This is a genomic window from Azospirillum terrae, assembly GCF_053470425.1.
On the sequence record NZ_JBPXMR010000014.1, the window covers coordinates 53986 to 108524 of the forward strand.

Below are 54539 nucleotides of genomic sequence, written 5' to 3' on the forward strand. Positions count from 1 at the left end.
TCGCCATGATCCGCGACATCACCGGCTTGAAGCAAGCCGAGCTGGCGCTGGTCGAGGCCAAGGAAGCGGCCGAGCTGGCGAACCGCGCTAAGACCGCCTTCCTGTCCAACATGAGCCATGAGCTGCGCACGCCGCTGAACGGCATCCTGGGCTTCGCCGAGGTGATCCAGCAGCAGATGCTGGGGTCCCTGGAGAACCCCGGCTATCTGACCTACGTGGCGGAGATCAAGCGCTCGGGCGAGCTGCTGTTGGCCAACATCAACGACCTGCTGGAGATGGCGACCATCGAGGCCGGCGCGGTGGACCTCAACGAGACGCTGGTGGACTTCCGCGACGTGGTGGTCGCCTGCCTGCGCCTGATCGGCAAGCGGGCGGAGCGCGCCAAGCTGAACGTCCAGGCCGACATCGAGGTGGAGCTGCCGCCGCTGCTGGCCGACCCGCAGGCGCTCAAGCAGGTGCTGCTGCACCTGCTGTCCAACGCCGTCAAGTTCACGCCGGAGGGCGGACGCATCGGCGTGTCGGCCCGCGTCGACACCGACGGCGCCCTGGTGGCGGAGGTGTTCGACAGCGGCATCGGCATCCCCACCGACCGTCTGGAGACGGTGTTCCAGCCCTTCGTCCAGGGCGAGGCGGCGCTGGCCCGCCGCTACGAGGGGATCGGGCTCGGCCTGTCCATCGCCAAATCGCTGGTCGAGCAGCACGGCGGCAAGCTGGAGATCCGCTCGATGGAAGGCATCGGCACCACCGTGCTGATCCACCTTCCCAAGGAACGCTTCCTGGCCGATTGGTAAGCCACCCACCTCAGCCTTTTCCCGCAGAAGTTCCGTGTTACCTTGAATGGCGAGACCGCTGGCAGGGAACAGGGACGGCATGGATCGGGATGATGGACTGCGGTCGCTGGGGGCCCTCGAACAGCTCTGGCACGAGCGCCGCGGCGAGCGGACGCTTCCCCGGCGGCGGGACTTTTCCTTCGAAGACTTCAATCCCTGGCTCGGCCACATCCGCATCATCGCCGTCGAGCACGCCCCGCTGCGCTTCAAGGTGACGCTGGACGGCACGGAGATCGTCACCACGGCCGGCGTCGACCTGACGGGCAAGTACCTGGATTCCGTGTACGGCTCCGAACGTCTCTGCTTCCTGCTGGACGGCTATTACACGAGCGTGCGCGAGCGCCGGCCGGTCTACGAAACCCTGTACCCGAACGAGCGCATCGTGAACTTCGGGGAGATCATCCGCATCCTGCTGCCCTGTGGGACCGGGGAGCAGGTGGACCATATCGTCTACTGCGAATACGCCTTCAACGTCTGGCACTGGGGCCGCACGGTGTTCGCCAACCCGAGCGACCTGAACCTGTAAGTAAACCCTCTGTCCGGGAGAGGCTGCGCCATGGCAAACGACACCCCCGTCTGGTTCATCACCGGCTGTTCCACCGGCTTCGGCCGCGAACTCGCCCGCCTCGTGCTGGAGCGCGGATGGCGCGTGGTGGCGACCGCCCGCGATGCCGCGAAAGTCGAGGACCTGGCGGCAGCGCACCCCGGCCGGGCGCTGGCGGTGGCGCTGGACGTCAACGACCCGGCCCAGATCGCCCGCGCCGTCGCCGAGGCCGAGCGGGCGTTCGGCCGCATCGACGTGCTGGTGAACAACGCCGGCTACGGTTACCTGTCGGCCATCGAGGAAGGCGAGGACGCGGAGATCCGCGCCATGTTCGAAACCAACGTGTTCGGCCTCGCCGCCATGACACGCGCGGTTCTGCCCGGCATGCGGGCGCGCCGCAGCGGGCACATCGTCAACATCTCCTCGCAGGGCGGACTGGTGGGTTTCCCCGGCTCCGGCTACTACGCCGCCACCAAGTTCGCGGTGGAGGGCCTGTCGGAAGCGCTGTCCAAGGAGGCCGCCCCGCTGGGCATCCGCGTGCTGCTGGTCGAGCCCGGCCCGTTCCGCACGGACTGGGCCGGCCGCTCGCTCAAGCAGTCGGCGACCTTCATCGAGGATTACGCGGAGACGGCGGGCAACCGCCGCAAGTCGATCTCCGGCTACAGCGGCAAGCAGCCCGGCGATCCGGTGCGCGCGGCGGAGGCGATCGTCACGGCGGTGACGTCCGCGAACCCGCCGCTGCGCCTGCTGCTGGGCCGCCAAGCCCTGGAAAACGTGCGGGGCAAGCTGGATTCCATGGCGAAGGAGATCGACGCCTGGGAGGCGACGACGGCGGGCGCGGACTTCCCCGACGCCTGACCGAACCGGCCTCAGCCGCTCCGCAGCCGGCGCCGGCTGCTGGCGACGCAGGCAATGGCGGACAGCGCCGCCGCGATGGCCACCACGACCATCGTGCCCTCCCCCTTGGCGGCAACGCCGAAGATCAGGGCGACGGCGGCGGCGCCGATGGTCTGCCCGAACAGGCGTGCCGTGGACTGAATGCCGCTGGCGCCGCCGCTGCGCTCCCGGGGGGCCGAGGACACCAGGACCTTGTTGTTCGGCGTCTGGAACAGCCCGAAGCCCAGGCCGCACACCAGCATCGGCCAGACGATCTGCACCGCCGTGGGGTTCGCCGGCAGCAGCGCGAGGAACGTCAGCCCGACCGCCAGCACCGCCAGTCCGGCCGCGCTCAGCAGGCCGGGCTCGTAACGGTCGGCCAGCCGCCCGGCGATGGGGGCGATGACCGCCACCGCCAGCGGCCACGGCGTCATCAGCAGCCCGGATTCCACCTGCGAACGGCCGATCACGTCCTCGAAGAAAAAGGGCAGCGCCACATAGGCCATGCTCTGAGCGGCGAAGGAACACACGGAGGTGACCACCGACAGCGCGAAGATCGGCAGCCGCAGCAGGTCCACCGGCAGCAGCGGCGCCGTCTGCGCCGCCTGCCGGCGCACCAGCGCGACACCGAACACCACGGCGCCCACCAGCTCCATCGCCACCAGCCCGTACGGCTGGCTGTGGTCGAGGCCCTTGAACCCGGTGATCAACAGCCCGAAGGTCAATGCGTTCAGCCCCGCGCTGGTCCAGTCGAAGCGGTGCGCGGCGCGCGGCGAATGGGGCAGCGAGCGCGCCGCGATGACCAGCGCCAGCAGCCCGAGCGGCACGTTGATGGCGAACAGCCACTGCCAGGAGCCCAGCGTCAGCATCGCCGCCGCGATGGTCGGCCCGGCGGCCGAGGAGACGGCGACGATCAGCGCGTTGTAGCCAACGCCGCGGCCGAGCTGGCTCTGCGGATAGATGTAGCGCACCAGAGCGATGTTGACGCTCATGATGCCGGCGGCGCCGAACCCCTGCGCCACGCGCGCCAGCGTCAGCGTGAGCAGCGAGTCCGACAGCGCGCAGGCCAGCGACGCGGCGGTGAACACCGCCAGCCCGCCCCAGTAGACCCGCCGGTAGCCGAAGATGTCGCCCAGCGAGGCGAAGGGAAACAGCGAGACGGTGACCGCCAGCTGGTAGGCGTTGACCACCCAGATCGCCCCGCTGGCGGTGATGCCCAGATCCTTCTCGATGGTCGGCAGGGCGATGTTGGCGATCACCCCGTCGAGCACCGCCATGGTCAGCGCCACCGCCATGGTGAGCATGGCCCAATAGCGCTGCGGCACCGGCAACCCGTCCGGGACGGGCGGACCGGCGCTGGCGGCAGGGGGTGCGGGGGGTGTCGGGTCCGGGGGGGAGGAGGCGTCGAACGGTTCGAGCGTGGAGTGATGGCGCATGCTTGCCATATGGGCTGCGCCGCGGCTCCGAGCCATGCCGACTTGGCAAACGTGCCTTGCGCCGCGGAGTCTCAGAGCGGCGGGTAGGCCGAGAGGTCGGCGAGGCCCTTCGCCGTCACATACGCGTGGACACGGTTGAGGACGGTGATCAAGTCGTCGATGGCCGCGTAAGCCTCATTGAGACGACGGGCCTGCGTGACACGATGATCCGTATACTCGTGCGCAAGCGCATTCCGTATCTTCCGCAGTTCATGCCACGCCGCGGCATCGTCGATGATGCCCAGCTTCTCCATCAGATCGGCGAGGTCTCGCGGCGTCTTGGGTTTATCGGTGTATTGCTCCAATTCGAGAACACCACGGAAGACCGATCCGTGAAGTGTGTCCTGCATGCTGCCGAATTGCTGAATGAAGGCGTCGAACGGCAGGTATTCCAGAACGCCCGCCTCGTCGAGCCAAGCAGGATCAACGGGCATCATAGGAGCCAGAATGGTCTTCGACGCAAGCATCCGAAGCCCAATGGCACGGGCCGATTTGAAGTGGCTGATGAACAGGCATTGCACCTCTTCTTCCGTCATAGGATGACCCCGGTGTGCACCGCGATATCCGCAATGGGCCGCAACGGCTGGCCGCGTTCGTGCAGAACCACGTCGATCTTCCGCTCGCCGATGCGGTCCTCCAAGCGATGGGTGAAGGCGCACTCGTTCTTGAACGTCGCCTGCCCCGGTTCGACCTCCAGATACAGATCGATGTCGCCGCCGCGCTTGGCGTCGTCCACGCGCGACCCGAACAGCCGCACCTCCGCCGCCGGGCCGAAGACCTCGGCGGCGGTCTGTTTGATGGCGGCGATCTCGTCCGGGGTCAGGCGCATGGTTCCATCCTACAGGATGAACTTCGACAGATCCGCGTTCTTCGCCAAGGCGCCGACCCGCTCGCGCACCATCGCGGCGTCGATGGTGACCGTCTGGCCGGGCTTGTCGGACGCCGTGAAGCTGATCTCCTCCAGCAGGCGTTCCATCACCGTGTGCAGGCGCCGGGCACCGATGTTCTCGACCGAGCCGTTGATCTCGGCGGCCAGCCGCGCCAGCTCGTCGATGGAATCGTCGGTGAAGTCGAGCGTCACCTCCTCGGTCTGCAACAGCGCCTTGTACTGCTTGATCAGGCTGGCTTCCGGCTCGGTCAGGATGCGGCGGAAGTCATCCTGGGTCAGCGCCTTCAGCTCGACCCGGATCGGCAGGCGGCCTTGCAGCTCGGGCAGCAGGTCGGAGGGCTTGGCGACGTGGAAGGCGCCCGACGCGATGAACAGGATGTGGTCGGTCTTCACCGCGCCGTGCTTGGTATTGACGCTCGTCCCCTCGATCAGCGGCAGCAGGTCGCGCTGCACGCCCTCGCGGCTGACGTCGGCGCCGCCGCGGTTCTCCGAGCGCGCCGAGATCTTGTCGATCTCGTCCAGGAAGACGATACCGTTCTGCTCGACCGATTGGATCGCTTCCGAAACGACCTTTTCCTGATCCAGCAGCTTGTCCGATTCCTCGGCCATCAGCACGCCGTGGCTCTCGGCCACGGTCAGGCGGCGGGTCTTGGTGCGACCGCCGAACGCCTTGCCGAACATGTCGCCGAGGTTGAGCATGCCCATCTGCGCGCCGGGCATGCCGGGGATGTCGAAGGTCGGCATGCCGGCGGCGCCGCTGTCGGCGACCTGCACCTCGATCTCCTTGTCGTTCAGCGTGCCTTCGCGCAGCATCTTGCGGAACTTCTGCCGCGTCTCGGTGCTGGCGTTCTCGCCGCACAGCGCGTCCAGCACACGTTCCTCGGCGCGCAGCTCGGCCTTGGCGGCGACCTCCTTGCGCAGGCGCTCCTTGGTCAGCGTGATGGCGATCTCCACCAGATCGCGGACGATCTGCTCGACGTCGCGGCCGACGTAGCCGACCTCGGTGAACTTGGTGGCCTCGACCTTGAGGAACGGCGCCTGGGCGAGCTTGGCGAGGCGCCGGGCGATCTCGGTCTTGCCGACGCCGGTCGGACCGATCATCAGGATGTTCTTGGGCAGGACCTCCTCGCGTAGGCCCTCCGGCAGCTGCTGGCGGCGCCAGCGGTTGCGCAGCGCGATGGCGACCGCGCGCTTGGCCTCGTGCTGGCCGACGATGTAGCGGTCGAGTTCCGAGACGATCTCGCGGGGGCTGAAGGAGGTCATAGAAGGATCTTTTCCAGGGTGACGTTCTGGTTGGTGTAGACGCAGATGTCGCCGGCGATCTTCATCGCCTTGCGGGCGATGGCCTCGGCGTCCAGGCCGTCCACGTCGATCAGCGCCCGCGCCGCGGCCAGCGCGTAGGACCCGCCGGAGCCGATGCCGATCAGCCCGTCCTCCGGCTCCAGCACGTCGCCGTTGCCGGTCAGCACCAGGCTGACCGAGGCGTCGGCCACCGCCATCATCGCCTCCAGCCGGCGCAGGTAACGGTCGGTGCGCCAGTCCTTCGCCAGCTCGACGCAGGCGCGGGTGAGCTGGCCGGGGTGCTGCTCCAGCTTGGCTTCCAGGCGCTCGAACAAGGTGAAGGCGTCGGCGGTGGCGCCGGCGAAGCCGGCCATCACGTCGCCGCCGGCCAGCCGCCGGACCTTACGCGCGTTGGCCTTCATCACCGTCTGCCCGAAGGAGACCTGGCCGTCGCCGGCCACCACCACCTGCCCGCCCTTGCGGACCGAGAGGATGGTCGTGCCGTGCCACTGGATGGGATCGTGAGTGGTCATGAAACCCCGAACGGAAGAAAGGAGCCTCTCACTCGGCCGAATGGCAGACCGCGAAAGGATGAGGGTCTATGTGGGGGGACGGCCCCGCCCGTCAAGATTGACGTGCTTCGGCGGCACCGTCACGCCCAACGCCGCCAGCGCCTCGGCGATCGGCACGAAGGGCGTCAGCCCGGCCTCCAGCCGCCCGCCCGACGCCACCCCCAGCAGTTGGCCGGACGCGTCCAGCAGCGGATCGCCCGGCTGCGGCGGTGCCCCCTCCAAATCGGCCAGGATGCCGCCGTTCAGTCCGGCCACCATGCCCGTGGCGAAGTCATCCCCGACGCTCGCGGCGATGACCGGTTCGCTGACCTCCGCCGCCGTGTCGCGCAGGCGCATGGCCGTCAGCCGCGCCGGAACCCGCGCCAGCATCAGCCCGCGCACGGAATCACGCGCGATCACGGTGCCTTCGGCGACGGTCGCGCCAACACGCACCGGCACGACCGCGCCCGCCGCCAGCGGGGCAAGCACCAGGGCCGTGCCCTCCACCTCTCCGACGACGACTCCCGCGCCGGTGCCGACGCGCACCAGCCCATCGCCCGCCCCGCCATGCGTCGACACCATGCGCACCGGCTCGGCGGAGATCGGCGTCGGGTCGCGCTGGTGCTCCGGGACCATGCGCCAGCGCTTGCCATCAGGCGCACCGCCACCGCGCACCACCGCCTTGCGGAAGCCGGGGTCGGCGGCCAGGATCTCGACGGCGTTGCTGAAGCCGTCTTCTATGAGCAGCACATCGCCTTCCGGCACCCCATCGTTCAGCACGGCATGGCCGGTGGTGCCGGTGCGATGGACAACTTGCTGATCCGCGGTGTCGTAAACGGTCCAGTCGATCTTCACCGAGGCAACGCCGCTGATGCCGCGGTCGGCGCCGGTGAGCCAGTGCGACCGGCGGCACAATTCGAGCCGCACCTCGCGCAGTTCGCCGGTGATCATGTAGCGGGCGCGCTGACGGTCGGCGCCATCGGCGTACACCGCCCCGGCAACGTCGAAGCCGGCGTCGCTGAACACCTCGGCGAAGCGCTCGCGGAAGGTGTTCTCACGGCGGAACCCCATACCGGATTTCCAGAACACCCGCCCATAGGGCGAGCCGCACTCGATGCTCCAGAGGTAGCGGCCGATCTCCATGCCGCGCCGCATCTGACCCATGTTCAGCGTGTTGAAGCGGACGGTCTCCGTCGTTCCCCGCGGCACCGGCCGCACCACCGGCCCCAGCGGCGGATCGGCCCCGGTGCAGGCGGCAAGCAGAAGAAGGGCGAGGACGGCGAAACGCATAAGGGCATATGCACGCGATGGATGTGTGAGACCCTATCGCATGCGCCTGCCGCGCGTCCAGCGGCACAGGCGTGCCAGCCCAAACACCGCCAGACCCGCAAGCAAGCCAAGCGCACCCAGCGCGGCAGCGGCCAGGGCGGCGCCGAATTCCGGCGGCATTTCACCGATGAGATAGCCCTCGTCGTCGAAGCGCTCGGGCGGGAAAGCGACGACACCAACCGTGCCGGCGATCCCTATCACCAGAAGAAGACCGCACGCACCCCAGTACAGCCGATACAGGCTACGACCGGTCAGGCTCATCGCCGGGCACTTCCGCAAGCAAGGTCCGAACGTCCGAATGGCCAGCCTTCGCCGGGTGCCTGGGCGTGTCAATCGCTTTTGCCGCGGTTGCACCCATCTTCTGGCATACGCCCTCTCTTCCTGCTAAAACCCAGGCATGGACAAAGCGCAGGCCAGCGGCGCGCGACGCGCCAGCATCGAACGCAACACCAACGAGACCCGCATCCGGGTCGCGGTGGATTTGGACGGCACCGGTGTGTACGACGTGAAGACCGGAATCGGCTTCCTCGACCACATGCTGGAGCAGCTCTCCCGCCACAGCCTCATGGACCTTTCGGTCCATGCCGAGGGCGACCTGCACATCGACTTCCACCACACCACCGAGGACAGCGGCATCGCCATCGGGCAGGCCGTCGCCAAGGCGCTGGGCGACCGCAAGGGCATCCTTCGCTACGGCCACGCCTATGTGCCGATGGACGAGACGCTGACCCGCGTGGCGCTGGACTTCTCGAACCGGCCCTATCTGGTGTGGAAGGTCGCCTTCTCGCGCGACAAGATCGGCGACATGGACACCGAGCTGTTCCGCGAGTGGTTCCAGGCGTTCGCCGGTTCGGCCGGGCTGACGCTGCACGTCGAGACGCTGTACGGCGAGAACAACCACCACATCATCGAGAGCTGCTTCAAGGCGCTCGCCCGCGCGCTGCGCTCCGCCGTCGAGATCGACCCGCGCAAGGCCGATGCCGTTCCCTCCACCAAGGGCACGCTCGGCGGATCGCTGTAAGGCCGACTTTTTCAGTTTCAGCAAGGACTTCCTCTCTTGTCCACCGTTGCCCTGATCGACTACGGCTCCGGCAACCTGCGCTCCGCCGCCAAGGCGGTCGAGCGTGCCGCCGCGGACGCCGGCCTGCCCACCGAGGTGCTGGTCACCGCCGACGCCGACGCGGTGCGCCGGGCCGACCGCATCATCCTGCCCGGCGTCGGCGCCTATGGCGACTGCAAGCGCGGCCTGTCGGAGGTGCCCGGCATGCTCGACGCGCTGGAGGAGGCCGTCATCAAGGGCGGCCGGCCGTTCCTCGGCATCTGCGTCGGCATGCAGCTGATGGCCGAGCGCGGCGTCGAGCACGGCGTGCACCAGGGCCTGGGATGGATCAAGGGCGAGGTGGTGGCGCTGGAGCCCAGCGACCCCATGCTCAAGATCCCGCACATGGGATGGAACGAGCTGGAGATCGTCCGGCCGCACCCGGTGCTGGCCGGGCTGCCTTCCGGCGCGCACGCCTACTTCGTGCACTCCTACCACTTCCGCTGCGCCGACCCGGCGAACGAGCTGGCCCGCGTCGCCTACGGCGGCCCGGTGACCGCGGTGATCGGCCGCGACAATCTGGTCGGCACGCAGTTCCACCCGGAGAAGAGCCAGGAAGCCGGCCTGACCCTGATCGCCAACTTCCTCCAGTGGCGGCCATGAGCGAAGCGCCCTCCCCTGGCCCCGCGTCCGTCAGCATCGAGCGCATCGACGAGAAGTTCCGCCCCGCCGACCTGCACGACCTGTGCGACGCCGCCGATGCCGCCATCCGCGACGGCGGCGGCTTCGGCTGGGTCGTGCCGCCGCCGCGCGACGTGATGGAGCGCTTCTGGCGCGGCGTGCTGATCGTGCCGGACCGCATCCTGTTCATCGCGCGGCTGGACGGCGTCATCGCCGGCTCGGCCCAGCTGATCCGCCCGCCGCGCAACAACGAGGCGCAGGCGCACGCCTGCCAGCTCACCACCGCCTTCGTGGCGCCGTGGGCGCGCGGGCACAAGCTGGCGCGCAACCTGACGCTGGCCGTGCAGCGCGAGGCGCGCAGCCTGGGCTTCCGCATCCTGAACCTGGATGTGCGGGCGACCCAGCAGGCGGCGCTGGCCATGTACGAAAGTCTGGGGTTCCGCCGCTGGGGGACTCACCCCTACTATGCGTATGTGGATGGCCAAGCGGTCGCCGGCCATTACTACTACAAAGACCTCTCCGAAACCGAACAGCAGCAGGACGAGACGCCGCGATGATCCTCTACCCCGCCATCGACCTCAAGGACGGTGCCTGCGTCCGCCTGGTGCGCGGCGAGATGAGCCACGCCACCGTGTTCAACACCGACCCCGCCGAACAGGCGCGCGCCTTCAAGGGGCAGGGCTTCGAGTGGCTGCACCTCGTCGACCTGAACGGCGCCTTCGCCGGCAAGCCGGTGAACGGTGAGGCCGTCGAGCGCATCCTCGGCGCCATCGGCGACATGCCGGCGCAGCTCGGCGGCGGCATCCGCGACCTGAAGACGGTCGAGATGTGGCTGAGCAAGGGCATCTCCCGCGTCATCCTCGGCACCGTGGCCCTGCGCGAGCCCGAACTGGTCAAGGAAGCCTGCCGCGAATTCCCCGGCAAGGTCGCCGTGGGCATCGACGCCCGCGAAGGCTACGTCGCCGTCGCCGGCTGGGCCGAGACCTCCAACGTCAAGGCGCTGGACCTCGCGCTGAAGTTCGAGGACAGCGGCGTTGCCGCCATCATCTACACCGACATCAACCGCGACGGCGCCATGGGCGGCGTCAACGTCGAGGCGACGGCCGACCTCGCCTTCCACCTGACGACGCCGGTGATCGCGTCGGGCGGCGTGTCCTCCATCGAGGACCTGATCGCGCTGAAGAAGGAAGAGGGCAGCGGGATCAGCGGCGTCATCTGCGGCCGCGCGCTGTACGACGGCCGCATCGACCCGCAGGCGGCGCTGGAGCTGCTGTCCACGCCGGCCGAGGAGGTCGAGTAAGTGCTGAAAATGCGCGTCATCCCCTGCCTGGACGTCAAGGACGGCCGGGTGGTCAAGGGGGTCAACTTCGTCGATCTGGTGGACGCCGGCGACCCCGTGGAGCAGGCGCGCGTCTACGACCGCGAGGGGGCCGACGAGCTGACCTTCCTCGACATCACCGCCAGCCACGAGAACCGCGACACCATCTTCGACGTGGTGCGCCGCACCGCCGAGCAGGTGTTCATGCCGCTGACCGTCGGCGGCGGCGTGCGCGTGGTGGAGGACATCCGCAAGCTGCTGCTGGCCGGCGCCGACAAGGTGTCGATCAACACCGCCGCCGTGTCGCGCCCCGAGTTCGTGCGCGAGGGCGCCGAGAAGTTCGGCAGCCAGTGCATCGTCGTCGCCATCGACGCCAAGCGCACCGGCGACAACACGTGGGAGGTCTTCACCCACGGCGGCCGCCGCGAAACCGGCCTGGACGCCATCGAGTGGGCCAAGCGCATGGCCGAATATGGTGCAGGCGAGATCCTGCTGACCTCCATGGATCGCGACGGCACCAAGAGCGGCTTCGACCTGGCGCTGACCCGCGCGGTGGCCGACGCGGTGCGCATTCCGGTGATCGCGTCCGGCGGCGTCGGCACGCTCGATCACTTGGTGGAGGGCATCCGCGAGGGCCATGCCACGGCGGTGCTGGCGGCGTCGATCTTCCACTTCGGCACTTACACCGTGGGCGAAGCCAAGGCGGCGCTGGCCAACGCCAGCATCCCCGTGCGCCCGGCCCGCGGCATGGTGGCTGCCCATGGCTGAGGACAAGATCACCGCCGAGGTGCTCGACCGCCTGTACCGCACGGTGGCGTCGCGCAAGGGCGCCGACCCGGAAACCTCCTACACCGCCAAGCTGTTCTCCCGCGGCACCCCGAAGATCGCCCAGAAGGTCGGCGAGGAGGCGGTCGAGACCGTCATCGAGGCGGTGCGCGGCGACAAGGCGAAGATCGCGGCGGAATCGGCGGACCTGCTCTACCATCTGCTGGTGCTGTGGGCCAACGAGGGGGTCGAGCCCGCCGAGGTCTACGCGCTGCTGGCGGCGCGCGAGGGCACCAGCGGCATCGCCGAGAAGAAATCCAGAAAAACCGGTTGAGGAGAGGACGGCATGGCCACGACGTACGACCCGAACAACGTGTTCGCCCGCATCCTGCGCGGCGAGATCCCGTGCAAGAAGGTCTACGAGAGCGACCACGCCCTGGCCTTCCATGACATCGATCCGAAGACGCCGACGCACATCCTGGTGATCCCCAAGGGTCCGTACGCGGACATGGACCACTTCACCGCCGCCGCCTCCGACGCCGAGATCGCCGGCCTGTTCAAGGCGGTGGGCGATGTGGCGCGCCAAGCCGGCGTGGTGGAGAGCGGCTACCGCATCCTGTCGAACTGCGGCGCCGACGCGCATCAGGAAGTCCCGCACCTGCACATCCACATCTTCGCCGGCCGCGACCTGGGCGGCATGATCGGCAAGGCGAAGTAAAAATACCCCTCTCCCGCCCCGGGAGAGGGAGGGGCCCGCTCGGCACGAGCGGGAGGGTGAGGGTACCCGCAAGGATCCTTGGATTTACCCTCACCCGGCCGCCTGCGGCGGCCACCCTCTCCCGGAACGGGAGGGGGAATTCACGCCATGGCGTCGATCCGCCGCACGGCGCGTTTGCCGTCGATGCGGCGGTAGACCGCCTGGACGACGCTGAACACCCCGAACGCCAGCAACCCCAGCGCCACCGCGCCCAGCAGCCATGGGCCGTAGGGCTGCGTTTGCAGCCAGCGGAAGGCTTTGATCATGCCGCCGGATTCCATGGCGTCGGCATCCCATGCCGCCAGCACGAAGAACATGCCGACCAGCACGAACACCATGCCGCGCGCCGCGAACCCGGCTTGGCCCAGCGGCTTGACCACCCGCGCCGTGTCGGCGTCGCAGGACAGCAGGGGCATGAAGTCGGCCTTGTAGGCCCGCACCATCTGGCTGACCCCGAACCCGGCGATGCCGATCCCCAGCGCAGCGACCAGCCACGGCCCCAGCGGCATGTCGAGCAGTCGGGCGGTCCAGTCGTGCGCCGTGGTTTCGCTGGTCTCCCGCCCGCCGCGGCCGGCCAGCAGTTTCAGGCAGTAGAACGCCAACGCCACATGGATACCGCCGGCGATCAGGTGCCCGGCGCGCACCGCCAGCCCTCTCGCCGCATGGCCGCGATTGTCCACGTCGGCGACGGCGCCGACGACCCGCCACAGCGCGTAGCCCGCCAGCCCGAGCGCCACCACGCCCAGCAGCACGGCGCCGTACGGTTTGTCGAACAGCTCGGCGAGCGCACCCTTGGTGTCGGTGGGGCGGTTGTGCCCCTGCGCCGCGGTGATGGCGAACCAGCCGATCACCAGATACACCACGCCACGCGCCGCGTAACCCAGCCGCGCCAGCCCTTCGATCTGATGGTCCACGCGAGGCGCCGCCATCGCCGCCCTCCCACTCTGCCGTGGGAGGGGAACGAGCGAGGTTTGTGCAAGGTTCCGATACCCAGTCCCTCCCCGCCTCCGGCGAAGGAGGGATTACTTCTTCTTCGGCTCCACGTTCTCGGCCCCAGCGCGCGTGCCGCCAAACCGATCCGCATCCTTGGCGTCGGGGGCGTCGGGCTTCTTGTGATTGCCGGTGTTCTGCTGGTCGTCGGTGTGCTTGACCGTCTCTTCAGTATGCGACTGCTTCATGGCATGCCTCCGGTGATGTTTCACGGGAAACAACCGTCTCAGCCCGCGGGCGTCACGCCCTTCGGGATCAGCAGCCAGTACTCCCCGGCGCTCTTCATCTTCCCCGCGCGCAGTTCCGCGTCCGGTCCATGTCCCCAGAACACGTCGCCGCGCACCGGGCCGCGGATCGCCCCGCCGGTGTCCTGCGCCACCAGCAGCCGGCGCAACCGCGCGCCCGCATCCAGCGGGTCCTCGGAGTCCAGCCAGACCGGCAGGCCGAGGGGAAGAAAACTCCGGTCCACCGCCAGACTGCGGCCGGGCGTCAGCGCCAGATTGTCGGCACCCAGCGGCCCCTCCCCCGTCAGTTCCTGGAAGAAGACGTAGGAGGGGTTCTTGTTCATCAGGTCGGCGGCCTGCTCCGGGTGGGTCTGGAGCCACGCGCGGATGGTCTGCAACGAGACCTCCTCGCGCTTCAGTTCGCCGCGCTCGATCAGCTCCTTGCCGATGGCGACGTACTTGCGGCCGTTCTGCCCGGCGTAGCCGACGCGCACCTGCCCGCCGTCCGGCAGCGTCACCCGTCCCGAGCCCTGGATGTGCAGGAAGAACGCCCCGACCGGATCGTCCACCCACAGCAACTCCAGCCCCTTGCCGCGCAACGCGCCGGCCTCGATGGCCGCGCGGTCCTCGAAGGGCTTGAGCCGTCCGTCGAGCACCCGGCCGGCGATGCGCTGGCCCTTCCAGGTGTCGGAGAACTCGCCCAGATCCACCATCACCAGATCGGCCGGCCGCTTGTAGAGCGGCGCCGGATAGGCCGCCGACGGTGTGCGCGAGCCCTTCAGCTCCACCTCGTAGTACCCGGTGAACAGCCCGCGCCGGACATCGTTGTTGGCGGCGGCGAAGGGGGTGAACCAGCGCTCGAAGAACGCGCGGGCTGCCGCATCGTCACCGGGCGGCAGCGCCCTCAGCGCCGCGCAGGGCTCCGCCCAGGCGCCCGCCGTACCGGCGATGCCCAGCGTGCGGTCCGGCGGCAATGTGCGGAGCTTGGCGCAGGACCGCGCAAACGCCGGCACCGCCTCGGCGACACGGTCGCCGGTCCAGCCCGGCAGGTCCGCGAAGGCCGCGGGGGTGAGCGTCAGCCGATCCGGCACCGCCTCCTGACGCGCGCAGGCCGCCAAGGCCAGCAACGCCAGCCCGGCGGCCCAGCGGAATCCGCTCATGCGGATCAATTCGGCGTGCGGGTCTCGACCAGCGACCAGTTCGGGTCGCGCGCGCGGATGTTGCGGCGGAACGTCCAGATGTCCACCCCCTCGATGGGCTGCTTGGGGTCGCCGTCGATGATCTCGCCCTGGGCGTTGCGCACCAGATTGATCTGGTCGGAAACGAATTTGACGGTGATCACCGCGTCGTTGCCGCTCAGCCGCGCTTCGATGACGTCGGCGTCGCGGATGCGGTCGATGCGGGTTTCCAGCGTCTCGCCGACCGACTGGCGGTGGCGGATCGCCTGGACGAAGCTGTCGTACACATCGTCGGACAGCAGCGGGCGCAACGCCGCGGTGTCACCCCGGGCGAACGCCTCGACGATCATCTGGAAAGCGCCGCGCGCACCCTGCAAGAAGTTCTTCTCGTCGAAATTCGGGTCGGCGGTGTGGATCTGCGCCAGGGCGGCGGCCAGCGACACCGGCTCGTCGGGGGCGAAGGAAGCCTCCGCCTGGGCGCGTGACGGCATGGGGACGACGTTGTCGGGACGGGCGTTCGGCGGCGTGAAGGGGTTGGGACGCGGGCGCTCCTCGCCGGTGCGGCGGCCGAGCACGCTGCGCAGGCGGTACACTAGAAACGCGGCAATCATCGCGAAGATGACGATCTCGATGAACACGAACCCTTCACCCATTGCGCCTGTCCTTCAGGGATTGGCCTGGACCGTCCGGCCGGCAAGCATTAAGTCTTGCTCATGGTAAAACGAGCGCCGGATGAGGTCGCCCGATCGGAGATTCGGGCGACGTATCCTGGACTAGATAGGCCCTTGGCCATGAAAGAGCAAGGACGGGCATGAATCCCCTCGTACTGCTTCTTCTTCTGCCGATCCTGGAGATCGCCGTGATGATCGAGGTCGGCGGCTGGATCGGCGCCGGGCCGACGCTGCTGCTGATCGTGCTGTCGGGCATCGTGGGGTCGCTGCTGCTGCGCCACCAGGGCCTCGCCACGCTGCGCCGGGCGCAGGAATCGCTCGACCGCGGCGAGCCGCCGGTCGGCGCCGTGTTCGAGGGGTTCTGCGTGGTGGTCGGCGCCATTCTGCTGATCATCCCCGGATTTTTGACGGACATCGTCGGCATCCTGCTGCTGGTGCCGTTCCTGCGCGACGCGTTGGGCCGCTGGCTGTTGGACAGGATGCGTGCCAGCGGGTCGATGCGCGTGTGGACGAACCGGACCGAGGCCGGACCATCCGGCACGGCCCGCACCACCGGTGAAGTCATCGACGTCGATTACCGTGAAGTGGAGCCCGACGCACCGCGTCTGGAGGAATCACGCTGGGGTTCGGACGACCGGCGGAAGCCCGACGGGCGCCCCTGACGGAGCGCGCAGCGCGACTGGGCCGTTGAGGCCTCTCACGCAAACCTTTGGTTTGCGCTGGCGGCAGGCGGATCCTTTGGATCCGCCGAGAGCCCCGCGGCCTCATGGCCGCGAAGGCAAGGGGCCGGATGGCCCCGCCCGCCGTTTGAGGGAGAGAAAAATAGCTCGGGTTGTCCGTGCACGCGATCCGTGCTAGCCAGCGATACAGGTGTCAACCGCCAGCGGCCGGTTTCCGGCCAGGAGTTCATTCATGTCGGATCAGTCCAACGGCCAGGATCAGGCCCCCGGCGCGCTGCCGGTTCACGTTCTTGCCCAGTACATCAAGGATCTCTCCTTCGAGAACCCGAACGCGCCGCAGACCCTGCTGCCCGGCCAGCCGCAGCCGCAGGTGAACATCGGCGTGGACGTTCAGGTCCGCCCGGCCTCCGACGACATCTACGAGGTGTCGCTCCAGCTCCGCGCCGAGGCCAAGCAGGGTGAGACGGTCGCCTTCCTGGTCGAGCTGTCCTACGGCGGCCTGTTCCAGCTGCCAGGTCTGGCGCAGGAGCACCTGCGTCCGGTGCTGATGATCGAAGGCCCGCGCCTGCTGTTCCCGTTCGCCCGCGCCATCGTCGCCGACGCGACGCGCGAGGGTGGCTATCCGCCGCTGATGCTGAACCCCATCGACTTCGCCGACCTCTACCGCCGCCAGATGGGCGCCGAGCAGGGTGGCGAGGCGACGGCCTGATCGAACCGGTACCGGTACGAATAAAAAACGCGAGGGTTTCGGCCCTCGCGTTTTTTATTGCGCCCTCAAAACGAAAACCTACTGGTTCATCGAATCGAAGAAGTCGTTGTTGCTCTTGGTGTATTTCAGCTTATCGACGAGGAAATCGACCGCGTCGGTGATGCCCATGGGCATGAGGATGCGGCGCAGGATCCACATCTTCGACATGGTGCCCTTGTCGACCAACAGCTCTTCCTTGCGGGTGCCGGACTTCGACACGTCGATGGCCGGGAAGGTGCGCTTGTCGGAGAGCTTGCGGTCCAGCACGATTTCCGAGTTGCCGGTGCCCTTGAACTCTTCGAAGATCACCTCGTCCATGCGGCTGCCGGTGTCGATCAGCGCCGTCGCGATGATGGTCAGCGAGCCGCCTTCCTCGATGTTGCGGGCCGCGCCGAAGAAGCGCTTCGGCCGTTGCAGCGCGTTGGCGTCCACACCGCCGGTCAGCACCTTGCCGGAGCTGGGCACCACCGTGTTGTAGGCGCGCGCCAGACGGGTGATGGAGTCCAGCAGGATCACCACGTCGCGCTTGTGCTCGACCAGCCGCTTGGCCTTCTCGATGACCATCTCCGCCACCTGCACGTGGCGGGTCGCCGGCTCGTCGAAGGTGGAGCTGATGACCTCGCCGCGCACGCTGCGCGCCATGTCCGTCACCTCTTCCGGCCGCTCGTCGATGAGCAGCACGATCAGGTAGGCTTCGGGGTGGTTGGTGGCGATGGAATGGGCGATGTTCTGCAGCATCACCGTCTTGCCGGTGCGCGGCGGCGCCACGATCAGCCCGCGCTGGCCCTTGCCGAGCGGCGCCACCAGATCGATGATCCGGCCGGTGTAGTTCTTCTTGGTCGGGTCCTCGACCTCCATGCGCAGGCGCTCATCCGGGTAGAGCGGCGTCAGGTTGTCGAAGTTGATGCGGTGACGGACCTTCTCCGGCGCGTCGAAGTTGATCGTGTTGACCTTGAGCAGCGCGAAGTAACGTTCACCGTCCTTGGGCGAGCGGATCTGCCCTTCCACCGTGTCGCCGGTGCGCAGGCCGAAGCGCCGCACCTGGCTGGGGCTGACGTAGATATCGTCGGGACCCGGCAGATAGTTGGCCTCCGGCGAGCGCAGGAAGCCGAAGCCGTCCTGCAGCACCTCCAGCACGCCGTCGCCGTAGATCGCGATGTCGTTCTCCGCCAATTGCTTGAGGATGGCGAACATCATGTCCTGCTTGCGCAGGGTCGACGCGTTCTCGATCTGGAGCTCCTCCGCGAACGCCAGCAACTCGGCGGGGCTCTTGCACTTCAACTCTTGGAGATTCATCGGAGGCCTATGGGCAGGTCGGGCGTGGGGAGAGTGCGGCTGAGAGTCCCGCGCCGACGGCGAGGCGTCGGCTGGGCGACACGGCGGGGGCGGAGGGGAGTTCCGCTCGCCGCGCCCGGCAATAAGGCGGGGGCCGGGGCGTCAGTCTGGTACGGATCAGGTACGGAGATGCTTCCCGCGGAGCTGAGCCCCGCGGTCCACACATGGGTAACGGATTTGATTCCGCAAGTCAAACGAAAGCGAGGCGGTGCTGCGGCTGAAGGCAGGAGAATTGTCGCACCGTCTGGCACCGGCCGCCCTGTGGCACGAAGTGATTGGGAGAGGTTTCCATGCCCCTGCCCGCTTCGACCATCGATAGAACCCCGACCGACACCCCCTGGCACGCCCGCAGCGCCGAGGACGCCGCCGCCCTGCTCGCCAGCCCACCGGACGGCCTGAGCGACGACGAGGCCGCGGCGCGGCGCGCCCGCTACGGCCCCAACCGCCTGACGCCGCCGAAAAGCCGGCCGGCCTGGCTGCGCTTCCTCAAGCAGTTCGACGATATCCTGATCTACGTGCTGCTGGCGTCGTGTGCGATGGCGGTGCTGCTCGGGCATTGGACGGACGCCGGGGTGATCGCCGGTGTGGTGGTGATCAACGCCCTGATCGGCTTCGTGCAGGAGGGCAAGGCGGAGCAGGCGCTGGCCGCCATCCGCGGCATGTTGTCGCCGCAGGCTGTCGTGCTGCGCGGCGGCGAGGCCGTCACCCTGCCCGCCGAGGACCTCGTGCCCGGCGACCGCGTGCTGCTGGCCCCGGGCGACCGCGTGCCCGCCGACCTGCGCCTGGAGCGCGCCAAGGGGCTGCGCGTGCAGGAAGCGGCGCTGACCGGCGAGTCCGTACCCTCCACCAAGCACCCTGCCCCGGTCGCCGCCGACGCGGCGCTGGGCGACCGCGCCGGTATGGCCTACGCCGGCACGCTGGTGGCGCAGGGCCAGGGCCAGGGCGTCGTAGTGGCGACCGGCGACGCCACGGAGATCGGCCGCATCGGCCATCTGCTCGCCTCGATGGAGACGCTGACCACGCCCTTGCTGGCGCAGATGGCGGTGTTCGGGCGCTGGCTGACCGTGCTGATCCTGGTGCTGGCCGCCGCCACCTTCGCCTGGGGCATCCTGGTGCAGGGCGAGCCGTGGCAGGACATGGTGCTGGCCGCCGTCAGCCTCGCCGTCGCCGCCATCCCCGAGGGACTGCCGGCGGTGATGACCATTACGCTGGCGGTCGGCGTCACCCGCATGGCCCGGCGCAACGCCATCATCCGTCATCTGCCGGCGGTGGAAACCCTGGGCTCGGTGGGCGTCATCTGTTCCGACAAGACCGGCACGCTGACCCGCAACGAGTTGACCGTGCAGACGGTGGTCACCGCCGACGCGACCTATGGGGTGGACGGCAGCGGCTACCGGCCGGAGGGCGGAGTTTGCCGTGACGGCACCGCCATCGACCCGGCGCAGGAGCCGGTGCTGGCGGAACTGGCCCGCGCGGCGCTGCTGTGCAACGACGCGGCGCTGCACCGCGACCCCGAAGGGGACTGGCGCCTGACCGGCGACCCCACGGACGGGGCGCTGCTGACGCTGGCGATGAAGGCGGGCCTGGACCCAGCGGCCGAACTCGGCCGCTGCCCGCGCACCGACGCCGTGCCCTTCGAGTCCGAGCAGCAGTTCATGGCGACGCTGCACCACGACCACCACGGCCACGCCATGATCCTGCTGAAGGGCGCGCCGGAGCGGGTGATCGCCCGTTGCGACAGCGAGCGCCGCGCCGATGGCCCTGCCCCCATCGACCGTGAGCGTTGGATCGTCCGCGCCGCCGAACTGGGGGGCGGGGGCCAGCGGGTGCTTGCTCTTGCGGTCCGGTGCTCGCCGCTCAGCCTGGGTGAGTTGAACCTGGAGGATCTGGAGGAAGGGCTGACGCTGCTCGGCCTGTGCGGGCTGATCGACCCGCCGCGGGAGGAAGCGTTGCACGCCGTGAAGGCCTGCCAAGCCGCCGGCATCACGGTGAAGATGATCACCGGCGACCACGCGGCCACCGCGGAGGCCATTGGCCGGACGTTCGGGCTGCAAGGCGGCGTGGTCACCGGCCCCGAGCTGGACCGTATGGACGAGACCGCCTTCGCGGCGGCGGCGGAGGCCAGCGGCGTCTTCGCCCGCACCACGCCCGAGCACAAGCTGCGCCTCGTCAAAGCCTTGCAGGCCGCCGGGCGTTCCGTGGCGATGACCGGCGACGGCGTCAACGACGCGCCGGCCCTCAAGCGCGCCGACGTCGGTGTCGCCATGGGCCGCAACGGCACCGAGGCCGCCAAGGAAGCGGCGAGCATGGTGCTGGCCGACGACAACTTCGCCTCCATCGTCCACGCGATCGAGGAGGGGCGCACGGTCTACGACAATCTGCGCAAGACGATCCTGTTCCTGCTGCCGACCAACGGCGCGCAGGCGCTGGTGATCCTGGCGGCGGTGCTCAGCGGCTCGACTCTGCCGATCACCGCGGTGCAGATCCTGTGGGTCAACATGGTGACGGCGGTGACGCTGGGTCTGGCACTGGCCTTCGAGCCGCCCGAGCCCGGCGTCATGGCGCGCCCGCCCCGCCCGCCCGCCGAACCGATCCTGGCGCGCTTCCTGGTGATGCGCATGCTGCTGGTGATGGCGCTGCTGGTGGCGGCGAGCTTCGGCTTCTTCCACGCCCACCTGATCCACGGCGACCGCGTGGAGGTGGCGCGCACCGTGGCGGTCAACGCGCTGGTGGTCGGCGAGATCTTCTTCCTGCTGAACGCCCGCGCCATCCTGGCGCCGGTGCTGAGCCTGCGCGCCCTGTTCGGCAGCCGCCCGGTGTGGGTGTCCATCGCGTTGATGGCGCTGCTGCAACTGGCGTTCACCTACGCCCCGCCGATGCAGGCGCTGTTCGGCACCGCGGCGGTGGGCTGGCCGGAATGGGCGGCGATGGCCGGCGCGGGTGTGGGGATTTTCCTGGTCGTCGAGGCGGAGAAGGCCTGGACAAGGCGGCGTGTCTTCCCTCTCCCGTCCCGGGAGAGGGAGGGGCCCGCTCGCAGAGCGGGAGGGTGAGGGCAAATCCAAGGATCCTTGCTCTATCCTCGCCCGGCCGCTACGCGGCCACCCTCTCCCGGGGCGGGAGAGGGTATTAAAACGGCTTCACGATCACGAAGATGACGATGCCGATCATCAGCAGCGTCGGCACCTCGTTCCAGATTCGGAAGAACTTCTGTGGCCGGGTGTTGCGGTCCGCCTCGAAATCCTTGCGCCAACGCGCCATCAGCATGTGCGACACCGTCAGCCCAACGACGAAAAGCAGCTTGGCGTGCAGCCAGCCGCCTTGCCGGAACAGCGACGGATCGATGGCGATCATGCTGATCCCGAACACCCAGGCCGCGATCATCGCCGGATTCATGATGGCGCGCAGCAGGCGCCGCTCCATGACTTTGAAGGTCTCCGACGCCTCCGACCCCGGCGTCGCGGCGGTGTGGTAGACGTAGAGCCGCGGCAGGTACAGCAGACCCGCCATCCAGGCGATGATGCTGATGACGTGCAGCGCCTTGACCCAAAGATACGTCACCGGCCCCCTCCCCCTTTGTCTCGCGAAGCTCTGGCTTAACTAGCGCGTTGCGGGCAGCCGGGAAAGCCCGATGGACACAGCCGCCCTTCGGTCTGCGAGCACATGAAGCGGTCGCAGCCCATGGTCTGCCGCACCAGCCGCACCAGCCCGCCGATGAACGCCGGCGAGGTGCCCACCGTCGGCACGCGGGCGAAGTGCGGCACGCCCTCGCGCTCGGCCATGTGGCGGTATTCGATCTCGATCTCGACCAGCGTCTCGGAATGCTCCGACACGAAGGCGATCGGCACGACGAGGATCGGCACCTTGTCCTGGCCGGCCCGGCGGATCTCGGCGTCGGTGGACGGGCCGATCCATTCCAGCGGGCCGACGCGGCTCTGGTAGCAGTTCAGCCAGTCGAGATTCGGGATGTCCAGCGCGTCGGCGACGGCCGCCGCGGTGCGCTCGCACTGCCACTGGTACGGGTCGCCACCGGCGATCACCCGCTTGGGCAGCCCGTGCGCCGAGAACAGCACGCGCGGCGTCCCGTGCTTGGCCGCCTCGTCGTAAGCGGCGCGGACGTTGTCGGCGATGCCGGCGATGAAGCCGGGCTCGGTCGGGTAGCAGCACACCACCCGCGTCTCGGCCTTCAGCCCCACCGTCTCCGCCGCCTCGCGCCAGACGCGCAGGCTGGACGCGGTCGTCGTCGTCGACCATTGCGGGTAGAGGGGCAGCAGGATCACCAGATCCGGCGCGAACTCCTTCACCGCCGCGGCGGTCTCGGTGCTCATCGGGTGCCAGTAGCGCATGGCGACGAAGCTGCGCACCTCACCGTCGCCGGCAAGCGCCTCCTGCAACGCCGCCGCCTGCGCCTGGGTGTTCTCCAGCAGCGGCGACTTGCCGCCGATCAGCCCGTAGATCTCCCGCGCCGGCTTCTCACGCCGCCGGGCGATGAAATTCGCCAGCAGGAAGCGGAACGGCGTCGGCAACCCGATGATCGCCGGGTCGTAGAACAGGTTGAACAGGAACGGCCGGATGGCGTCGGGCGCGTCCGGACCGCCGAGGTTGAACAGAACCACGGCGGTCCGTTTTGGGGCGGAGCGTTCGGGTGTGGGCATCCTACCCCCGCCCCGGCCACGCCTTGATCTGCCTGGACAGCTGGGCCACGTGCTCCGGCGGGGTCTGCTGGGTGATGCCGTGGCCGAGGTTGAAGACGAACGGCCGGCCGGCCAGCGCCTCGAGGATCTCGTCCACCGCCTTGCGTTGGGCGTCGCCGCCCGCCACCAGCATGATCGGGTCGAGGTTACCCTGCACCGGCAGCCGCGGCTGCAACGTCCGCGCCGCCCACACCGGCGGCACCGTGGTGTCGAGCCCGACGGCGTCGACGCCGCTCTCGCCGACGTAATCCTCGTACAGCAGCCCGGCGCCGCGCGGGAAGCCGATCACCGGCGTGTTCGGGTGCTTGGCCTTGATGAGCGCGACAATGCGCCGCGTCGGCTCGATGACGTAGCGGCGGAAGGCGCCCACCGGCAGCACGCCGGCCCAACTGTCGAACAGCTGCACCACCTCGGCTCCCGCATCGATCTGCGCGATCAGGTAATCGGCGGTCACCTCGACCAGCAGGTCGATCAGCGCGCCGAACCCGACCGGGTCGCTGTAGGCCCAGGTCTTGATGTGGGCGAATTCCTTGCTGCCGCCGCCCTCCACCATGTAGGTGGCGACCGTCCACGGCGAACCCGCAAAGCCGATCAGCGTCACCTCCGGCGGCAGCGCCTTCGACAGGCGGCGGACCGTCTCGTAGACCGGCGCCAGCCGCTCGTGGAATTTCTCGCGCGACAGCCGCTTCATCGCCTCGGCGCTGCGGACGGGACCGAGCTTCGGCCCCTCGCCTTCCAGATAGTCCAGTGGCTGGCCCAGCGCGTGCGGCACCACCAGGATGTCCGAGAACAGGATCGCCGCGTCCATGCCATAGCGGCGGATCGGCTGGAGCGTCACCTCGGTGGCGAATTCCGGGTTGTAGCACAGGTCGAGGAACGACCCCGCCTTGGCGCGCAGCTCCCGGTACTCCGGCAGATAACGGCCGGCTTGGCGCATCAGCCAGAACGGCGGTGATTGGCAGGCCTCGCCCTTGAGCGTGGCAAGCATGGGCTTACGAACGTCCGGCACCGATAGCTATCCCTTCGCAAAGCGGGTCGTCACTCATCACCTCTATCTAACTATGATTCTTATTGAAAGAGAAGGTAGAGGGTGTGGATGCCTGTGGATAACGGTGATCCCGGCTGACCCCGGATTCATCCACAGGCCCGGCGGAGCGAAAAACACCCTGGGGGCCATGGTGTGGAGGACTAAGGTACGACTCCGCGCGACCGCCGGGAAACGCTGGCACTGGAACACTGGGAGTCCTGGGGATAAAGTGTCGCTCCGGGACCGGCTGTTCCCATCTTCCGAACCGGTCGGCCGAGTTGTCCCGGTGGGTGCCGAACAGGGGGCGGGGAGTCCGCGGACGGGGATGGAATGGACCGTGGACCGATGTCCACAGGTTTGCGCCCAGTTCTCCACAGAATGTTGGGGATGATGAAAGAATTTCACCTACACCTGGTTTCCGACGCGACCGGTGAGACGATCAACAGCGTCGCGCGCGCCTGCGTGATCCAGTTCGACCAGGTGCGGCCCATCGAGCACTTCTGGAACCTCGTGCGCACCGAGCGCCAGCTCGAACTGGTGCTGGAGGCGGTCCGCGCCAACCCCGGCCTCGTCATGTTCACGCTGGTGGACGAGGGGCTGCGCCGCAAGTTGCAGGATTTCTGCCGCGAGTTGCAGGTGCCCTGCATCCCCGTGCTCGATCCCCTGATCAACGCGCTGGCCGCCTACCTCGGCCTGGAGTCGCAGCGCCAGCCCGGACGCCAGCACGCGCTGGACGCCGAGTATTTCGGCCGCATGGACGCCATGGAATTCGCCCTGTCGCACGACGACGGCCAGTCCGGCTGGGATCTGCACGAGGCGGACGTGGTGCTGATGGGCGTCTCGCGCACGTCGAAGACGCCGACCTGCATCTATCTGGCGAACCGCGGCGTCAAGGCGGCCAACATCCCCATCGTGCCCGGCTGCCCCCTGCCGCCGGAGCTGGCGAAACTGACCCGTCCGCTGATGGTCGGTCTGACCAAGGACCCCGACCGCCTGATCCAGATCCGCCGCAACCGGCTGAAGCTGCTGAACCAGGGCGAGACCTCGACCTACGTCGATCCCGAGATCGTCCGGCAAGAGGTCACCGAGGCGCGCCGCATGTTCAGCCGCAACGGCTGGCCGGTGATTGACGTGTCGCGCCGCTCCATCGAGGAGACCGCGGCCGAGATCATGATGCTGCTGGCCCGGCGCCAAGCGGGCGGCGGCTCGTGAGCGCGCTGATCCTCGCCTCGGCCTCGCGCGCCCGCGCGGCGATGCTGGAGCGCGCCGGGGTGTCGGTGACCTGTGACCCGGCGGGTATCGACGAGGAGGCGATCAAGCACGAATGCCGCGCGGCCGGCGCCAGCGTCGAGGCGACCGCCGATATTCTGGCCGAGCGCAAGGCGCACGCCGTCTCGCTGCGCCACCCCGGCGCGCTGGTGCTTGGCGCCGACCAGATGCTGGAGTGCGACGGGGCGTGGTTCGACAAGCCCGAGGACCGGGCGCGCGCCGCGGCTCACCTCGCCATCCTGCGGGGCCGCACCCACCGGCTGGTCAGCGCCGCCGTGGTGGTGCGCGACGGCACCCGGCTGTGGGAGACGGTGGACGCCGCCGCCCTGACCATGCGGCCGCTCAGTGACGCCTTCCTGGAAACCTATCTCGACCGGGCCGGCGACGACGTGCTGCGCTCGGTCGGCGTCTACCATCTGGAAGGTTTGGGCGCGCAGCTGTTCGAACGGGTCGAGGGCGACTTTTTCACCATCCTCGGGCTGCCGTTGCTGCCCGTCCTCGGCTTCCTGCGCGACCACGGGGTTCTTACGGCATGATCATCAGCGGCAAGGCCAAGCTGGCCGGCGTCATGGGCTGGCCGGTCGGGCATTCGCGCTCGCCGCGCCTGCACGGCTTCTGGCTGGAGCAGTACGGGGTGGACGGCGCCTACGTACCGCTGGCGGTGCCGCCCGAGCGCGCGGCCGAGGCGATCCGTGCCCTGCCCGCTCTGGGCTTCCGCGGCTGCAACGTCACCGTCCCGCACAAGGAGGTCGCCGCCGCGACGGTGGACCGGCTGGACGACAGCGCCCGCCGCGCCGGTGCGGTGAACACCATCGTCGTGCTGGACGACGGCACGCTGGAAGGCCGCAACACCGACGGCTTCGGTTTCCTGGAGAACCTCAAGGCCGGCGCGCCGGGCTGGACCGCGAGCGCCGGGCCAGCGGTGGTGCTCGGGGCCGGCGGCGCGGCGCGCGCCATCGTCGCCGCGTTGATCGACGACGGCGCGCCGGAGGTCCGGCTGGTCAACCGCACCCGCGAGCGGGCCGAGCGGCTGGCGTCCGACCTCGGTACCGGCGTGCGTGTCGCCGATTGGGTTTCACGTGAAACACTGTTGGCCGACGCCGCCCTGGTGGTGAACACCACGACGCAGGGCATGCACGGCCAGCCTCCGCTGGACCTCGACCTCACGCACCTTGCCGCCGACGCCGTGGTGACCGACATCGTCTACACGCCGCTGATGACTCCCTTGTTGGAGGCCGCGCAGGCGCGCGGCAACCGGGTGGTGGACGGCATCGGCATGCTGCTGCACCAGGCGCGCCCCGGCTTCGCCGCATGGTTCGGCGTCGAGCCGGAGGTGACCGAGGAACTGCGGCGGTTCGTGTTGGGCATCTGACATGGTGATCCTCGGCCTCACCGGCTCCATCGGCATGGGCAAGAGCACCGCGGCGCGGATGCTGAAGCGCATGGGCGTCCCCGTCTGCGACTCCGACGCCGTCGTCCACCGGCTGCTTGCCAAGGGCGGCGCTGCGGTCACGGCTATCGACGCGGCTTTCCCCGGCGTGGTGGTGAACGGAGCGGTGGACCGCCGGGCGCTGGGCGCCGCCGTGTTCGGCAACCCGGCCGCCCTCAAGATTCTGGAGGCCATCCTGCACCCGCGCGTTCAGGCCGCGCAACGCGCCTTCCTGCACCAAGCCGCCCGACGCGGCGTGCGGGTGGCCTGCCTGGACATTCCCCTGCTGTTCGAGACCGGCGGCCAGCGCCGGGTGGACCATACCATCGTCGTGACCGCCCCCTTCGCCGTGCAGAAAGCCCGCGTGCTGGCGCGGCCGGGCATGACGCCGGAGAAGTTCGCGGGTATCCTGCTGCGCCAGATGCCCGACGCGGAGAAGCGCCGGCGTGCCGATTTCGTCGTCAACACCGGCGACGGCCGTCGAGCAACGCGAAGGGCTCTGCGAGAAATAATTACCAAAGCGAAACGGATTCCGGCGCGGCACTGGCCGCCGCGCGGGTTCTATCCCGGAGACAGCATTCATGGCTGAGACCGTGCGCGAGATCGTCCTCGACACCGAGACCACCGGCTTCAAGCCCGACGAGGGCCACCGGCTGGTGGAAATCGGCTGTGTCGAGCTGATCAACCACGTGGCGACGGGCGGCAAGTTCCACGTCTACATCAACCCCATGCGCCCGGTGCCGCCGGAGGCCAGCGCGGTGCACGGCCTGACCGACGAGTTCCTCGCCGACAAGCCGCTGTTCACCGAGGTCGTGGCTGAGTTCCTGGAGTTCATCGGCGATTCGCCGCTGGTCATCCACAACGCCGCGTTCGACATGGCCTTCCTGAACGCCGAGTTGAAGTGGGCCGGATTCCCGGCGCTGAAGAACACGGCGCTCGACACGCTGATGATGGTGCGCCAGCGCTTCCCCGGCTCACCGGCGACCCTCGACGCGCTTTGCAAACGCTTCGGCATCGACAACTCCAGCCGCACTTTCCACGGCGCGCTGCTCGACGCCCAGTTGCTGGGCGAGGTCTATCTGGAGCTGATGGGCGGCCGGCAGGCCGGCCTTGCGCTGGCCGGCGGCCCGACAGGCAAGAGCGGCGGAACGCACATCGCCATCGAGCGGCCCTATCGCGAGGCCCGTGTGCACCTGCCCAGCGAGGCGGAACTGGCCGCGCATGCAGAGATGGTCGGGAAGATCAAGAACGCGGTGTGGGCGGAGGAGTAGGATACAAAAGCCCTCCCCCAGCGGGGCTGGGGGAGGGCTTCAGGGCTTCAGGGAATCAACACCGTAGACCCCGTCGTCTGCCGCGACTCCAGCGCCCGGTGCGCCTGCTCCGCGTCCCGCAGCGGATAACTCTGCCGCACCTCGATCGTCACCCCGCCCGCGTGCACCACCTCGAACAGGTCCGCCGCGCTCGACATCAGATCGTCGCGCTTGGCGACGTACGTGAACAGCGTCGGGCGCGTCACGTACAGCGACCCCTTGGTCGCCAGGACGCCCAGGTCCAGCGGCGGCACCGGCCCCGACGCCGCGCCGAACAGCACCATGAAGCCGCGTGGCCGCAGGCAATCCAGGCTCTGCATGAACGTTGTCTTGCCGACGCCGTCATAGACCACCGGAACCCCCTGCCCGCCGGTGATCTCCTTGACCCGCGCCACGAAATCCTCGCGGGTGTAGATGATCGGATGGTCGCAGCCGTGCGCCCTGGCAAGGTCCGCCTTCTCGTCGCTGCTGACCGTGCCGATCACCGTGGCGCCCAGATGCTTGGCCCACTGGCAGAGGATCAGCCCGACCGCCCCGGCCGCCGCGTGCACCAGGATGGTCTCGCCCGGCTGCACCCGGTAGGTGGAGCGCAGCAGATACTGCGCCGTCATGCCTTGCAGCATCATGCCGGCGGCCTGCTCCTCGGTGATCCAGCTCGGCAGCGGCACCAGCCGCTCGGCCGGCATGACGCGGGCCTGGGTGTAGGCGCCGACGCCCGGCGCGTAGGCGACGCGGTCGCCGGCCTTCAGCTCGGTGACGTTCGGCCCGACCGCCTCGACCACGCCGGCCGCCGCCGCGCCGATGATGGCCGGGAGCTGCGGCAGCTTGTAGGCGCCGGTCCGGTGGTAGGTGTCGATGTAGTTCAGGCCGACCGCCGTCTGCTTCAGCCGGACCTCGCCGGGGCCGGGGTCGCCGACCTGGACCTCCTCCCAGCGCATGACCTCGGGGCCGCCGTACTCGTGGATGCGGATCGCGTGAACCATGTGACTCCCTTCCCTCGATGTCCGTTTCTTACGAAAGCACCAGCGCCATGCGCCGCTCGTGGCCGAGCAGCCACGCCTTCGTCTCGACCCCGCCCAGGCCCGAATAGCCGCCGGACGTCCCGCCGCCGCCGACCACCCGGTGGCACGGGATGAGGATCGGCAGCGGGTTGCGCCCACAGGCCCCGCCGACCGCCCGCGCCGCCGAGCCCAGCTGTTGCGCCATGGCGCCATAGGTCAGCGTCTCGCCATAGGGGATGCGCGTCATCAGCTCCCACACCCGCTGCTGGAACGCCGTCCCGGCCGGCCGCATGGGCAAATCGAACACGCTCCGCCGTCCGGCGAAATAGTCGCCGAGCTGCCGGGCCGCCTCGTCCAGCACCGCGTCCGCCCCCTCGGTTGGCCCGTCGCGCCAGTCCAGCGCGGTCAGCGCCCCGCCGGTGCTGCTGAGGGTCAGAGGGCCGAGCGGGCTTGGAATGGTCAGGCTGGGCATGGCGGTCACCGGTCGAGGAGCTGAGCGAGAGCGTGCGGATCGGTGACCGGCGGCGAGCAGGTCATACCGGCGCAGACGTAGGCGGTGGCGGCGTCGCCGATGGCGCCCTTGCCGTGCGCCGGATGGCTGGGCGGCAGGTCCGCGCCCGGCGGCACGAACGTCAGCACCCGGTTCGGCAGCGAGCGGTCGAGCACCACCCGGCGCATGGCGTGCGTCTCGGCCGCGTCGCCGACCAGCACCACCTGCACCGGATCGTGCACCAGCTCGACCATGTTCAGCAAGGTCGCCAGCGGGAAGAAGTTGCGCGACAGCTCACCGGAGAAGGCGGTGACGATGGCCTCGGCGCGCTGCCGGTAGGCATCCTCCCCGGTCAGCAGGTGCAGGCGCGCCAGCACGCCGGCCATGGTGCCGTTGCCGCTCGGCGTGGCGGCGTCGTAGGCGCTCTTGGTGCGGAGGATCAGGTCGCTGGCGTCGTCGGCGGTGAAGAAATAGCCCCCCGCCCCCCGGTCCCAATAATGCTTGTCGACCACCGCGACCCACGCCCGCGCCTGCTCCATCGCCGCCGTGTCGCCGGTCGCCTCGTGCAGCGCCAGCGCGGCGCGCGCCATGTTGGCATAGTCGTCCAGCGTGGCGGCGTGCTTGAGCTGCCCGGCCCGGAAGCTGTGCCCCAACCGCCCGTCTTTGGTCATGCGGTCGCGCACGAAGGTGAAGGCACGATGGGCGGCGGCGATCCACGCCGGCTCCTCGAACACCATGCCGGCGTTGGCCAGCGCCGCGATCATCAGCCCGTTCCAGTCCGCCAGGACCTTGTCGTCCCAGCCCGGCCGGACCCGCGCCTTGCGCGCCTCGAACAGCACGCGCCTCAGTTCGGCCAGTTTGATCTCCGTCTCCAGGTCGGCCATCTCCAGCGGGTGCAGCCGGTTGAGGATCGTCGCTCCCTCGAAGTTGCCCTGCGCCGTCACCCCGTACCAGCGCTTGAACAGCGCCGAATCCGTTCCCAGCAGATCGTCGATCTCCGCCGCGTGCCAGACGTAGAACTTGCCTTCCTCGCCCTCGCTGTCGGCGTCCAGCGTGGCCGCGAAGCCGCCGCCCTCGGCGACCATCTCGCGCAGCACCCAGGCGGCGGTCTCGCGCACACGGGCGGCGAACAGCGGCTCACGCGTTTCCTGCCAGACCAGGGTCAGCAGGTCGATGAGCTGCGCGTTGTCGTACAGCATCTTCTCGAAGTGCGGCACCAGCCACGCCTCGTCCACCGAGTAGCGGGCGAAGCCGCCGCCGAGATGGTCGTAGATGCCGCCCTGGCTCATGTGGGTCAGCGTGGTCATCACCGCCTCGCGGCAGGGCGTGTTGCCGCTGCGCTTCCAGGCCCGCCACAGCAGCTCGAAGATGGAAACCTGCGGGAACTTCGGCGCGTGGCCGATGCCGCCGTGCGCGGGGTCCATCTCTCGGACCAGGCGCTCGGCCACCTGATCGAGCATCGCCGGCTCGACGCCCTGCCCCGGCCGGTTCTGGCCGAGCTGGGCCAGCGCGATCTTCAGCGACGTGACGTTGCCGCGGATCTTCTCCGGCTCGCGCCGATACACCGCGTCCACCCCGCGCAGCGCCTCCTCGAACCCCGGCCGGCCATAGCGCGCGGTCGGCGGGAAGTAGGTGCCGCCCCAGAACGGCTCGCCGTCCGGCGTCAGGAACATGGTCAGCGGCCAGCCGCCCTGTTGCCCCAGCAGCGCCAGCGCGTTCTGGTAGATGTGGTCGACGTCCGGCCGCTCCTCGCGATCCACCTTGATGCAGACGAACAGCTCGTTCATCACCGCGGCGATGGCGGGGTTTTCAAAACTCTCGTGCGCCATCACATGGCACCAGTGGCAGGCGGCGTAGCCGACCGACAGCAGGATCGGCTTTCCCTCCGCCCTGGCGCGGGCGAAGGCGTCCGGCCCCCAAGCCATCCAGTGGACGGGATTGTCCTTGTGCTGGAGCAGGTACGGGCTGGTTTCCCGGTCGAGAAGGTTGGCGGACATCGGCGGCTTTCCGGCAGTGCGTCTGCCACTAAGGATGGCGCGGGCGTGGCGTTGCGCCAGGGCTTCCTATCTGTATAGTGAACTGTGGGCCAACCAGAGGACAGGCTCGATGAAAATCACCATAGATGTGGACTGCACGCCGGAGGAGGCCCGAACCTTCCTCGGCCTGCCGGACGTCAAGCCCATGCAGGAAGTTCTGATGCGCGAGGTGCAGGACCGCACCATCGCCGGCCTGCACGCCATGGACCCGGAAACCGCGCTGAAGACGTGGCTGCCGGCCGGCATCCAGGGCTTTGAACAGATCCAGAAGATGTTTTGGACCCAGATGGCCTCGGCCATGGGTGCCGGTGGAGGGGACGGAAAGAAGTGAGCGATCCTAAGCCGTACTTTGAAGCGCATGTTTTCGCCTGCACCAACCGCCGCCCCGACGGGCACAAGCGCGGCAGCTGCGCCGAGAAGGGTTCCGAGAAGCTGCGCGAGTACATGAAAGCCCGCTCCAAGGAGCTGGGCCTTGAGCCGCGCATCCGCATCAATTCAGCCGGCTGCCTCGACCGCTGCGAGTTCGGGCCGACCATGGTCATCTACCCCGAGGGGGTCTGGTACACCTACCACTCCCCGGCCGACGTGGACGAGATCCTGCAAACCCATATCGTCGAGGGCGGCCGGGTCGAGCGCCTGATGCTCCAGCCCGACCAGAGGGAGCTGCGCCCCGAGCAGCGCGCGTAACGTGACCGAAACGATTTTTGCCCTCGCCACCGCCCCCGGCCGCGCCGGTGTGGCGGTGGTTCGCGTTTCGGGTCCGGAAACAGCCAGTGTGCTCAAGGCGTTCACCGGAAACGATACGTTCCGTCCGCGCGTTGCCAGCCTGCGCACGCTGCGCGACCCCCGCACCGCGGAGGCGCTGGACGATGCCCTGGTGCTGTGGTTCCCCGGCCCCCGTAGCTTTACCGGCGAGGACGTGGCCGAGCTTCATCTGCATGGTGGCCGAGCCGTGGTCGCCGGGGTGGTGGAGGCGCTGGGCGCCCTGCCCGGCCTACGCGTCGCCGAGCCCGGCGAGTTCACCCGCCGCGCCTTCGAGAACGGCAAGCTCGACCTCACCGCCGCCGAGGGGCTTGCCGATCTGGTGGACGCCGAAACCAGCGCCCAGCGCCGCCAGGCGCTCCGCCAGATGGAGGGCGCGCTCGGCCACATCTATGAAGGCTGGCGCGAGCGCCTGACCCGCGCGCTGGCGCACATCGAGGCGGACATCGACTTCCCCGACGAGGATCTGCCGACCGGCGTCGCCGACGCCGTGCGCCCGGTGCTGGACTCCCTGGCCGCCGAGATCCGGGCTCACCTGGAGGACGGCCGCCGCGGCGAGCGCCTGCGCGAGGGCCTGCACATCGCCATTGTCGGTGCGCCGAACGCCGGCAAGTCGAGCCTGCTGAACGTCCTGGCCCGCCGCGAGGCGGCCATCGTCTCGGCCCGTGCCGGCACCACCCGCGACGTGATCGAGGTGCATCTGGACCTCGGCGGCTTCCCCGTGGTTCTCGCCGACACCGCCGGCCTGCGCGAAGCGGCGGGTGATGAGATCGAGGAGGAAGGCATCCGCCGCGCCCTCGACCGCGCCGCCCGCGCGGACGTGAAGATCGCGGTGTTCGACGCGACAGCGCCGCTCGACGCGACCACCCGCGGGCTGATCGACGCCGACACGGTGGTGGTGCTGAACAAGACCGATGTAACACCGGCCGGCGACGTGGAGGTGGACGGCGTCCCCGCCCTCCCCGTATCGGCGCGCACCGGCGCCGGGCTGCGTGAGTTGGAGGAGCGTTTGGCGGCGTTTAGTGCCGAGCGCATGGCCGGCACCGGCGCCCCTGCGCTGACCCGCGCCCGCCACCGCGCCGCGCTGGAGGAGTGCCGTGAAGCCCTCTCCCGCGCGCTGACCGCACCGCTGCCGGAACTCGCCGCGGAGGACGTGCGGCTGGCGAGCCGGGCGCTGGGGCGGATCACCGGTCGGGTGGATGTGGAGGATCTGCTGGACGTGATCTTCCGGGACTTCTGCATCGGCAAGTGATGTTTCACGTGAAACACTGACTTTGCGATCAAGCCGTCAAGACCGGGCTTGACCCGGTCATCCACACCGCAGCGCTCCCGCTCCCGCCTCGCCGTGGATGGCCAGGTCTGGGCCCGGTCATGACGTTGGAACAAGGTTAGGGAGGGCTTCTTCCTCTTCCCTTCGACCCCCCTTCTCCCCTATGTTCCCGCCCATGCGGACATTCGATGTCATAGTAGTCGGCGGCGGCCATGCGGGCTGCGAAGCCGCGGCAGCGGCGGCGCGCATGGATGCGCGCACCTTGCTGCTCACCCACAAGATCGAAACCATCGGCGAGATGTCGTGCAACCCAGCCATCGGTGGGTTGGCGAAGGGCCATCTCGTGCGCGAGATCGACGCGCTCGACGGTGTCATGGCGCGCGCCATCGACGCGGGCGGCATCCAGTTCCGCATCCTCAATCGGTCCAAGGGTCCGGCTGTCCGCGGCCCGCGCGCCCAGGCCGACCGCAAGCTGTACCGTCGCGCCATGCAGGCGATCCTCGCCGCGCAGGACAACCTGACCATCGCGGCCGGTGGTGCCGAGGACCTGATCATCGACGCCGACCAGCGCGTCACCGGCGTGGTTACCGGCTCCGGCGAGACGATCCGTGCCGGTGCCGTGGTGCTGACCACCGGCACCTTCCTGCGCGGCCTGATCCACATCGGCGAGGACACCATCCCCGCCGGCCGCGTCGGCGAGGCTCCGGCGCTCGGCCTGTCCGACACGCTGGAGCGGCTCGGCTTCACCCTCGGCCGGCTGAAGACCGGAACGCCGCCGCGGCTCGACGGCAAGACCATCGACTGGGCGGCGCTGGAGAAGCAGCCCGGCGACACCCCGCCCCCGCCCTTCTCCTACCTGACCGACCGCATCGACACGCCGCAGGTCGACTGCGCCATCACCTGGACGACACCGGAAGCGCACGCGCTGATCCGCACCAACCTGCACCGGGCGCCGATGTACTCCGGGCAGATCCAGGGCACCGGGCCGCGCTACTGCCCGTCCATCGAGGACAAGGTGGTCCGCTTCGCCGACAAGGATCGGCACCAGATCTTTCTGGAACCGGAAGGATTGGACGACGACACGGTCTACCCGAACGGCATCTCCACCTCCCTGCCCCGCGACGTGCAGCTCGGCATCCTGGCGAGCATGCCCGGCTTGGAGCGCGCGGTCATGCTGCGCCCCGGCTACGCCATCGAGTACGACTACGTAGACCCGCGCGAGCTGAAGCCGACGCTGGAGACCCGGCGCGCCCCGCGCCTGTTCTTCGCCGGCCAGATCAACGGCACGACCGGCTATGAGGAAGCGGCGGCGCAGGGGCTGATGGCCGGCATCAACGCGGCGCTGGCCGCGAGCGGGTCCGATGAGACCTTCGTGCTCGACCGCGCCGACGCCTACATCGGCGTGCTGATCGACGACCTGATCACCCGCGGCACCAACGAGCCGTACCGCATGTTCACCTCGCGGGCCGAGTACCGGCTGCTGCTGCGCGCCGACAACGCCGACCAACGACTGACGCCGAAGGGACTTGCCGTCGGCTGCGTCGGGTCGCGGCGGCGCGACCTGTTCGGCGCCAAGGAGACGGCGCTGACCGCCGGGCGGGCGCTGATCCGTGCGCTCCAGGCGACCCCGGCCGAGCTGGTGCGGCTGGGCATAGCGGTGAACCAGGACGGGGTGCGCCGCTCGGCCGCCGACCTGCTGCGCTACCCGGACATCGACCTGTCGGTGCTCGCCCGCGTCTGGCCGGATCTCGGCGAGATCCCCTCCGACGTCGGCGAGCAGCTGGAGATCGACGGCAAGTACGCCGGCTACCTCGACCGGCAGGAGGCGGACATCCGCGCTTTCCGCAAGGACGAGGCGCTGGACCTGCCCGACGATCTGGACGTGGACGCCATCGGCAGCCTGTCCACCGAGATTCGCACCAAGCTGCGGCAGGTCCGCCCGGCGACGCTGGGTGCGGCGGCGCGGATTCCCGGCATGACCCCGGCGGCGCTGGTCGCCCTGCTCCGCCATGTGAAGCGACGCGAAGCGAAGGTGGCCTGATGAGCGGGATCGATGCCGAAGGGTTCCAGAAAGCCACCGGTGTTTCACGTGAAACATTGGAGCGTCTGGCCGTCTACGAGGCGCTGCTGAAGAAGTGGCAGAAGACCATCAATCTGGTCGGGCCGAAGACGCTGGACGATGCCTGGGGCCGGCACTTCCTCGATTCGGCACAGCTCTACCCGCTGCTGCCCGAGTCGGCCAAGGTGCTCGTCGATCTCGGCAGCGGCGCCGGCTTTCCGGGGCTGGTGCTGGCCATCATGGGCGTGCCCGCGGTGCACCTGATCGAGAGCGACGTGCGCAAGTGCGCCTTCCTGCGCGAGGCGGCGCGCGCCACCGGCGCCCCGGTCACCGTGCACAACAAGCGGATTGAGGCGGTGCAGGGCCTCCAGGCCGACGTGGTGACCGCTCGCGCCCTGGCGCCGCTCACCGATCTGCTGGGCTGGGCCACGCCGTTCCTTGACGAATCGGGCGTCGCCTTGTTCCTCAAGGGACAAAATGTGGAAGACGAATTGACCAGTACCACCAAATATTGGAAGATGCGCAGCGAACGCTTCGACAGCGTCACCGACCCCAGCGGTTCCATTTTGCGCCTGAGTGGCATCGTCCGTGCCTAAGTCCACGATCCATCCCTTCCCCCGATCACAGGATCACGAGGCCAGCATGACCCCCAGAGATTTTGGCGCGCGTGTCATCGCCATCGCCAACCAGAAGGGCGGCGTCGGCAAGACCACCACCGCCATCAATCTGGCCACTGCCCTCGCCTCCATCGGCAAGCGCGTTCTGGTGATCGACCTCGACCCCCAGGGCAACGCCTCGACCGGCTTGGGCATCGCCCGCGCCAAGCGCAGCGTCGGCATCTACGACGTGCTGTTCGACGGCGTGGCGCTCGACCGGGCTGCCGTCGCCTCGAACGTGCCGAACCTGTGGATCGTCACCTCGTCGGTGGAGCTGTCCGGCGCGGAGATCGAACTGGTCGGCGCCGACCAGCGCGAGTTCCGCCTGCGCGAGGCGGTGGCGCGCAGCGCGCTCGACTACGATTACGTGCTGATCGACTGCCCGCCGGCCCTCGGTCTGCTGACGCTGAACGCGCTGGTGGCGTCCAACGCCGTGCTGGTGCCGTTGCAGTGCGAGTTCTACGCGCTGGAGGGCCTCAGCCACCTCGTGCGGACCATCGAGCGGGTGAAGCGCACCTTCAACCCGGACCTGGACATCCACGGCGTCGTGCTGACCATGTTCGATAAGCGCAACAACCTCTCCGACATGGTCGCCGCGGACGTGCGCGGCTTCTTCGGCGAGAAGGTCTTCGACACGGTGATCCCGCGCAACGTCAAGGTCTCCGAGGCGCCGTCGCACGGCAAGCCGGTGCTGATCTACGACCTGCGCTGCCCCGGTTCCCAGGCTTACATCAATCTGGCGGGCGAAGTGCTGCGCCGTGAAAAGAGGTTGGCGGCGTGATGAACGACGAGCCCAAGCGTTCCGAAGGCAAGCGCAGCAGCCTGGGCCGCGGCCTCTCCGCCCTGTTCGGTGAGGACACCGAGGACTACACCGCGCTCGACAAGGTGCGGCTGTCCAAGATGGTCCCCATCGAGTACCTGCAGCCCGGCCGCTACCAGCCGCGCCGCCGCTTCGACGAGGAGGCCATCAAGGGCCTCGTCGAGTCGGTGCGCGAAAAGGGCGTGTTGCAGCCGCTGCTGGTCCGCCGCGTGCCGAACGGCGCGGTCAACCAGTTCGAGATCATCGCCGGCGAGCGCCGCTGGCGCGCCGCGCAGTTGGCTGGCGTGCCGGAAGTGCCGGTGGTCGTGCGCGAGATGGACGACCGCGAGGCGCTGGAAATCGCGCTGATCGAGAACATCCAGCGCGCCGACCTGACGCCCTTGGAAGAGGCGGACGGCTACCGCCGCCTGATGGACGAGTTCGAGCACACGCAGGAAGATCTGGCGAAGGTGATCGGCAAGAGCCGCAGCCACGTCGCCAACATGATGCGCCTGCTCGCCCTGCCCGACCCGGTCAAGGCCATGGTCAACAACGGCCAGCTCACCGCCGGGCACGCCCGTGCGCTGCTGACCGTCGAGAACCCGGAACTGCTGGCGCACGAGGTCATCAAGCGCGGCCTCAACGTCCGTCAGACCGAAGAGCTGGCGCGCCGCGACGAGGCCCAGCCGAAGCGCCCGGCCAAGGGCGAGGCACCGGCCAAGGACGTCGACCTGCACAACCTCGAAGAGGAGATCTCAGCCCGGATCGGGCTGAAGGTCGCCATCACCCCGCAGGGCAAGCGCGGCTCGGTCACCATCCATTACCAGACGCTGGACCAGCTCGACGACGTGCTGCGCCGGTTGGGCCAAGGCGAGTAACGGTGAGCGCCGAGGCGGTCCACGCCGGACAGGCGGTCTACAGCGGCCTGGTGCTGCGGCTGCTGTACGATGTGGTGGTCCTCGGCGTTTCCAACCCGCTGATCTGGAAGTGCCCGACGGCGCGGTTGCTGGCGCATTACGACGCCAATGTGTCGGGCAACCATCTGGACGTCGGTGTCGGTACGGGGTGGTTCCTCGACCATTGCCGCTTCCCCTGCCCGGCCCCGCGGCTGGCGCTGATGGACCTCAACCCGAACTGCCTGGAGCGGGCCTCGGCCCGCGTCGCCCGCTACGCGCCGGAGACCCACCAGCGCAACGTGCTGGCGGAGATCCCGTTCGACGGGCGGCGCTTCGACTCGGTGGGGATGACTTACCTGCTGCACTGCGTGCCGGGGCCGATGGCGGACAAGGCGGTCGCCTTCGACCATGTCCGGCCGCTGATGAACGACGGCGCCGTGCTGTTCGGTGCCACGCTGGTGCAGGGGTCCGCCCCGCGCTCGGCGGCGGCGCGCCGGCTGATGGAGGTCTACAACCGCCGCGGCGTCTTCTCGAACCGTGACGACACCGTCGAGGCGCTGGACGCTGCGCTGGCCGCCCGCTTCGCGCGGCACGAGGTGGAACTGGTCGGCTGCGCGGCGCTGTTCCGTGCGGTCGTGTGAGCTACGGCAGCACCTTGAACCCGGTCGTGTGGACGTAGAAGCTGCCGAAATCGGTCTCCACCTCGACCTGCATGGGGATAGTGCGGCCATTCACGGGCAGGAACCAGATGGTCGCGGTGCGCTCCTTGCCCTCGACGAAGAAGGCGTTGGGCTTGTCGCGGTCGACCTGGAAGCCGGCCACCGGGTGCAACGCCACCACGCAACGCTGTGCCGGCCCGGCCGCCATGCGGCGCTTGGAGGCTTCCAGCACCGCCGGTCCCGCCGGCTTCATGACGATGTCGTAGCGGCGGCGGCCATCGTAGACCGGGTAGGTCCCGGTGCAGGCCACCGGACCGCCCGCCGTGACGATCACGCCGATGCCGGCGCTCAGCGGATCGACGCTGCCGCGCCGCACGGGTTCGGGGACCAGCGAGGCCTTCTCCGGGTTCATCGGCGGCTCGGCATGCACGGCGACGGTGCCGCCGCTGTAGGTCAGCGTGGTCAGGTCGCGCTTGCTGCGCGTGTTGCGCTCGCCACGGAAGCGCTCGGGCGCCACGGCGGGGTTGGACACCGTGCCAATGGCTTGCGCCTCATAGCGGAAGCTGGTGAGGAGGTTGAACCACGAGGCGCTGGCCGACTCGAGCCGCGCGTCGTAATGCCGGCCGCCGTCCACCGTCAGGTGCAGAACCCCGGTCGCCAGCGGCAGGCCGCCGCCGTACGCTTCGAAGCTCATTTCCCAGGTCTCGGCGCGCGCCGTGCCGGCCCCCGAGAGCAGGACAAAAACCATCGCCGCGGCCGTCCGTGCCGCGCGTGAGCGTGCCAGCATGCGCCTCCCCTTCGTGATCCGCTTCCCGCGATGACCATCGTCCATGTCGGGCTCTGTGCCAAGGCTCAGGTGATGCGGACGTGGATTTGCGTGGAGGTTCCAGGCCGGCCTACGGCGGAGGGAGCCGAAGGGGGGTGCCGGTGACCGGCGCCCCCCTTCAGGTCCCCTACTTCTTCGCCTTCCCGTTCTGCTGATCCGCCGGCTGGTTGTTCGTCTGGTTGTTTGTCTGGCTGTTCGGGGCTTCGGCCTGCTGCTTGGCGGCCTCCTTGTCCTTCTTGTTGGCTTCGTGGTGGCCGACCGCGCAGCCGACGGCGGCGCCGGCGACGCCGTGCTCGGACCCGACCTCGTGACCGGCGATGCCGCCGACCGCAGCGCCCTTGGCACAGCCCTTCGCTTCCGCCGTGTGCGTCGGCGCCATGGCGCCGAGCGCAATCGCCGCTGCCGCGGCCGTCGTCAACAGAGACTTCATAACGCTCTCCTCCTGGTGGTCGTGGAGGAAAACAGCCGAGATGGGAGTGGCGTTCCGGCCGTGTCAGCGCCGGGCCAGCGAGGCGAGCTGGAACAGCACGCGGGCGCAGATGGTCTGGTCGGGCATGTTGGTGCGCTTGCACTCGGCCTCGGCGTCGACCAGCCGTTCCAGTGCCGAGCGCACCAGATTGGGCGTCCAGCGCTTGGCCTGCCCCACCAGCCGCGGGCGCAGCTTGAAGAACACCGGCGGACGCGCCGCGTCGATGGCGGCCTCCGCCGACTTGCCGGCAGCCACCTGCGCGCCGATCAGGTGCAGGCGCTGGAAGTGGCGCTGCGCGGTCCGCAGGATCGGCACCGGGCTCATGCCCTCGGCGAACAGGCGGGCCAGAGCGCGGTCGAGCGTGGCAAAATCGCCGTCCGCAGCGGCCCACACCGGCTCGTCCATGTCGAGCGACGCCGAGTCGCCGATGCACGCCACGGCGTGCTCCAGCGTGACGCGCTTCTCCGCGCCCATGTAGACCGCCAGCTTCTCCATCTCGCCGCGCGCGACCAGACGGTCGCCCACGAGGTTGCCGGCGAGGAAGTTCAGCGCGTCCGCGTCGGCCGACAGGCCTTGCGCCGACAGCAGCTCGGCGATCACCCGGCCGAGCGACGCTTCGTCCTCGACGTAGCAGGGGATGGCGGCGGCACCCTCGGCACCCTCGAACAGCGCGCGCAGGCGCGAGCGGTTGGACAGGTCGCCGGATTCCACCACCACGAGGCTGTCGCCCGGCGGCAGATCCTTGAGGAAAGCGGTGAAGGCGGCGGTGGTCACGTCCTCGGCGTCGCGCACGCGGATCAGCCGGCGACCGCCGGTCAGCGACAGCGCGGCGGCCTCATCGGCGAGGCGGGCGGGGTCCTCGACCAGCGCCTTGCCGAGGAAATCGGCGACGCGAAACGGGTCGTTGAGGTCGGGACAGACGGACTTGCCGAGGCCATCGGCACGATCGCGCACCAGCCCGGCATCGGGGCCGTACAGCAGCACCGCCCGGACCTTCGGGTCGGGGTGCCGCAGGAACGCGTCGATGGCTCTGCCTTGGAGCTTCATGGCGGGGCGCCTGAAAGAATGCCAACGGCCGCAACCGGGGCAACATCTACACGGATTTCACGGATTGAGGCACGGATTTCACGGATCTTTTGATGCTTGCGGGGCGTCGGGTCATCCCGAAGGTCGCTGCTGTTCACGAATAAGAAAATCCGTGCAATCCGTGTTCAAATCCCCAAAATCCGTGTGGAGTCTTGCTCTCCCCGTCACGACCCCTTGGCGAGGAACATGGCGACGCGGGCGGTGATGTCGTCGGAGATCTCGGTCAGGCCGCGGCCGTAGGCGTTGTCCAGCGTCGCCAGACCGGCGAAGCGCTCCTCCAGCACGTTGTACGGCACGAAGGAGCGGCTGCGCCCCTCGAACAGCGTGCGGCCGGTGGCGTTGTCGATCAGCCGGAACGGCACGTTCAGCACCAGCTGCGCGCGCTCGGCCGAGGCATCCTGGCGCAACGCCAGCTTCTGCTCCGACGCGATGATCTGCGCGTCCAGGCGGTAGGGGGTCTTGGAACCGCGGTCGGTCTGATGGAAGCGGTCGATCAGCAGGTTGCGCAGGATCTGCCCCTGCCGATCGGGCATGTTGGAGATCGCGACCTGCTCCAGCTTTTCCGACGCGCCGCCGCCGGCAACGCCGCTGTCGCCGTACAGCGGGCGGAAGCCGCAGCCGGGCAACAGCGCCAGCAGCGTTGCGACGGCACCGACTCGCAGCAAAGTCCGCCCAAGCTGCCTTTGGTTAGACGACGACATTGATCACCCGATTCGGCACCACGATGACCTTGCGCACCGGCTTGCCCTCCAAGGCCTTCTGGACGTTGGCGTCGGCCAGGGCCAGCCGCTCGGCCTCGTCCTTGGCGACGTCGCGCGGCAGCTCCAGCGTGGCGCGCAGCTTACCGTTCACCTGCACGGCCATGGTCACCACGTCGTCGGTGGCCAGCGCGGCGTCGGCCTCCGGCCAGGGCTGCTCGACCAGCGGCGTGGCGTGGCCGAGTTCCGTCCACAGCTCCTCCGCCAGGTGCGGCATCATCGGGGCGACCATGCGCACCAGCGCCTCGTAGCCCTCGCGCAGCACCCAGCCCTCGCCGGCCCCCTTGCCGTCCAGCTCGGCCAGCGCGTTGGACAGCTCGCGCACGCGGGCGACCGCCTTGTTGAAGCGGAACTTGTCGAGGTCCTCGCCGACGCCGGCGATGGCCTTGTGAACCGTGCGGCGCGCGGCCTGCGCCTTCTCGCCCAGCTCGGCCGGCTGCGGCGCGCCCACCGGCGGCAGTTCGACCGGAGCCTCGGTGATCATCCGCCACAGGCGGTTGATGTAGCGCCACGCACCGTCGATGCCGGCTTCGGTCCACTCCAGGTCGCGCTCGGGCGGGCTGTCGGACAGCATGAACAGGCGGGCGGCGTCGGCGCCGTAGGTGCCGATGATGTTCGCCGGGTCCACGACGTTCTTCTTCGACTTGGACATCTTCTCGACGCGGCCGACGACCACCGGGGCGCCGTCGTCCTCGCGGACCAGTTCGCCCGCGTCGTTCTTGACGATTTCGGTCGGCGCCAGCCACGCGCCGGTGCCGGCATCCTTGTAGGTCTCGTGGTTGACCATGCCCTGGGTAAACAGGCCGGCGAACGGCTCGGCCACCTCCAGGTAACCGCACTGCGTCAGCGCCCGCGTCCAGAAGCGCGAGTAGAGCAGGTGCAGCACGGCGTGCTCGATGCCGCCGATGTACTGATCGACCGGCAGCCAATAGTCCACCGCCGCGCGCTCGAACGCCTTGTCGGCGCTGTGCGGCGAGCAGAAGCGGGCGAAATACCAGCTCGACTCGATGAAGGTGTCGAAGGTGTCGGTCTCGCGCAGCGCCGGCTTGCCGCAGGTCGGGCAGGTCGTGTGCTTCCACGTCGGGTGATGGGCCAGCGGGTTGCCGGGCGTGTCGAAGGTCACGTCCTCCGGCAGCACGACGGGCAACTGGTCCTCCGGCACGGCGACGGTGCCGTGCTCGGGGCAGTGGATGACCGGGATCGGGCAGCCCCAATAGCGCTGGCGCGACACGCCCCAGTCGCGCAGGCGGTACTGGGTGGTGCGCTCGCCCTGCCCCATCTCCTCCAGGCGCCGGCCGGCCTCGTCCTTGGCCGACTCGACGTCGAGGCCGTCGAGGAAGCGCGAATTGCGCAGCACGCCGGGACCGGTGTAGGCCTCGGTGCCGACCTCGAAGGTCGCCGAGTCGGCGTCGGCCGGGATGACCACCGGCTTGACCGGCAGGGCGTATTTGCGGGCGAAGTCCAGGTCGCGCTGGTCGTGCGCCGGGCAGCCGAAGATGGCGCCGGTGCCGTATTCCATCAGCACGAAGTTGGCCACATAGACCGGCAGCGTCCAGTTCGGGTCGAACGGGTGGACGACGCGCAGGCCGGTGTCGAAGCCCTTCTTCTCCGCGGTCTCGATCGCCTCCTCGCTGGTGCCCAGGCGGTTGCACTCGGCGACGAACTCGGCCAGAGCCGGGTTGTTGGCGGCGATCTCGGTGGCCAGCGGGTGATTGGCGGAAATGGCGGCGAAGGAGGCGCCGAACAGCGTGTCGGGCCGGGTGGTGAACACCTCCAGCTTCTCCGAACGCCCCTGGATGTCGAACCGGAAGCGCACGCCGGTGGACTTGCCGATCCAGTTCTCCTGCATCAGGCGCACGCGCTCGGGCCAGCGGTCCAGCGACTCGATGCCCTTCAGCAGATCCTCGGCATAGGCGGTGATCTTCAGGAACCACTGGGACAGCTTGCGCTTCTCGACCAGGGCGCCGGTGCGCCAGCCGCGGCCGTCGATCACCTGCTCGTTGGCGAGCACGGTGTTGTCCACCGGGTCCCAGTTGACCCACGACTCCTTGCGGTAGGCGAGGCCCGCCTTCATGAAGTCGATGAACATTTTCTGCTCGTGGCGATAGTATTCCACGTCGCAGGTCGCAACCTCACGACTCCAGTCGATGGACAGGCCCATCGTCTTGAGCTGGTCGCGCATGGTGGCGATGTTCTCGCGCGTCCACTTGGCGGGGTGGACCTTCTTCTCCAGCGCGGCGTTCTCCGCCGGCAGGCCGAAGGCATCCCAGCCCATCGGGTGCAGGACGTTGAAGCCCTTGGCCCGCTTGAACCGCGCGATCACGTCGCCAATGGTGTAGTTGCGCACGTGGCCCATGTGGATGCGCCCCGAGGGATAGGGGAACATCTCCAGCACATAGTACTTGGGCCGGGCGGGGTCCTCGATCGCTGTGAAGCAGGACCGCCGCTCCCATTCCGCCTGCCACTTCGCCTCGGTCTCTTTTACATTGTAGCGCGACATGACAGTAAGCGGTCCCGTTCGGTTCTGATGCTGGTGGCTGTGTTAGCCCGATATTACTTGGCCGACGCCTGGGCGATGCGGAGCTGGCGGGCGCGGGTCAGGACGGCGTCCTCGATCTGGCCGGAGGTCTCCTGGGCGACGGGGGTGTCGCGCCAGTCGTTGCCGGTGCGCTGCTGCTTGAACACCGACACCCGCACGCCGTCGGCGCGCAGCTGGCGGTCGAGGATGTACAGGTTGACCTTGAAGCGCTCGTTGGCCGACTCCGGCGGGGTGTACCAGTCGGTCAGGATGACGCCGCCGAACGGGTCGGCCGAGACGATGGGCATGAACGCCAGCGTGTCGAGCGACGCCCGCCACAGGAAGCTGTTGACGCCCAGGCCGTTCGGGTCGCCCTGATCGGTCTTCTTCTTGTTGGGGCCGAAGAGGCTGATGCCCCCGTCGGTGCCGAGCAGGCTGCCGAACTTGTATTCGTCGCGCTTGAGCGCGTCCTCCTGGGTGTCGGTTTTGCCGCCCAGGCCGCAGCCGGCCAGCAGGAGCGAAGCGAGAATCGCGGGGGCGACGAAGGCGGTGCGGATGCGGCGCATGGCTGGACTTTATCGTCAATGCAATGGGAGCCCCCGCGCGGTCGCGCGACGGACGCCGCTGAAAAGACCATAAAACCGCCAACGCACGCAACAGCCGATGCGCGGCCGCGCCGTTCCGCAGGCTGTCTGGCGATGGAGAGCGGTGTGGTTCGTGGGTCACACTGTTCCATCAAAGCAGCATGGAGGGCACGTTTCGGCTTGCTGCCATCGTCCGGTGTGCGTACCACATGGGCAGCCAGGAAGTTGAACCCCGGCTAAAAATTTACTGCCAGGATGGAGGCAACACTATGAATCGGTATCTGTTGGCGGGCTGCGCCGTCGTTGCTCTGGCTTTGGGAAGCGGCGCTGCCAATGCCCAGGCCAAGTTCGAAGTCAAGGTCGGTGGCGACGTGTTCGCCGAGTGGGGCTACGTTGAGCAGGACCGCGATGCCGGCCTGCGCTCGACCGAGATGCGCAACCGCTTCCGCGTGAACATCATCCCGTCGGCCAAGGCCGACAACGGCCTCGAGTACGGCGCCCGCATCCGCATCCGCGCCGACAACAACAACGCCGCCGGCCGCACGCTGACCCAGGATCGCGCGTACATCTTCGCGCAGGGTGGCTTCGGTCAGGTCCGTATCGGCACGTCCAACACCTACAACGACGAGACCATCGTCTCGCGCCCGATCGACTACCTGCCGTTCGGTCTGTTTGACCAGGCCCTGTCGTACATCGGTGGTGCGCAGGCTCTCGGCGGCGCCGGCCTGACCTCGGGTGCGGACGTTGCTGGCGGCCAGCTGAACAGCGCCATGACCGGCGGCACCTTCGCGTGGCCGACCTTCGGCGACGTCGCGACCCGCATCGTGTACTTCTCGCCGCGCCTCGCCGGCTTCCAGCTCGGCGCCAGCTACACGCCGCGCAACGACGACTCGCAGAACAGCGTCAACCGTCTGAAGGTCGGCTCCGTCGCCTCGACCGCGGCCTTCCAGCCGAGCCAGCAGGATCTGTGGGAACTCGGTGCCAACTACGACGCCACCTTCGGCGGCGTGGCCGTCAAGGCCGGCGCTGGCTACTACGGCGGTAAGGCTTCGGATCCCGCCACGGGCGCCGGTTCCTTCAAGGACCTGCGCGCTTGGCAGGCTGGTGCTCAGGTCGGCTTCGCCGGCTTCACCCTCGGCGGCAGCTACACCGACTGGGGCAAGTCCGGCCTGAACAAGTCGGGCGTTATTGCTCCGTTCCAGGACTCGGCCAACGTCTGGACCGTTGGTGGCCAGTACACCGTCGGCCCGATCGTCGTCGGCGCCGGCTTCACCCGCGGCCAGGATGCTGGCAGCGTGCTCGTTGCTGGCAAGCGTCGCGTGGACGTCTACGAAATCGGCGCCAGCTACACCGTGGCTCCGGGCTTCGCGGTCCAGGCTCAGTACGACTACTTCAAGGCGGACACCGACCTCCCGGCCACGACTGCCACCGGCAGCCGCGACGACAAGGGTTCGATCGTCATCCTGCGCACCACCTTGGCGTTCTAATTCAGACCGTCAGTGTGAAAGAGAAGGCGGCAGCTTCGGCTGCCGCCTTTTTTTGTGCCCAAAATCCGGGCGCCATGCCCATTTTCGCGCCAGAGGATGTGCTAAATTTGTTGCAATCGTGATTTATCGTTCAAAATCAAACTATTACATGTGTGTCGAAGAGGTCACGGTGTTTCCTTTGCGCAATGCGAGGGTGTGTTTGTGGCTTGCGAGCGGGCAAGGCGGGGGGTAACTCTTTCGACAGCAACGATACAGCCGGCACCCCCGGCCATTCGCATAAGGATCGACCCACAATGAAGCGTTCCCTCGTCCTCGGCTGCGCCGCCCTGGCGCTTTGCGCCGGCAGCAGCGCCGCCCTCGCCCAGACCAAGTTCGACGTCACCATCGGCGGCGACGCGTACTTCCAGGGCGCTTATGTGGATCAGAAGCAGGACGCCGGCCTGCGCTCGACCGAGCTGCGCAACCGCTTCCGCGTCGTCATCACCCCGTCCGCCAAGGCCGACAACGGCCTGGAGTACGGCGCCCGCATCCGCATCCGCGCCAACAACGGCCCCGGCGCCGTCAACCGCGGCTTGGACAACGACCGCGCCTACATCTTCGCCAAGGGCGCCTTCGGTACGGTCCAGGCCGGCACGATCAACGGCCTGTCGGATGAGTACGGCTTCATCGGCCCGAACGTCGAAGGCATTGCCGGCAGCGCCGACAACAGCACGCTGGATTTCCTGGCCGGTTCGCCGATCTATGACTCCGGCATCGCCGGCCGTGCGACCAACTTCCGCAATCTGGTCAGCGGCAACGCCGCCACCCGCCTGATCTACCTGACCCCGACCTTCGCCGGCTTCCAGGGCGGCATCAGCTACGCCCCGCGCAGCGACGATGCGAACAACTCGGTGAACCGCCGCAAGTACAGCACGGTTCCGGTCGGCGGCTTCGGCGCCTATGCCCCGAGCTTCCAGGACGTCGGCGAAGTCGGCGGTATCTATACCCGTGAGATCGGTGCGGTGTCGTTCGAGGCGTCGGGCTTCTACGAGTTCGGTACGGCCACCAAGGAAACCACTGGCACGGCCTTCAACAACTTCAAGAACCTGTCGTCCTACAACGTCGCTGCCAACATTGGCTTCGCCGGTGCCAAGATCGGCGCCATGTACCGCAACGCCGGCAAGAGCGGCTACTGCAAGACCTTCTGCGGCGGCCACGACCAGGAGACCTGGATCGTCGGTGCCAACTACACGCTGGGTCCGGTCATCCTGGCCGCCAACTACCAGCGCTATGACGACGCCGGCAGCAACCCGTCGGTGGCCGGCAACGCCCAGCTGGACCTGTATCAGGCCGGCGTGACCTACACCGTGGCGCCCGGCCTGACCGCCGGCCTGGAATACAGCTACTTCCGCGCCAAGGAAAAGGACGTGACTGCGCCGATCAGCGATCGTGGCAGCATCATCATGATCGACACCCGCCTCGCTTTCTAATCGCGACGCGAACACGGTACCAAACGGCGGCGGGGCAACCCGCCGCCGTTTTCGTTTTACCGCTTGGCGGGCGGCGCCTTGCCTGACGGGGCGGCCCCCGCGGGCGGCTTGGCGGGGCCGGGCTTGCCGGCGTCGCAGATCAGCAGGATGGTCGCGTCCTGCACCGGCGACCACATCAGCAGCAGGCGGTTCTCCTTGCCTTCGGCGGTGTAGACCACGGTGTCCGGGTCCGGGACGGCACGCGTCTTCTTCTCGGCCAGCGCGTAGCCGGCCCTTTTCAAGGCGTCCATGGTGCTCTCGTAGATGGCGGAGGCGCGCTGCTGCTGCTGCTCGCGGTCCTTGCCCTTGAAATCCCAGCCATAGCTTTCGACGGTGCCGCAGTCGCGCCCGACCTCCTTGCCGACCCGCTCCATCGCACCGGCGTAGGTGCCGTCATCGTCCAGAATCAACGCTGGCTCGCTGAAGAAGATCTTTGCCAGGGGGGAGCCCTTCGCCATGCGGACCAGTTGCCGGCCCGGCTGCTGGCTTGGCTGCTGCTGGCTCTGTTGTTGCTGGGCCAGGGCCGGTGACGCGACGGCCACGGCCAGCAGTGCGGAGAAAATCCATCCACGCATCCGGTGTCTCCTCGAAGGCTTGCGTTTCATTGATCGGTCCGTTACCACGCCGCGCCGGCCGGTGTATACCTTCGCCGGACCAGCAGGGAGCCCCGCCATGACCGCCGAAACCGTTGTCGCCCGCCTGGACGAGGTGCGCCGCACCGTCGCCGCCTCCGCCAGGGATTGCGGCCGCGACTCGGCCGCGGTGACGCTGGTCGCGGTGTCCAAGACGCACGGCGCCGAGGCGGTCGCCGAAGCGATCGCCGCCGGCCAGCGTGTGTTCGGCGAGAACCGCGTGCAGGAGGCCAAGGCCAAGTTCCCCGCCCTCAAGGCCGCCCACCCCGACCTGGAACTGCACCTCATCGGCCCTTTGCAGACCAACAAGGTGAAGGACGCGGTGTCACTGTTCGACGTGATCGAGACGGTGGACCGTCCCAAGCTGGCCGAGGCGCTGGCCGCCGAAATGGCGAAGACCGGCCGCCGGCCGCGCTGCCTAATCGAGGTGAACACCGGCGAGGAGGCGCAGAAGGCCGGCATCCTGCCCGCCGACGTCGATGCCTTCGTGACGACCTGCCGCGACACCTACGATCTGCCGGTGACTGGGCTGATGTGCATTCCGCCGGTGGATGAGGAGTCGGCCATGCACTTCGCCCTGCTGTCCGAGATGGCCCGGCGCAACGGCCTCGCCGAGGTCAGCATGGGGATGAGCGGCGACTATCCGGTGGCGATCCGTTTCGGCGCCACCCATGTGCGCGTCGGCACCGCCATTTTCGGCGCCCGGCCAAGCTTCACGGAACCGGAATAGGCTCCACCACCCGCAACACCGTGTCCGGGCCGCAGTCCTCCAGCAGGCGCAACAGGTCGGGCAGCGGCAGCGCCACGCAGCCGGCGGTGGGCTCCCAATCCGGGCGGGCGACGTGCAGGAACACCGCACTGCCCTGCCCCGGCACGACGGGATCGTCGTTGTGCCCCAGCACCACGATCACGTCGTAGACGCCGTCCTCGCGCCACAGCGACTCGTGGCTGGTGGGGTGCGGAACGGTGACCGGGCGGTTGTAGGCCGGGTCGGCCGGGTCGTCGCACCAGCCGTCGTCGCGGGCGATGGGGGCGGTGGGCAGCGCGGTTTCCGGCCGCTCCAGCCGGTCGGCGCGCCACAGCACGCGGCGCAGCGGGAACACGCCCACGGGGGTGCCGCCGTCGCCCTCGCGCTTGTCGGCCTTCACCCCGCCGCGGCCGAGCGCACAGCGGAAGACGCCGCCCGGCCACGTCAGCCGGCCATCGGCGAACACCGTGATGTCCATGGAGTCCCCGTCCGCGTCAGCCGGCCACGCGGATGTTCGGCGTGGTCGGGTTGAGCGCCTTCTTGGCGGCCTCGTACTTCGCCAGGTTACGCATCATCACGTCGGAAATCATCTCCTGCGGCACCGGGCCGTTGGTATTGGTGTTGGGGGCATTGGTGTTGGCGGCGTTCGTGTTGGCGTTCGCGGCCACGCTCGGGGCCACCGCCGGGCCTTTGGGCGGCATCGGCGTGGCCCGCGTGGTCAGCGCCGCGACCTGCTTCGACTGCATGGTGTTGGCCAGCACCGTGTCGCGCGCCGGCATCTTGCTGGGCTTGTGCTCGCTGATGGACGAGACGGGCTTGTCGGTCAGACGCGAGCCGGCTGCCGGCTGCGGTGCGGCGGCCGACCCGGATGCCGAGGCCGGAGTGGGGGCGGCCGTGGGGCCGGCCAAGGGGGCCGGTGCCGGCGCGGCGGCCAGTGCGGCGACCTGGGTGACGGTGGGGGCGGGCGCCACCGGGGCGGGCTGCGGCGACGGGGCGGCAGCGGTGGGCTTGGCCTCGGCGACGGCGACGGTCGGCTGCTCGCCGCCGAGCCCCATGCCGGCAAGCATGGCATCCTCCATGCTGCGGCCGTTGGCCTGGGCGATGATGGCGCTGAAGATCGAGGTGATGCCGCCGATGGGGCCGCCGTAGGCGATGTCGCCGATGACCTGCGCGGCCGGCTTGATGGTGTCGCCGGTCACCGCGCGGTAGATCGTGCCGACGACCGGGATGTGTTGCAGCGGGTTGATCATGTCCAGGAAGTCGCCGAAGGACATGTCGGCCTTCTCGTTGTACGGCTCCTCGGTCGGGCTGCGGACGATGGCGCTGAGAGGTGCGCTGGCCGGACGCACGGCGGCGCTGTCGAGCGGCACTGCGGCGATGGTCATGGTCTGGGCACTCCCGGCGGATTGGTTCACCAGGGATGTTGCAACCGGCGTGCCAGCCATTTTCGGCTGATTTCGCGCGGTGGAGCCGGTGTTGTCTGCTTTCCGTCACGGGGTCCCGGCAACTCCTGCCGGGTGGCGGGTGATTCCTGCCCGGAAGGTTTGTCCTCAGAACATATGCCCGCTGCGTTCGGCCTTGGTGCGCAGGTAGGCTTCGTTGTGGTTGTTCGAGGGGAAGATGTGCGGCACCCGCTCGACCACCTCGATCCCCCAGCGGGCGAGCTGGCGCATCTTGTCGGGGTTGTTGGTCATCAGCCGCACCGAGCGGAAGCCCAGCTGCCGCAGCATCTCCGCCGCCGGCAGGTAGACGCGCTCGTCCGACTCGAAGCCGAGGATCTCGTTGGCGTCCACGGTGTCGAAGCCGCGGTCCTGGATGCGGTAGGCGCGCAGCTTGTTGACCAGCCCGATGCCGCGTCCCTCCTGCGCCAGATACAGCAGCACGCCACTGCCGCGCCGGGCGATCTCGGCGATGGCGCCGCGCAGCTGGTCGCCGCAGTCGCAGCGCAGGGACCCCAGCAGATCGCCGGTGAAGCATTCCGAATGCAGGCGGGCCAGCACCGGCTGCTCCGGGTCGGGCTCGCCGATGACGATGGCGAGGTATTCCGGCCCGCCATCGGCCGGGCGGAAGGCGACGACGCGCGTGTTTTCCGCCCCGCCCACCAGCGGCACCCGCGCGTCGGTCACCCGGCGCAGCGTGCGCACCACGTGCGTGCGGTAGTCGGCGACGTCGGCGGCGTGGACGAACAGCAGATCGTGGCGCTTGGCCCAGGCCTCCACGCCGCCGGAGGTGACACGCGCCGGCGCCACCACGGCGGCCGGCAGCAGGCGCGCCAGCTTGGTCAGATCCACCGCCGCCGCGACGCGCGAGCCGGGCTCGGCTACGCTGGCGGTCATCCCGGCGGGCAGGGCTCCGTCCGGTCGCTGTTCGGGGTCGGCCAGCGCCGCGGCGTCCTCGGCGGTCAGGCCGCCGGGCACCGACAGCATCACCGCGCCGCCATCGTCCAGCCTGGCTCCCTCCGGCGTGATACCGGCCGGGACCGCGCCCAGGACCAGCGCGCGGCGCCGGGTCACCGCCAGCACCGGGTCGCCGCCGCCGGCCAGCCGCTTGAGACGGGCCAGCGCGTCGGCGCCCACCGTCTCCACCGCCAGCGCCAGTGCCACCGAGCCATCGGCGCAGGCCACCGCCACCGCCTCGCCGCGGCGCAAGGCCGCCAGGACGCGATCGACGGCGCGCATGGCGGCTTCGTCGAAGGGCAGGGTCGGTTCGGGGCGGACGTCAGCGTACATCGTAAAAACCGGGTCGGTAAAACCGGGCCGCAACCCTAGCGGCCCAGGCGGAGAAAAGCAAAACCGTCACGCACCATCTGGGCCGCGCACAGGCGCTTTCCAAGTTGGCCCGACCGTCCCATGTCGGCATGGCCATGGCAAGCGCTGTCGGCGCGCCAGTCCGTTGCGTGCCGCGCAACGGTGCGGAATTGCCATGGACGGCCCCGTGGACGACGACGACAAGGCGGTACCGCGCGTGGTAAGGTCCGCACCAAAGGTTGAGGCGACCATGAACCGCACCGCATGAATTCGGCCAAACGCATTCTCCTGGTCGACGACGACGACGCGTTGCGCCAGTCGCTCGCCGAGCAGCTCCAGCTGCACGAGGAGTTCGAGACGGCCGAGGCCTCCGACGGCGCCTCCGGGCTGGCGGCGGCGCGCGAGGGCGGCTTCGCCGCCGTGCTGCTCGACGTCGGGCTGCCGGACATGGACGGGCGCGACCTGTGCCGGCTGATGCGGCGCGAGGGGGTGCGCTGCCCGATCATCATGCTGACGGCGGCGGGCACCGACGCCGACGCCATCCTCGGCCTGGATTCCGGTGCCAACGACTACGTCACCAAGCCGTTCCGCCTGGGCGTGCTGCTGGCCCGGCTGCGCGCGCAGCTCCGCCAGTTCGAGCAGAGCGAGGACGCGGTCTTCACCATCGGCCCCTACCTGTTCCGCCCGGCCGCCAAGCTGCTGCTGATCGAAGAGAAGAACCGCAAGATCCGCCTGACCGAGAAGGAAACGGCGATCCTCAAATACCTGTACCGGGCCGGCGACAAGGTGGTCGGTCGCGACACGCTGCTGGGCGAGGTGTGGGGCTACAACGCGGGCGTCACCACCCACACGCTGGAAACGCACGTCTACCGCCTGCGCCAGAAGATCGAACGCGACCCGTCGAACGCGGAGATCCTGGTGACCGAGCCGGGAGGGTACCGGCTGGTGCCGTAAGGGCGTCGGAAGTCGGACTACCGCTTCGGCGACTTGTGCGCCGCGATGGTCACCCCGTGGCCATAGCCGGTCCAGCGGCGGCGCGGGCTGTCCAGCGGAGCGAGCGGGGCGCCGTGCGGGCGCCACAACCCGCGCCCGCGCGGCTGCACCGGGATCAGGCGCACCTTGCGGCCGACGATGGCCAGACGCCGGCGCCAATGCGCCACCGCCTGCGGCGAGGCGCCGACGCGCCGCGCGATCTCGTGGTCGGACAGCATGGCGCTGCCAGGGTCCTGCAAATGGTCGAGGATGGCGCGCCGCTTGTCGGCCGAGGTGTGGCGGACGCGCCGCCGCTCCAGCGCCTTGCCCACGTCCCACAGCTTTTCCGCCGTCTCGCGGGCCAGCGAGCGCCAGCGGTCGGTCTCTTCGCGCTGCTTGTCCAGCTCGCCGCCGGTCTTGTCGAGCTGGCGCTTCAGCGCCGCCACCTCGCGCTCCAGGTCGGCGACCTGACGGCGCAGCGCAAGCGCCACCTCGTCGGGCGGCGGGGCCTTGGCGGGCGGGGCGGGGGCGGTGGCCGGGGGCTCGCTGGGCGCCGGGCGCGGACGGGCGCCGTCGGCCAGGTCGCGGAAGCTCATCCCGGCGCGCGACAGCATGATGCGGGCGGCGCGCAACGCGGACATCGCCTCGCCCTGGTGCTCCGACTCGGCCATGGCGAGGACTTTGGCGAGCTTGTCAGGGTCCATCCGTCGACGATCCCGGCGCCGGCATGCAGCGGCAAAAAGGGGTGTGGGGCGAACCTACCACATCTTATGGGCTTGGGCACCCAAGATATAGGGGTTGGACGGTTGCGCCCGCGCCTGTGCAAAGGGGGTGGTTTTCACTCGACTCGCACATCCCGCCTCGCGCACCATGACCCGCCATGACGTCCCGCCCCACCCGCGACCCGTCGCGCGATTTGCTTCCGTCACTGCGCGCGCGCTTCTGGGGTGTGCGCGGCAGCATCGCCTCCCCCGGCCCGGACACCGTCCGCACCGGCGGCAACACGGCGTGCCTGGAGGTGCGCTGCGGCGACGCCCTGCTGATCTTCGACGCCGGCACCGGGCTGCGGGCGCTGGGCGAGGCGTTGCGCAAACGCGGGCCGGCCGATCTCGACCTGTTCCTGACGCACAGCCACCTGGACCACATCTGCGGCCTGCCGTTCTTCGCGCCCGCCTTCGATCCGGCCAGCCGCCTGCGTGTCTGGGCCGGTCACCTGCCGCCGGGGCAGACCATCCGCGAGGTGGTGTGCTCGATGATGCGCCCGCCGCTCTACCCCATCCCCATCGAGACGTTCCGCGCCGACGTGTCGTTCCGCGAGTTCGCCTGCGGCACCGATCTGGAGCCAGCGCCGGGCGTGCGCGTGCGCACCGGCGCGCTGAACCACCCCAACGGCGCCGTCGGCTACCGGGTCGAGTACGCCGGCCGCAGCCTGTGCTTCATCACCGACACCGAGCACACGCCCGGTGTGCGCGATCCGGCGGTGCTCGATCTGGTGCGCGGCGCCGACGTGATGATCTACGACAGCACCTACACCGACGCCGAGTACCCGGCGCACGCCGGCTGGGGCCATTCGACCTGGGAGGAGTGCGTGCGCGTCGCCGAGGCGGCCGGGGTGGGACAGGCGGTGATCTTCCATCACGACCCCGCCCGCACCGACGACGAGCTGGACGTCATCGCCGCGGCGGCCGA

General features: G+C 69.0%; 60 protein-coding genes (2 of these 60 only partly in view). 31 read left to right on the top strand and 29 right to left on the bottom strand.

Features of this window, described 5'->3' with window-relative positions; genetic code table 11:
• The 3 genes from ACSVDD_RS24960 to ACSVDD_RS24970 all read left to right on the top strand — a co-directional run.
• Positions 1-791, top strand: the 3' end of a protein-coding gene (locus ACSVDD_RS24960; protein WP_448192126.1) for a PAS domain S-box protein. Its footprint begins 793 nt before the window's first position; only the last 791 of its 1584 coding nucleotides appear in the window; its start codon lies beyond the left edge, outside the window; its stop codon occupies positions 789-791.
• Positions 792-870: 79 nt separating this feature from the next.
• Positions 871-1356 carry a PAS domain-containing protein gene (locus ACSVDD_RS24965; protein ID WP_448192127.1) on the top strand — a complete coding sequence of 162 codons (486 nt, stop codon included), beginning with the start codon at positions 871-873 and terminating at the stop codon, positions 1354-1356.
• A gap of 30 nt (positions 1357-1386) precedes the next feature.
• Positions 1387-2232 (top strand): oxidoreductase, encoded by an 846-nt coding sequence (locus ACSVDD_RS24970; protein ID WP_448192128.1) that lies wholly within the window; start codon positions 1387-1389, stop codon positions 2230-2232.
• An 11-nt stretch (positions 2233-2243) separates the two neighbouring features.
• Here the strand turns inward: ACSVDD_RS24970 and ACSVDD_RS24975 are convergent, their stop codons facing one another.
• The 7 genes from ACSVDD_RS24975 to ACSVDD_RS25005 all read right to left on the bottom strand — a co-directional run bounded on the left by ACSVDD_RS24975 (position 2244) and on the right by ACSVDD_RS25005 (position 8036).
• Positions 2244-3695, bottom strand: a complete 1452-nt coding sequence (locus ACSVDD_RS24975) for an MFS transporter (RefSeq protein ID WP_448192129.1) — start codon at positions 3693-3695, stop codon at positions 2244-2246.
• Between the two features lie 62 nt (positions 3696-3757).
• Positions 3758-4261 (bottom strand): hypothetical protein, encoded by a 504-nt coding sequence (locus ACSVDD_RS24980; protein ID WP_448192130.1) that lies wholly within the window; start codon positions 4259-4261, stop codon positions 3758-3760.
• Positions 4258-4554, bottom strand: coding sequence for a nucleotidyltransferase family protein (locus tag ACSVDD_RS24985; RefSeq protein WP_448192131.1), 297 nt, complete (start codon positions 4552-4554; stop codon positions 4258-4260). The genes ACSVDD_RS24980 and ACSVDD_RS24985 overlap by 4 nt, the downstream gene beginning before the upstream one ends.
• A gap of 9 nt (positions 4555-4563) precedes the next feature.
• The gene (gene hslU / locus ACSVDD_RS24990) at positions 4564-5877 is read right to left on the bottom strand and encodes an ATP-dependent protease ATPase subunit HslU (RefSeq protein ID WP_448192132.1); all 1314 of its coding nucleotides are present in this window, start codon (positions 5875-5877) and stop codon (positions 4564-4566) included.
• Positions 5874-6428, bottom strand: coding sequence for an ATP-dependent protease subunit HslV (gene hslV, locus ACSVDD_RS24995; RefSeq protein ID WP_448192133.1), 555 nt, complete (start codon positions 6426-6428; stop codon positions 5874-5876). Before hslV ends, hslU begins: the two co-directional genes overlap by 4 nt.
• A gap of 66 nt (positions 6429-6494) precedes the next feature.
• Positions 6495-7736 (bottom strand): serine protease, encoded by a 1242-nt coding sequence (locus ACSVDD_RS25000; RefSeq protein ID WP_448192134.1) that lies wholly within the window; start codon positions 7734-7736, stop codon positions 6495-6497.
• 33 nt (positions 7737-7769) lie between these two features.
• The gene (locus ACSVDD_RS25005) at positions 7770-8036 is read right to left on the bottom strand and encodes a hypothetical protein (RefSeq protein WP_448192135.1); all 267 of its coding nucleotides are present in this window, start codon (positions 8034-8036) and stop codon (positions 7770-7772) included.
• Positions 8037-8172: 136 nt separating this feature from the next.
• Here ACSVDD_RS25005 and hisB point away from each other — a divergent pair, with 136 nt between their 5' ends.
• Genes hisB through ACSVDD_RS25040 form a run of 7 tightly spaced genes read left to right on the top strand, consistent with a single transcriptional unit; the run spans position 8173 to position 12296 of the window.
• A complete protein-coding gene (gene hisB / locus ACSVDD_RS25010) occupies positions 8173-8796 on the top strand; it encodes an imidazoleglycerol-phosphate dehydratase HisB (RefSeq protein ID WP_448192136.1) in 624 nt (207 codons plus the stop codon).
• Positions 8797-8832: 36 nt separating this feature from the next.
• Positions 8833-9477 (top strand): imidazole glycerol phosphate synthase subunit HisH, encoded by a 645-nt coding sequence (gene hisH, locus ACSVDD_RS25015; protein ID WP_448192137.1) that lies wholly within the window; start codon positions 8833-8835, stop codon positions 9475-9477.
• Positions 9474-10052: a GNAT family N-acetyltransferase gene (locus ACSVDD_RS25020; RefSeq protein ID WP_448192138.1), complete on the top strand. Its 579-nt coding sequence runs from the start codon at positions 9474-9476 to the stop codon at positions 10050-10052. The genes hisH and ACSVDD_RS25020 overlap by 4 nt, the downstream gene beginning before the upstream one ends.
• Positions 10049-10795 carry a 1-(5-phosphoribosyl)-5-[(5-phosphoribosylamino)methylideneamino]imidazole-4-carboxamide isomerase gene (gene hisA / locus ACSVDD_RS25025; protein ID WP_448192139.1) on the top strand — a complete coding sequence of 249 codons (747 nt, stop codon included), beginning with the start codon at positions 10049-10051 and terminating at the stop codon, positions 10793-10795. Before ACSVDD_RS25020 ends, hisA begins: the two co-directional genes overlap by 4 nt.
• On the top strand, positions 10796-11581 hold the full coding sequence (hisF, locus tag ACSVDD_RS25030) for an imidazole glycerol phosphate synthase subunit HisF (protein WP_448192140.1): 786 nt from the start codon (positions 10796-10798) through the stop codon (positions 11579-11581).
• On the top strand, positions 11574-11912 hold the full coding sequence (locus tag ACSVDD_RS25035) for a phosphoribosyl-ATP diphosphatase (protein ID WP_448192141.1): 339 nt from the start codon (positions 11574-11576) through the stop codon (positions 11910-11912). The genes hisF and ACSVDD_RS25035 overlap by 8 nt, the downstream gene beginning before the upstream one ends.
• 12 nt (positions 11913-11924) lie before the next feature.
• Positions 11925-12296 (top strand): histidine triad nucleotide-binding protein, encoded by a 372-nt coding sequence (locus tag ACSVDD_RS25040; protein ID WP_448192142.1) that lies wholly within the window; start codon positions 11925-11927, stop codon positions 12294-12296.
• Between the two features lie 140 nt (positions 12297-12436).
• Here ACSVDD_RS25040 and ACSVDD_RS25045 read toward each other — a convergent pair whose 3' ends face one another.
• The 4 genes from ACSVDD_RS25045 to ACSVDD_RS25060 all read right to left on the bottom strand — a co-directional run bounded on the left by ACSVDD_RS25045 (position 12437) and on the right by ACSVDD_RS25060 (position 15380).
• Positions 12437-13264, bottom strand: coding sequence for a DUF1206 domain-containing protein (locus ACSVDD_RS25045; protein WP_448192143.1), 828 nt, complete (start codon positions 13262-13264; stop codon positions 12437-12439).
• Between the two features lie 93 nt (positions 13265-13357).
• Entirely contained in the window at positions 13358-13513 is a 156-nt protein-coding gene (locus tag ACSVDD_RS25050) for a hypothetical protein (RefSeq protein ID WP_448192144.1), read from the bottom strand.
• A gap of 38 nt (positions 13514-13551) precedes the next feature.
• A complete protein-coding gene (mltA, locus tag ACSVDD_RS25055) occupies positions 13552-14709 on the bottom strand; it encodes a murein transglycosylase A (protein ID WP_448192145.1) in 1158 nt (385 codons plus the stop codon).
• A gap of 5 nt (positions 14710-14714) precedes the next feature.
• Positions 14715-15380, bottom strand: coding sequence for a Tim44/TimA family putative adaptor protein (locus tag ACSVDD_RS25060; RefSeq protein WP_448192146.1), 666 nt, complete (start codon positions 15378-15380; stop codon positions 14715-14717).
• A gap of 158 nt (positions 15381-15538) precedes the next feature.
• Here ACSVDD_RS25060 and ACSVDD_RS25065 point away from each other — a divergent pair, with 158 nt between their 5' ends.
• Both ACSVDD_RS25065 and secB read left to right on the top strand, forming a co-directional pair.
• A complete protein-coding gene (locus ACSVDD_RS25065) occupies positions 15539-16060 on the top strand; it encodes an FxsA family protein (RefSeq protein WP_448192147.1) in 522 nt (173 codons plus the stop codon).
• A 250-nt stretch (positions 16061-16310) separates the two neighbouring features.
• Entirely contained in the window at positions 16311-16787 is a 477-nt protein-coding gene (secB, locus tag ACSVDD_RS25070; RefSeq protein WP_448192148.1) for a protein-export chaperone SecB, read from the top strand.
• Between the two features lie 78 nt (positions 16788-16865).
• Here the strand turns inward: secB and rho are convergent, their stop codons facing one another.
• Entirely contained in the window at positions 16866-18122 is a 1257-nt protein-coding gene (rho, locus tag ACSVDD_RS25075) for a transcription termination factor Rho (protein ID WP_448192149.1), read from the bottom strand.
• 329 nt (positions 18123-18451) lie between these two features.
• Here rho and ACSVDD_RS25080 point away from each other — a divergent pair, with 329 nt between their 5' ends.
• Positions 18452-21211, top strand: coding sequence for an HAD-IC family P-type ATPase (locus tag ACSVDD_RS25080; protein WP_448192150.1), 2760 nt, complete (start codon positions 18452-18454; stop codon positions 21209-21211).
• A gap of 76 nt (positions 21212-21287) precedes the next feature.
• On the opposite strand, the gene hemJ is transcribed toward ACSVDD_RS25080, so the two are convergent.
• The 3 genes from hemJ to hemE are packed head-to-tail and all read right to left on the bottom strand — an operon-like array spanning position 21288 to position 23840.
• Positions 21288-21719: a protoporphyrinogen oxidase HemJ gene (hemJ, locus tag ACSVDD_RS25085; protein ID WP_448192151.1), complete on the bottom strand. Its 432-nt coding sequence runs from the start codon at positions 21717-21719 to the stop codon at positions 21288-21290.
• A 35-nt stretch (positions 21720-21754) separates the two neighbouring features.
• A complete protein-coding gene (hemH, locus tag ACSVDD_RS25090; RefSeq protein ID WP_448192152.1) occupies positions 21755-22813 on the bottom strand; it encodes a ferrochelatase in 1059 nt (352 codons plus the stop codon).
• A gap of 1 nt (position 22814) precedes the next feature.
• A complete protein-coding gene (gene hemE / locus ACSVDD_RS25095) occupies positions 22815-23840 on the bottom strand; it encodes a uroporphyrinogen decarboxylase (RefSeq protein ID WP_448192205.1) in 1026 nt (341 codons plus the stop codon).
• A 429-nt stretch (positions 23841-24269) separates the two neighbouring features.
• Between hemE and ACSVDD_RS25100 the strand changes: the two genes are divergently transcribed.
• From ACSVDD_RS25100 to dnaQ, 5 genes are read left to right on the top strand one after another with little or no spacing between them, the layout of a single operon-like run.
• On the top strand, positions 24270-25091 hold the full coding sequence (locus tag ACSVDD_RS25100) for a pyruvate, water dikinase regulatory protein (protein WP_448192206.1): 822 nt from the start codon (positions 24270-24272) through the stop codon (positions 25089-25091).
• Positions 25088-25684, top strand: a complete 597-nt coding sequence (locus ACSVDD_RS25105; protein WP_448192153.1) for a Maf family protein — start codon at positions 25088-25090, stop codon at positions 25682-25684. Before ACSVDD_RS25100 ends, ACSVDD_RS25105 begins: the two co-directional genes overlap by 4 nt.
• Positions 25681-26520, top strand: a complete 840-nt coding sequence (locus ACSVDD_RS25110; RefSeq protein ID WP_448192154.1) for a shikimate dehydrogenase — start codon at positions 25681-25683, stop codon at positions 26518-26520. Before ACSVDD_RS25105 ends, ACSVDD_RS25110 begins: the two co-directional genes overlap by 4 nt.
• Before the next feature lies 1 nt (position 26521).
• Positions 26522-27166 carry a dephospho-CoA kinase gene (gene coaE / locus ACSVDD_RS25115; protein WP_448192155.1) on the top strand — a complete coding sequence of 215 codons (645 nt, stop codon included), beginning with the start codon at positions 26522-26524 and terminating at the stop codon, positions 27164-27166.
• A gap of 4 nt (positions 27167-27170) precedes the next feature.
• Complete coding sequence (gene dnaQ / locus ACSVDD_RS25120) at positions 27171-27848, top strand: DNA polymerase III subunit epsilon (protein ID WP_448192207.1); 678 nt, start codon at positions 27171-27173, stop codon at positions 27846-27848.
• Positions 27849-27895: 47 nt separating this feature from the next.
• On the opposite strand, the gene ACSVDD_RS25125 is transcribed toward dnaQ, so the two are convergent.
• The 3 genes from ACSVDD_RS25125 to ACSVDD_RS25135 are packed head-to-tail and all read right to left on the bottom strand — an operon-like array spanning position 27896 to position 31375.
• The gene (locus ACSVDD_RS25125) at positions 27896-28870 is read right to left on the bottom strand and encodes a quinone oxidoreductase family protein (RefSeq protein ID WP_448192156.1); all 975 of its coding nucleotides are present in this window, start codon (positions 28868-28870) and stop codon (positions 27896-27898) included.
• Positions 28871-28898: 28 nt separating this feature from the next.
• Positions 28899-29360 carry a methylated-DNA--[protein]-cysteine S-methyltransferase gene (locus ACSVDD_RS25130; RefSeq protein WP_448192157.1) on the bottom strand — a complete coding sequence of 154 codons (462 nt, stop codon included), beginning with the start codon at positions 29358-29360 and terminating at the stop codon, positions 28899-28901.
• Between the two features lie 5 nt (positions 29361-29365).
• The gene (locus tag ACSVDD_RS25135) at positions 29366-31375 is read right to left on the bottom strand and encodes a thioredoxin domain-containing protein (protein WP_448192158.1); all 2010 of its coding nucleotides are present in this window, start codon (positions 31373-31375) and stop codon (positions 29366-29368) included.
• A gap of 109 nt (positions 31376-31484) precedes the next feature.
• Here ACSVDD_RS25135 and ACSVDD_RS25140 point away from each other — a divergent pair, with 109 nt between their 5' ends.
• The 8 genes from ACSVDD_RS25140 to ACSVDD_RS25175 all read left to right on the top strand — a co-directional run bounded on the left by ACSVDD_RS25140 (position 31485) and on the right by ACSVDD_RS25175 (position 38497).
• Positions 31485-31745, top strand: a complete 261-nt coding sequence (locus ACSVDD_RS25140; protein ID WP_448192159.1) for a DUF6489 family protein — start codon at positions 31485-31487, stop codon at positions 31743-31745.
• A complete protein-coding gene (locus ACSVDD_RS25145; protein WP_448192160.1) occupies positions 31742-32101 on the top strand; it encodes a (2Fe-2S) ferredoxin domain-containing protein in 360 nt (119 codons plus the stop codon). Before ACSVDD_RS25140 ends, ACSVDD_RS25145 begins: the two co-directional genes overlap by 4 nt.
• Position 32102: 1 nt before the next feature.
• Positions 32103-33428 (top strand): tRNA uridine-5-carboxymethylaminomethyl(34) synthesis GTPase MnmE, encoded by a 1326-nt coding sequence (mnmE, locus tag ACSVDD_RS25150; protein WP_448192161.1) that lies wholly within the window; start codon positions 32103-32105, stop codon positions 33426-33428.
• A 193-nt stretch (positions 33429-33621) separates the two neighbouring features.
• A complete protein-coding gene (mnmG, locus tag ACSVDD_RS25155) occupies positions 33622-35487 on the top strand; it encodes a tRNA uridine-5-carboxymethylaminomethyl(34) synthesis enzyme MnmG (protein WP_448192162.1) in 1866 nt (621 codons plus the stop codon).
• Between the two features lie 8 nt (positions 35488-35495).
• On the top strand, positions 35496-36101 hold the full coding sequence (gene rsmG / locus ACSVDD_RS25160; RefSeq protein ID WP_448192208.1) for a 16S rRNA (guanine(527)-N(7))-methyltransferase RsmG: 606 nt from the start codon (positions 35496-35498) through the stop codon (positions 36099-36101).
• A 46-nt stretch (positions 36102-36147) separates the two neighbouring features.
• Positions 36148-36942, top strand: a complete 795-nt coding sequence (locus ACSVDD_RS25165; protein WP_448192163.1) for a ParA family protein — start codon at positions 36148-36150, stop codon at positions 36940-36942.
• On the top strand, positions 36942-37838 hold the full coding sequence (locus ACSVDD_RS25170) for a ParB/RepB/Spo0J family partition protein (protein WP_448192164.1): 897 nt from the start codon (positions 36942-36944) through the stop codon (positions 37836-37838). The genes ACSVDD_RS25165 and ACSVDD_RS25170 overlap by 1 nt, the downstream gene beginning before the upstream one ends.
• A gap of 2 nt (positions 37839-37840) precedes the next feature.
• Positions 37841-38497, top strand: a complete 657-nt coding sequence (locus ACSVDD_RS25175; protein ID WP_448192165.1) for a class I SAM-dependent methyltransferase — start codon at positions 37841-37843, stop codon at positions 38495-38497.
• A gap of 1 nt (position 38498) precedes the next feature.
• On the opposite strand, the gene ACSVDD_RS25180 is transcribed toward ACSVDD_RS25175, so the two are convergent.
• The 6 genes from ACSVDD_RS25180 to ACSVDD_RS25205 form a co-directional block, all read right to left on the bottom strand.
• A complete protein-coding gene (locus ACSVDD_RS25180) occupies positions 38499-39302 on the bottom strand; it encodes a DUF3108 domain-containing protein (RefSeq protein WP_448192166.1) in 804 nt (267 codons plus the stop codon).
• A gap of 166 nt (positions 39303-39468) precedes the next feature.
• Complete coding sequence (locus tag ACSVDD_RS25185; RefSeq protein WP_448192167.1) at positions 39469-39771, bottom strand: hypothetical protein; 303 nt, start codon at positions 39769-39771, stop codon at positions 39469-39471.
• Between the two features lie 63 nt (positions 39772-39834).
• Positions 39835-40857 carry a DNA polymerase III subunit delta gene (gene holA / locus ACSVDD_RS25190; RefSeq protein ID WP_448192168.1) on the bottom strand — a complete coding sequence of 341 codons (1023 nt, stop codon included), beginning with the start codon at positions 40855-40857 and terminating at the stop codon, positions 39835-39837.
• A gap of 203 nt (positions 40858-41060) precedes the next feature.
• A complete protein-coding gene (gene lptE, locus ACSVDD_RS25195; protein ID WP_448192169.1) occupies positions 41061-41561 on the bottom strand; it encodes an LPS assembly lipoprotein LptE in 501 nt (166 codons plus the stop codon).
• Between the two features lie 22 nt (positions 41562-41583).
• The gene (gene leuS / locus ACSVDD_RS25200) at positions 41584-44154 is read right to left on the bottom strand and encodes a leucine--tRNA ligase (RefSeq protein WP_448192170.1); all 2571 of its coding nucleotides are present in this window, start codon (positions 44152-44154) and stop codon (positions 41584-41586) included.
• Positions 44155-44207: 53 nt separating this feature from the next.
• Positions 44208-44738, bottom strand: a complete 531-nt coding sequence (locus ACSVDD_RS25205) for a DUF3576 domain-containing protein (protein WP_448192171.1) — start codon at positions 44736-44738, stop codon at positions 44208-44210.
• Between the two features lie 287 nt (positions 44739-45025).
• Here ACSVDD_RS25205 and ACSVDD_RS25210 point away from each other — a divergent pair, with 287 nt between their 5' ends.
• Both ACSVDD_RS25210 and ACSVDD_RS25215 read left to right on the top strand, forming a co-directional pair.
• Complete coding sequence (locus ACSVDD_RS25210; RefSeq protein ID WP_448192172.1) at positions 45026-46243, top strand: porin; 1218 nt, start codon at positions 45026-45028, stop codon at positions 46241-46243.
• A gap of 293 nt (positions 46244-46536) precedes the next feature.
• A complete protein-coding gene (locus tag ACSVDD_RS25215) occupies positions 46537-47712 on the top strand; it encodes a porin (RefSeq protein WP_448192173.1) in 1176 nt (391 codons plus the stop codon).
• A gap of 56 nt (positions 47713-47768) precedes the next feature.
• Here ACSVDD_RS25215 and ACSVDD_RS25220 read toward each other — a convergent pair whose 3' ends face one another.
• A complete protein-coding gene (locus ACSVDD_RS25220; protein ID WP_448192174.1) occupies positions 47769-48326 on the bottom strand; it encodes a hypothetical protein in 558 nt (185 codons plus the stop codon).
• A 97-nt stretch (positions 48327-48423) separates the two neighbouring features.
• On the opposite strand from ACSVDD_RS25220, the gene ACSVDD_RS25225 reads away from it, so the two are divergent.
• Positions 48424-49113 carry a YggS family pyridoxal phosphate-dependent enzyme gene (locus ACSVDD_RS25225; RefSeq protein WP_448192175.1) on the top strand — a complete coding sequence of 230 codons (690 nt, stop codon included), beginning with the start codon at positions 48424-48426 and terminating at the stop codon, positions 49111-49113.
• Here ACSVDD_RS25225 and ACSVDD_RS25230 read toward each other — a convergent pair.
• From ACSVDD_RS25230 to ribA, 3 genes are all read right to left on the bottom strand, one after another.
• On the bottom strand, positions 49097-49609 hold the full coding sequence (locus ACSVDD_RS25230) for a L,D-transpeptidase family protein (RefSeq protein ID WP_448192176.1): 513 nt from the start codon (positions 49607-49609) through the stop codon (positions 49097-49099). The two genes, ACSVDD_RS25225 and ACSVDD_RS25230, sit on opposite strands and share 17 nt — an antisense overlap.
• A gap of 16 nt (positions 49610-49625) precedes the next feature.
• Entirely contained in the window at positions 49626-50516 is an 891-nt protein-coding gene (locus ACSVDD_RS25235; protein ID WP_448192177.1) for a hypothetical protein, read from the bottom strand.
• Between the two features lie 165 nt (positions 50517-50681).
• Complete coding sequence (gene ribA / locus ACSVDD_RS25240) at positions 50682-51860, bottom strand: GTP cyclohydrolase II (RefSeq protein WP_448192178.1); 1179 nt, start codon at positions 51858-51860, stop codon at positions 50682-50684.
• A gap of 282 nt (positions 51861-52142) precedes the next feature.
• On the opposite strand from ribA, the gene ACSVDD_RS25245 reads away from it, so the two are divergent.
• Entirely contained in the window at positions 52143-52832 is a 690-nt protein-coding gene (locus tag ACSVDD_RS25245) for a response regulator transcription factor (protein ID WP_448192179.1), read from the top strand.
• 17 nt (positions 52833-52849) lie between these two features.
• Here ACSVDD_RS25245 and ACSVDD_RS25250 read toward each other — a convergent pair whose 3' ends face one another.
• The gene (locus tag ACSVDD_RS25250) at positions 52850-53554 is read right to left on the bottom strand and encodes a hypothetical protein (RefSeq protein WP_448192180.1); all 705 of its coding nucleotides are present in this window, start codon (positions 53552-53554) and stop codon (positions 52850-52852) included.
• A 176-nt stretch (positions 53555-53730) separates the two neighbouring features.
• On the opposite strand from ACSVDD_RS25250, the gene ACSVDD_RS25255 reads away from it, so the two are divergent.
• A protein-coding gene (locus ACSVDD_RS25255; RefSeq protein WP_448192181.1) for an MBL fold metallo-hydrolase crosses the window boundary here: on the top strand, positions 53731-54539 show its 5' portion. Its footprint extends 76 nt past the window's final position; 809 of the gene's 885 nt are visible here — the first part of the coding sequence; the start codon lies at positions 53731-53733; its stop codon lies beyond the right edge, outside the window.

Excerpts from the sequence above, each read along its gene's own strand:
- ACSVDD_RS24965 (WP_448192127.1), top strand. The coding sequence starts at position 871 with ATGGATCGGGATGATGGACTGCGGTCGCTGGGGGCCCTCGAACAGCTC.
- ACSVDD_RS24970 (WP_448192128.1), top strand. The coding sequence starts at position 1,387 with ATGGCAAACGACACCCCCGTCTGGTTCATCACCGGCTGTTCCACCGGC.
- ACSVDD_RS24975 (WP_448192129.1), bottom strand. The coding sequence starts at position 3,695 with ATGGCAAGCATGCGCCATCACTCCACGCTCGAACCGTTCGACGCCTCC.
- ACSVDD_RS24980 (WP_448192130.1), bottom strand. The coding sequence starts at position 4,261 with ATGACGGAAGAAGAGGTGCAATGCCTGTTCATCAGCCACTTCAAATCG.
- ACSVDD_RS24985 (WP_448192131.1), bottom strand. The coding sequence starts at position 4,554 with ATGCGCCTGACCCCGGACGAGATCGCCGCCATCAAACAGACCGCCGCC.
- hslU (WP_448192132.1), bottom strand. The coding sequence starts at position 5,877 with ATGACCTCCTTCAGCCCCCGCGAGATCGTCTCGGAACTCGACCGCTAC.
- hslV (WP_448192133.1), bottom strand. The coding sequence starts at position 6,428 with ATGACCACTCACGATCCCATCCAGTGGCACGGCACGACCATCCTCTCG.
- ACSVDD_RS25000 (WP_448192134.1), bottom strand. The coding sequence starts at position 7,736 with ATGCGTTTCGCCGTCCTCGCCCTTCTTCTGCTTGCCGCCTGCACCGGG.
- ACSVDD_RS25005 (WP_448192135.1), bottom strand. The coding sequence starts at position 8,036 with ATGAGCCTGACCGGTCGTAGCCTGTATCGGCTGTACTGGGGTGCGTGC.
- hisB (WP_448192136.1), top strand. The coding sequence starts at position 8,173 with ATGGACAAAGCGCAGGCCAGCGGCGCGCGACGCGCCAGCATCGAACGC.
- ACSVDD_RS25020 (WP_448192138.1), top strand. The coding sequence starts at position 9,474 with ATGAGCGAAGCGCCCTCCCCTGGCCCCGCGTCCGTCAGCATCGAGCGC.
- hisA (WP_448192139.1), top strand. The coding sequence starts at position 10,049 with ATGATCCTCTACCCCGCCATCGACCTCAAGGACGGTGCCTGCGTCCGC.
- ACSVDD_RS25035 (WP_448192141.1), top strand. The coding sequence starts at position 11,574 with ATGGCTGAGGACAAGATCACCGCCGAGGTGCTCGACCGCCTGTACCGC.
- ACSVDD_RS25040 (WP_448192142.1), top strand. The coding sequence starts at position 11,925 with ATGGCCACGACGTACGACCCGAACAACGTGTTCGCCCGCATCCTGCGC.
- ACSVDD_RS25045 (WP_448192143.1), bottom strand. The coding sequence starts at position 13,264 with ATGGCGGCGCCTCGCGTGGACCATCAGATCGAAGGGCTGGCGCGGCTG.
- ACSVDD_RS25050 (WP_448192144.1), bottom strand. The coding sequence starts at position 13,513 with ATGAAGCAGTCGCATACTGAAGAGACGGTCAAGCACACCGACGACCAG.
- mltA (WP_448192145.1), bottom strand. The coding sequence starts at position 14,709 with ATGAGCGGATTCCGCTGGGCCGCCGGGCTGGCGTTGCTGGCCTTGGCG.
- ACSVDD_RS25060 (WP_448192146.1), bottom strand. The coding sequence starts at position 15,380 with ATGGGTGAAGGGTTCGTGTTCATCGAGATCGTCATCTTCGCGATGATT.
- ACSVDD_RS25065 (WP_448192147.1), top strand. The coding sequence starts at position 15,539 with ATGAATCCCCTCGTACTGCTTCTTCTTCTGCCGATCCTGGAGATCGCC.
- secB (WP_448192148.1), top strand. The coding sequence starts at position 16,311 with ATGTCGGATCAGTCCAACGGCCAGGATCAGGCCCCCGGCGCGCTGCCG.
- rho (WP_448192149.1), bottom strand. The coding sequence starts at position 18,122 with ATGAATCTCCAAGAGTTGAAGTGCAAGAGCCCCGCCGAGTTGCTGGCG.
- ACSVDD_RS25080 (WP_448192150.1), top strand. The coding sequence starts at position 18,452 with ATGCCCCTGCCCGCTTCGACCATCGATAGAACCCCGACCGACACCCCC.
- hemH (WP_448192152.1), bottom strand. The coding sequence starts at position 22,813 with ATGCCCACACCCGAACGCTCCGCCCCAAAACGGACCGCCGTGGTTCTG.
- hemE (WP_448192205.1), bottom strand. The coding sequence starts at position 23,840 with ATGCTTGCCACGCTCAAGGGCGAGGCCTGCCAATCACCGCCGTTCTGG.
- ACSVDD_RS25100 (WP_448192206.1), top strand. The coding sequence starts at position 24,270 with ATGAAAGAATTTCACCTACACCTGGTTTCCGACGCGACCGGTGAGACG.
- ACSVDD_RS25110 (WP_448192154.1), top strand. The coding sequence starts at position 25,681 with ATGATCATCAGCGGCAAGGCCAAGCTGGCCGGCGTCATGGGCTGGCCG.
- coaE (WP_448192155.1), top strand. The coding sequence starts at position 26,522 with ATGGTGATCCTCGGCCTCACCGGCTCCATCGGCATGGGCAAGAGCACC.
- ACSVDD_RS25125 (WP_448192156.1), bottom strand. The coding sequence starts at position 28,870 with ATGGTTCACGCGATCCGCATCCACGAGTACGGCGGCCCCGAGGTCATG.
- ACSVDD_RS25130 (WP_448192157.1), bottom strand. The coding sequence starts at position 29,360 with ATGCCCAGCCTGACCATTCCAAGCCCGCTCGGCCCTCTGACCCTCAGC.
- ACSVDD_RS25135 (WP_448192158.1), bottom strand. The coding sequence starts at position 31,375 with ATGTCCGCCAACCTTCTCGACCGGGAAACCAGCCCGTACCTGCTCCAG.
- ACSVDD_RS25140 (WP_448192159.1), top strand. The coding sequence starts at position 31,485 with ATGAAAATCACCATAGATGTGGACTGCACGCCGGAGGAGGCCCGAACC.
- mnmG (WP_448192162.1), top strand. The coding sequence starts at position 33,622 with ATGCGGACATTCGATGTCATAGTAGTCGGCGGCGGCCATGCGGGCTGC.
- ACSVDD_RS25165 (WP_448192163.1), top strand. The coding sequence starts at position 36,148 with ATGACCCCCAGAGATTTTGGCGCGCGTGTCATCGCCATCGCCAACCAG.
- ACSVDD_RS25170 (WP_448192164.1), top strand. The coding sequence starts at position 36,942 with ATGAACGACGAGCCCAAGCGTTCCGAAGGCAAGCGCAGCAGCCTGGGC.
- ACSVDD_RS25180 (WP_448192166.1), bottom strand. The coding sequence starts at position 39,302 with ATGCTGGCACGCTCACGCGCGGCACGGACGGCCGCGGCGATGGTTTTT.
- ACSVDD_RS25185 (WP_448192167.1), bottom strand. The coding sequence starts at position 39,771 with ATGAAGTCTCTGTTGACGACGGCCGCGGCAGCGGCGATTGCGCTCGGC.
- holA (WP_448192168.1), bottom strand. The coding sequence starts at position 40,857 with ATGAAGCTCCAAGGCAGAGCCATCGACGCGTTCCTGCGGCACCCCGAC.
- leuS (WP_448192170.1), bottom strand. The coding sequence starts at position 44,154 with ATGTCGCGCTACAATGTAAAAGAGACCGAGGCGAAGTGGCAGGCGGAA.
- ACSVDD_RS25205 (WP_448192171.1), bottom strand. The coding sequence starts at position 44,738 with ATGCGCCGCATCCGCACCGCCTTCGTCGCCCCCGCGATTCTCGCTTCG.
- ACSVDD_RS25210 (WP_448192172.1), top strand. The coding sequence starts at position 45,026 with ATGAATCGGTATCTGTTGGCGGGCTGCGCCGTCGTTGCTCTGGCTTTG.
- ACSVDD_RS25215 (WP_448192173.1), top strand. The coding sequence starts at position 46,537 with ATGAAGCGTTCCCTCGTCCTCGGCTGCGCCGCCCTGGCGCTTTGCGCC.
- ACSVDD_RS25220 (WP_448192174.1), bottom strand. The coding sequence starts at position 48,326 with ATGCGTGGATGGATTTTCTCCGCACTGCTGGCCGTGGCCGTCGCGTCA.
- ACSVDD_RS25225 (WP_448192175.1), top strand. The coding sequence starts at position 48,424 with ATGACCGCCGAAACCGTTGTCGCCCGCCTGGACGAGGTGCGCCGCACC.
- ACSVDD_RS25230 (WP_448192176.1), bottom strand. The coding sequence starts at position 49,609 with ATGGACATCACGGTGTTCGCCGATGGCCGGCTGACGTGGCCGGGCGGC.
- ACSVDD_RS25235 (WP_448192177.1), bottom strand. The coding sequence starts at position 50,516 with ATGACCATCGCCGCAGTGCCGCTCGACAGCGCCGCCGTGCGTCCGGCC.
- ribA (WP_448192178.1), bottom strand. The coding sequence starts at position 51,860 with ATGTACGCTGACGTCCGCCCCGAACCGACCCTGCCCTTCGACGAAGCC.
- ACSVDD_RS25245 (WP_448192179.1), top strand. The coding sequence starts at position 52,143 with ATGAATTCGGCCAAACGCATTCTCCTGGTCGACGACGACGACGCGTTG.
- ACSVDD_RS25250 (WP_448192180.1), bottom strand. The coding sequence starts at position 53,554 with ATGGACCCTGACAAGCTCGCCAAAGTCCTCGCCATGGCCGAGTCGGAG.